Origin of the sequence: Haloarcula sp. CBA1122, assembly GCF_009741785.1 — an archaeon.
Classification (GTDB): domain Archaea; phylum Halobacteriota; class Halobacteria; order Halobacteriales; family Haloarculaceae; genus Haloarcula; species Haloarcula hispanica.
Genome location: NZ_WPCB01000025.1, coordinates 1 through 50,161, shown reverse-complemented (window position 1 = coordinate 50,161; position 50,161 = coordinate 1). Strand labels below are relative to the sequence as shown.

Here is a 50,161-nt window from a genome sequence, read left to right as displayed (position 1 = left end):
CGTTTCCGACAGCATCGCGAGCGGCGAGGACGTCTCCCATGGGACGGTGAAGTGCCGAGCAGCCTTCGGAACCGAGCCAGCCACCACTCTCACGAAGGGCTGGCCCGACCTGCCGACCGAAACCACGATCGGCGAGGAATCCGGACAGGCGCTCTTGGAGACAGCCGACGAACAGACCAACTGGGACGGGGATGGGGGCGACGTCCAGCCACGGATCTATCTCGAGGACGGGTCGCCGGTCACCGACCGCTCGGAGTTCCAGCAGCTCACGGATGAGTTCCGGGAGGACGACGGCACGTACTGGCTTGTGCCCGGCGTTGTGAAGCGCCATCAGGCAAGAGCCGAACCGGAGATAGTCGGAATCGGGTTCTACTGTCGCCAGTGTGGCGCCGTGACGGGACACGAATCGTACGGACTCGATGGCTTCGAGTGCCACCCACACCTTGACCGGCTGATCTGGACCTGCAGGGAGTGTGGGCAGCACCGACACGAACCCGACCAAGAGGATGACACGGAGGACGTCACGGACTACGAGCATCTTCCCGACGGCGTCTCACCCGAAGACATCCACGGCGACGAGCCAGACTTCCAGGAGCAGGAATTTCAGGACCAGATCAGTGCCTATCGCAAGCGGATTGGCTCCTTTCCGTGGGAGCGGTAGCTATTCTGTGACTTCAGAGAGGACTTTTGAGTAAAGCTCATCAGAGATCCAGAAGCCAGCGTCACGAAGGGCGTCAAGTTCGTGTTTTAATTCAATGTCTCCAACATTGGCTCCGCGGAGTAGTATCCCGATGACTCCCGTTACCGTCAGGCTGTGTCTCCGAGCGACCTGTCGACCGTCTTTTTCATCCAAAAGGATGAGGTCAGCATCGTGCTCGATGGCATGACAAATAGCAGCTGTTTCCCCGAGATCCAGCTCGTGGAAGATTTCAGTGAAGAGGTGCGACTGTTCGACCTCGGTGATCGTCAGGAACTCATCGTCACGCAACGAGCGAAGCGCGTCTACACCTGCCTCTCCATCAGTGAGTTCGTCCCACACCTGACGCGGAATGGTGATGCTCGAAAACTGCGATTTGAGAAGGGTGAGTTGGTCGATAAGTGCAAGATTCAGCAGCGGTGACGTGTCCGAGACTACAAGCTCGTTATTCGGCATAGTCGAGGTCTTCGGCAAGTTCAGTGTCGGTGTAATGGCGTGGGATTTCGCGGTCTCCGAGTAATGTCTGGAACTCTCGGTGAGACAGTTCTGCCAATGCACGCGCTTTCCCGAACGAAAGGACATCACGCGCGTAAAGCGAGACAGCCAATTCTTGTTTCATTGCCTGCGGCCGCTCTCCCTCCGGAATCTGGAGCGCCTCATACACCTCTTCATCAATTTCGATAGTAGCCATACTTGTCTGTTGGATAACCCGATTATTGAGTGTTTGGCTGCGCTATCCGAATGTGACGTCGTGTAGTCTCACCTGTGCGGTCGAAAACCTCTGTTTTGGTAGATTGGAGTGCAATTTGGCTACGATACGATTCGTGTTCGACGTCCATGACCGACCGGTGAACAGCTGAGGTTTTGTGTCCCCCTCGCGGCCGGAGGAGATTATGAGTACCACAGCGCCTTCCTTCGAGGAGTATGACTTCGACCGCGGTGACCACGTCCAAGTCGACTGGACAGACGGAGACGGCCCACTCGATGCAGTCGTCGGAACCGTTGCAGAAATTTCGTGTTCCGGCGGCAACGTGATCGTCGCTGTCGAGGCTGACGACGACCAGTATCCCGACCACTCGATCTACGGCGGGACCCACGATTGCGCTCCCGAGTGGGTCGAATTGCTGTGAGTGACTCCCCCCTCTCGTGAGAGCAACACCTCCGCTCGCTCGCTGAGAGTGGGGCCTCCACCTCGATTACGGTGGATTACTCGCAGCATTCAGCGGGTCGTAGGAGTCTGCATGATAGGCAACACGCCAGAGTTTGAGAACAGCACGAGTGACAAGTGCTTCGACAGACTGCTTGATGCAGGACTCTTCGATATCGTCTGGATCGGAAGTGGCGTCAGGGGGCGGATGATAGTATTCGAGACCTGGAACGGAGATGTAATCACCGCCATGTGGATGACTGTCCCAGCGGAAATTCACACCGTCAGTGTCCGTATAGTGAAATTTGTAGTCCGCTCGAGTCGTCCACTGAACATCAATTCGGGCGGAGTCAGCACTACGGCGGCCGTCACCGAGTGGGACTTCCAGAACCGTCGGGTTGAGATAGCCGTCTAGCGTTGGCGCTGCGAGCGGCTCTTCTCTCTCGATGATGTCACGAACCGTGAGGAGCGCTGATCGGTCGATCGATCCTCGTAAGGAGTGGAGTTTGTCTGTTCCGTTTCTCTCCACCATCTGCTAGGCGAGAATACTATCGTCAGTTGATCGTGAGTCCCCGTCGACAAACTGTTTGGCATTCGCAATCGAGAGTGATTCCGAACACATGATTGCACGAGCCATCCGCGAGGCAGCTGACGAGCGTGATCTTAGCGCACCTGACGCGACCGACTTCGAGGCGATCAAAGGCGAGGGGTTCGCGCGAGCGTCGAAGGAAACGAGGTGTACGTCGGCGGGCCGAACTTGTTGACCCAACTCGATAGCGATGTCTCCGATCACCTCCAGCGTTTCGCTGATGAGGCCGGCGAGAACGCACAGACAGTGGTGTATCTCGTTCTCGAAGGAGAGTTGATCGCTGCCTTCGCGATGGCCGACGTGATCCGCGAGGAAAGCTACGCTGTCGTCGACGCACTCCACGATCTGGGCATCGAGGTGGCGATGCTGACCGGCGACTCCCAGGACGTCGCCAGAGCGGTCGCCGATGAACTGGGCATCGATACGGTGTTCGCAGAAGTCCTCCCCGAGGACAAGGACGAGAAAGTCCAAGAACTCCAAGACCAGGGCAAGCTTGTGGGGATGGTCGTCGACGGCGTCAACGACGCGTCGGCGCTGACGCGAGCGGACGTCGGCATTGCGATCGGGAGCGGTACCGACGTTGCGGTCCAGTCGGCCGACGTCATCCTCGTCCAGAACAACCCGATGGACGTGGTGCGACTCGTGAAGCTAAGCAAGGCGAGCTACCGGAAGATGCAGGAGAGCATCGTCTGGGCGGCCGGCTACAACGTCTTCGCTATTCCGCTTGCAGCAGGCGTATTGGCACCGATCGGAACTCTGCTGTCCCCCGCTGTAGGTGCGCTTCTGCTGTCTTTGAGTACAGTAATCGTCGCGATCAACGCACAGCTACTCCGCCGCGTGGACCTGTCCATTCCCGAGCTTCCAAGCGGGACACCAGCTACGGAGGCACAGCCCGCGGACTGAGGCCCTTTTGGCTACTACAGGAGGGATTCCTTCGGGATGACCATCGCTTCCGACAGACCGGTGGGTGCTACGCAGGAACCGATTCTTTGCTCTCCAAATACTGGCTTTCCCACTCCTGTCGTGCCTCTATTTCACGCTTACCACGCTGTGTGACTGTGTATACGCTCGTCCGCTTGTCGAGTTCACCCTTCTCGAGCAGTCCTTTGTTGACGAGATCGTCGTGATTCGGATAGAGACGGCCGTGGTTGCTCTCTTGCTCGTGATGGGCCCATGCGGACTTTTCAGTCGCCCCGTCCAAGGACATCGCATGGACGACTCCCCACTCGACGACGTGGACCGGAGCATCTTGCACCAACTTCAGCTCAATGCCCGCCAGACCGATACGGAGATCGGTGAGAGGGTGGATGTGACCTCCACGACGGTCCGAAATCGCCTCGACAAGCTCGAGGGGAAGGGCGTAATCCGGGGCTACCACCCCGAGATCAACTACGAGGAAGCGGGCTACCCCCTCCACGTCATGTTCGTCTGTACAGTCAATCCGAATAAGCTTGACTCGTTGGCCGATCAGATCCTCGATATTCGCGGTGTGGTAACCACCCGCGAGTTGCTTGGGGGCGAACGGAATGTCCACGTCGAGGTCGTCGCCGGCACGGTTAGGGAAATCGAAGAGATCCGCAACGAACTGGCGGACGTGGGCATGACAATCACCAGCTCCGAAATCATCTCCGAGACACAAGTCCAGTCATGGGACCACTTCTATCCACAGTCGGGGCCCGGCGCGCGGCAGGATGACGGCACCGACGACGGGTCGGTCACCGATCAAGGATAACCGGGAGATCGATTGAAATTTTCAAACATCTCCGCGTCTACCGGCACTGAAATCACATTCTAATTTCAAAATATCCACCGATAGCCAGTTTGAGTTGGAATTTCCAAATGTGACAACTGTGTGGGTAACCGACTTTATTCGTGTCGGCGTCCTCCTTCGCCGGATAATCTCCTCGGGTCGGCTCCCCGTGGTGAACCCGGTGAGGTAGCCAGTCAGCGCTGCTCTGGCCAGACTGCGCGAACAGAGTGAGTATTACAGACACTGTACTGAGGGATTGCATTGTCAACGCCTTGGAAAAATCACATGCTGTACTCGCATCCTGTATTCAACACGGCCGGTGAAACCTATCACCGGCAGAGACTTTCAAAAGTCCGTTGCTGAGTAGAAATCATTCCTTCTGAATCCCCGTCGAGCAATTTCTGAAACTACAGCATTATCACGGGATTTCTCGGGATGCCTTCTACGCGCTCAAATCGGTACGACACGGCTCATCTGCTATTTGAGGGTGTCATTTCGGCTTGCAGATCGCGGTTTTCGTCCAAAGAGAGAGGCAATATGCTGTGTGCGAAGGCCGCCGGTTCTCTTCGGCTGAGGGGATGTCACAGGGAGAGTGGACTCGCGAACCTATCAGTTTTAGTGTATGAGATGGACGGGTGCGTTTCGGTGTGTCTGTTTCCCCCGCGAGATGGTGGCGGGGCGCATCACATGCCCCCGATTGACAATGGCTTCGGAACAACGCAGCGAAACACGAGCAGCGCATCAAGCGGACAGAACTCCTGACGGTGAGCCGACGATCTCGACCGATCGACCGGGATCACACGCCGGTCGTCACCCTCGTGGAGTGTACTCTCGGCGAGCTCACGCACGAGGCCGTGGGCGCCGTCAACTCGCACAAGACCGAGATAATCACCGAGTACAGACAGTCGCCTTCTTCTCGAATGTCCCGAACCGCTCGTCCTCGTAGGTTTCGGGGTTTTAGGCGTGTGCGGCTTCGACCGACTCGTCATCCATTTCGTTTTGGTACGGTAGCTGTGAATATAATCACACTGGTCGTAGGTGTATCGGGTCGTCGTGTGGAATCCAGAGATCTATTACCGTGAGTGGCCTGCTTCAATCAAGAAGCATGGGGAACGATTTTCGCGAGACCACTGGAACGACGGAGAGAGTGACGGAATTGGTCGCCGCTTTCGAGGACGGGCGGGCGGGCGATGCCGAATTCGAGGCGTTGCGGGAGTTGCTCGCGACCGAAGACGCCAGGGACCGAGACGTCGCCATGTCTGGCATTCGTTCGGTCGGCATCGTCGACGAGGAACGAACCGAGGCGGCCGTCGACGTGTTGCTGGGGCACTGTTTCGACCAGCCCAGGCGAGTCCGCGAACCCGCCGCCGAGAGCCTCTCGGACGTCGGTCGCGAGCAGAACCCGGCAGTGCTCCGCCCCGCCGTCGACACCCTTCGGGAGCGGCTCCACGACGCCCACGAGTCGACCCGGAGAGAGGCACTGTTCGCCCTCAGGGAACTGTGCAAGCACCACGCCGAACTGTTCGTGCCGCTCGTCGACGATCTCCGGGTCCGTCTCGACGACGGCGAGGCGTGGGTCCGGGAACACACACTGGCCGTTCTGGGGGAGATCGCCGCAGAGCGACCCGAAGCTATCACCCCGCCGTTCGACGATTTCGAGGCGTGCCTGGACGACGACGTCCCGAAAGTACGGTCCAAAGCGGTCCTGCGGCTCGGCTCTCTCGCGGAAACGCATCCGGATGCGGACCGTCCTTCCATCGATGACTTCCGGGCGTGTCTGGGCGACGACAGCTGGACGGTCCGTTCCAGCGCGGCCAGTGCGCTCGCTTCGCTCGCGGAGACGCGCCCGGATGCGGTTCGACCCGTCATCGACGGCATCCTCGCATTGCTGTCGCCACCCGCTGCGTTCGTCGGACCCGGTCCCAGGGGTGAACAGACATCCATCACACTGGCGCTCGGGCGGCTGGGTGTGACCTTCCCACGCGAGGCACCCCGTATCGCCTCGACACTCCAGAGCATCTTCGACGAAGAAGGTGCTGGAAACACCACGTTCGAACCCATATACGAATCGATCACCCGTGAGCTAGAGACGATTGCACAAGCCCACCCGGAGGCGGTCGTGCCCGCCATCGATGACCTTACCGCCAGCCTCGACGCGTCGAGGATCGAACGCCGTCGTTCTGCGGCCAGGGCACTCACGGCGGTCGGACGGACCCACCCCGACGAGGTTCGCCCCGCCGTCGAGAACTTAGAGGCCCGTCTCGAAGACGAGGATCCGTGGGTGCGTATGGAGGCGACCGAGGCACTGCTGGCTCTGGACGTGGTGGACTCCGAAACGGAATCGGCGGCTGAGGAGATCTGCGCGCTCTTTCTCGCCGCCGCGGACTCCCAGGAGGCGATCGACCGGTTCGTCGCCGCAGAGCCTACCGTGGGGGCGCTGGTGGTCACCGAACTACGATCCCGTGTCGGCGACATGGATTCGGTCGACGAGAAGCCCTCCGTGGCAGCGGCATTCCGGACGATCAGTACCATCGACGACGCCTATCGCTATCTGAGTCCTATCTCGATCTGAGCTTCGGTCTTCGTCACTGCACTGGCTCACTCGGATATCGTATTGCGGGCTGCCGTCTCGTGGATGTCGTCCACTTTCCAAGACTTAATCCTCTATTCAGTCAGATTGGTATCTTTATCTTGTATTTGCAACCCTTTAGTTCATAAAATTGAGGTTGTATTTCCAAACTCGGGTTTTTATTGTTAATATCTCTCGTTTTCACTCTAACTTATGCACTCTAGTTCCATTACCGATGATGTCGATAAGGCACATTATAACCTCCCAAAGGTCGTCACCACGGGCGACAGATTGGTGCCCTCGTTGGTTTCGAGAAGAACAAATTGAAGCTCTTGGATACCAGAATCCAGCACGAAGAATAACACTGATCAATTAAATCTTTAAACAAAGCACCAGTATTCAATCTGAAGGGCGTTATTTTGTATATAATATATGCGTAATTATAACTATTTGATCTCGGTTAGATACACCTTTTATTCCATTTCTTTACTTTTCTATTCCTTTTAGTAATAACATACGTACAGCTGTTATCGGTTGGTATCTCTTCGTCAGATAACCTCTTGTCACGTCGAACCGACGTGCAACCATGGCGTTCCCAATTCGCGTCAACGACGTGATGAGCAGTCCGGTCGAGACGGCGTCGCCTGAAACAACTGCCAGTACTGCCGCCGGCCGGTGTCACGCGGGCTCAATCGGGTCACTAGTCGTCGTCGAGGACGGAGAGGTCCTCGGCATCGTCACCAGCGACGACTTCGTGCGACTCCTCAGCGAGGAGTCGAGCCCGGAAGAGCGCTCGCTTTCGGAGTTTATGTCAACCCACGTTGTTTCGGTCGATGCGAGCGCCACCCTCGGCGCCGCGGTCGAAACAATGTTTGAGCATGATATCGCCCGGTTGGTCGTCTTCGATGGAGACGAGCTAGTTGGGCTGGTCAGCACTGACGATATCGTCCGTCACGTCCCGCAAATCCTCCAGCGGCGGGAAATCGAAGGCCACGAACAACAGACTGCCAACTACTACCGACATCAGGAGACTGCTTACGAAAAAAACGACTGGGACGTTGAGGGTACGGGACTCGACGACCACCACGTCAACGTCGGTGACAGAGTCGAGTTTTCGAAGACGATCAGCGAACAAGACGTGAGGACCTTCGCTGCCGCCAGTGGCGACACAAACCGGCTTCATCTCGACGAGGAGTACGCCAGCCAGACGCGGTTCGGCCGGCGAATCGTCCACGGGACGCTTGTCGGTGGATTGATCAGTGCTGCGTTGGCTCGTTTCCCCGGTGTAACTATATACATCTCACAGGACCTCTCGTTCCTAAAACCGGCCGACATCGATGTTCGCCTTACCGCAGTCTGTGAGGTTGTCGAGGACCTCGGCAGGAACAAATACCAGCTCACGACGGACGTGCTCAACGAGGACGGCGAACCGATAATTGAGGGCCAGGCCGCCGTCCTGATCGACGAGACGCCGGAGACAGGTCAGGTCACCGTCGAGGTCCTCGCCAGCGGGTGACCGAGCAGTTATAGTAACAATTAAACGATTTACACACTGATCGCACTGCTGCCATGCGATCAAGTGTGCATTGATTTCCAATGGCTACTATAGCAGACGCCTCCATCTGTTGTCTATCGGGAAACTATGAGACAGCACACGGAATTATGTCACTCGATAGCATACTCTGATATGGAATGACTATCGACGAACTCACCGACTTCGGGTTGCACAAGATGACCGACGAGGAGGTAGAGGGGTTTCTCTCTAGCCAGAGTATGGGAACGCTGGGACTCCCAACAGACGTCGAACCCTACCTGATTCCGATGACCTACGGGTATAATGGAGGGGGGCGTCTCTACTTCTACTTCATCGGAGACAACGGAAGTCGGAAAATGGAGTTGGCCAACCAGGCAGAGTCGGCGGCATTCCTCGTGTACAGTGCGGAGACAGCGTTTAACTGGGAGAGCGTCGGACTCATCGGGACGATTCAGAAACTCCCGGAAGACAGACGTGGTGAACTCGACGAGACGACGACGCCAACGTGGCGCCCGGAACTGTTCGAGACCGCGAGTGACTCGCTTGAAACACAGATATACGAGTTCCAGATCGAGGAATGGACCGGCGTTCGACACACTGGTCTCCCGCCGGGATTTTATAACTGAATGCGTCCCCTCCTCGGAATGAATCGGGCTGCTCGGAGATAACGTCCTCCCCGGCGTGAACGCTGGGATGCTGTCGCTTAATTAAGCGAGAATTCACAGGAGAAAGCCCGCTTCGTGGCGGAGAGCGCGACTGAGGGTCTGCCAGATTTCCCGCTCTACGCCTCCTTCTCGCGAGTTTGCGAAGAGGTCTGTGACGCTCTCTCCGAGCGCTTAGGGTACCGCATCTTCCAGCTCAGTTTGTGCAGCTCGATAGCGACGGCGATGGTCAGGGCAATCCCACCGAGAACGAGCCACTGTTCCAGACTGACAGGTGCGGTTCCAAGGACTGCCTGAGCGGGCGGAAAGTACATCGCTCCGAGGTGGATCAAGAACGCAGTAATCGTCCCGGTAAGCAAGATGGGGCTCTGCAACGGTGATAGACGGAACAGAGAGGCCGTCTCGGAGCGGGCATTGCCGATATTGACCATTTGGAACAGGACGACCAGCAGGAGCAGGTGATTGCGGACAGCCGCCTCCGAAAGCCCCTGCTCCAGTAACCAAATGAACGTCCCGAACCCGATCACACCGATCACCATCGCGGCGACGAGTGTCCGTTCGATCATGATTTGATTGAAGATTCGCTCGTCAGGAGAGCGTGGTGGCCGATTCAACACGTCTCCTTCCTTGGGTTCGAATGCCAGGGCGACGTCCTGAATCCCGTTCGTGACGAGGTTCAACCAGAGAATCTGGACGGGCACCAGCGGGAGTGGTAGTCCGGCCGCTAAGCTCAACAGGACGAGTGTAACTTCTCCAGCGCCGGTGGAGATGAGCAGGAAAATGATCTTGCGGATGTTGTCGAACGCGATCCGGCCCTGTTCGATGCCCGCGACTATCGTCGCAAAGTTGTCGTCGCTGATCACGAGTTCGGCCGCATCCCGGGCCACGTCGGTCCCCATCTGTCCCATAGCGATACCGATATTCGCCTGCCGAAGCGCCGGTGCGTCGTTGACACCGTCACCCGTGACGGCGACGTAGTGTCCCATACCCCGGGCAGCTTCGACGATTCTGAGTTTTTGATCGGGCGAGACGCGTGCAAACACCCGCGTCGTTTCTATGATTTCCACAAGCTGTTCTTGGGAGGCGTCCATGAGCTCGGTTCCGGTGGTGACCTCCTCCGGAGACTCGGCCAGTCCGAGGGCACGGGCGATAGCAAGGGCCGTCTCTCGATGATCTCCCGTAATCATTGTGACAGTGATGCCAGCCTGCTGTGCTGACGTAATCGCCTCCTCGACACCGGATCGGAGCGGGTCGATCATCCCGATAAACCCGAGAAACGTCAACCCGGTCGGTTCTGACGGGGGCTGGCCGAGATCCTCGGTGGTCTCCAGCGTTCCTTCGGCGACGGCAAGCACGCGATATCCCTCGTGAGCCATCTCGGTCGCCTGCTGTTGCAGTTCTTGCCGCGAAAAGTCGCCCTCGCTTGCATCCGAACACATCTCCAGAACGCGCTCGGGCGCACCCTTGACGAATACCTGTTCCTGGTCACGGGTTTCATGAAATGTCGCCGCATAGCGCTGTTCGGGTTCGAAAGGGATCTCGTCAATCTGTGGGTTCGCGTCGAGCGCCGCCTCGCGGGACCACCCCAGCTTGTGACCGAACGCGAGAAGCGCGATGTCGGTCGGGTCACCGCGCCACGTCCACTCGTCGTCGCGTCGGGACAGGTGCCCTTCGTTACAGAGCACAGATGCGCGGGCGAGACGAGACAACTCGTTTGCGAGATGAGGCTCCGGAGGGTGCCCGTCTCTGAGGACACTCCCTTCCGGGGCATACCCCTCGCCGGTCACCTCAAACGTCCTTCCATCGGGGAGTTGAGCCTGTTTGACCGTCAATTCGTTTGCAGTCAGCGTTCCCGTCTTATCCGACGCAATCATCGTACAACTTCCCAGTCCTTCCACAGCCACTAGACGACGGACGATGACGCCTACCTTTGCCATTCTCCGGCTGGCGACGCCTAGCGCGACAGTGATTCCCACGGGGAGCCCTTCAGGGATCGCCGACACGGCTAACGCAACGGCGAACAGGAACATTTCGACGGCGTCGTACTGCTGGACGAAGATTCCGAGGAGGGCGGTGATTGCCGCGGCGGCGAGTACGACGAGGCCGACAATGCGGGTAAATCGCTCCATACGCGTCACGAGGGGAGGCTGTCCGCCCTCAACGGCCGTGACGTCCTCGGCCAATCGGCCGACAACCGTATCGGCACCGGTTTCGACGACGACACCGCGCCCCCGCCCACGGTTGACCACCGTTCCCGCGTAGGCCATATTGCGCCGATCTCCGAGTGAGGCCCGGTCGTCGCCTGCCCACTCTTCGTCTTTCAGGACGGGGGCTGATTCGCCGGTGAGTGGCGACTCGTCGATCTCTAGACCATGTGTAGAAACGAGTCGAATGTCCGCAGGAACACGGTACCCAGATTCTAGAAGCACGATATCACCAGGGACGACCTCTTCTCCATCGATGTCGCGTGTCTCACCATCTCGAATGACCGTCGCCCGGGTCCTGATGAGTTGCTGCAGTGCCTGACTGCTGCGTTCTGCACGCCATTCTTGGATACCGCCGACGAGCGCGTTGATCAACAGCACCAGGGCGATGAATCCAGCGTCAGTCTCCTCACCGATGGCAAACGAGACAATTGCCGCGGTGGCGAGAATGTAGATGAGTGGGTTTTTGAACTGACGGAGGAAAATTTGCCACACGGTGACCGGCTTTGTCTTCGGCAGGCGATTTGAGCCGTGTTCAGAGCGCCGGCTTTCAGCGTCCTCGGTCGAGAGACCATCTGAATCGGCGTCAAGGGCGTCGTATATCTGACTTAGCCCCCGTGAATACCAGGATTCGGTGTTCGTCGAAGCGGAGACAACCATTAGTTACGGGGTGTACACCGGGGGACGACTTAGTGGTCAGTGTCGAGTACAGAAGCAGGGTGTCGTTTAACCAGAGGGGCGATTCAGGGCGGGATCCGTGTTGAGAACGATAGGCTGCTACATCTGGTACCACAGGCGATTCGTCACGTTCGTCGCCGTGGGCGTCTACGAGGAGCTCCTATTTCGGGGATATCTCATCACCAACATCACAGAGGAACGTACGTGGTTCGAGCGGGTTCGGGGTACGGCTGCGGTCGGACTTGCCACGCTGTTTACGTCGGTCGTCTTCGGGGTGGCACATGCCGGGAACCCGAACGCAACGCTGGCAAGAAGCGTTCCCCCTCGTGGAAAGGAAAGAGGACGACATTATCAAACCGCTCATCAACTTCGAATAGTCCGCTGCCTCGTTTCTGACGTACTCTGAGGAAATACTATCTTTTTCCATAACGAAATAGAGTGAGGGCACCGTCGGGCAAGTATAAGTCTTTCAGGAGTGATAACTCAATAACGATGCCCGATCCGCCGACTATAGTAACAATTGAAACGATGTACACACTGATCGCACTGCCGTCGTGCGATCAGGTGTGCATTGATTTTCAATGGCTACTATAGCATGTTGGTAGTGTTCGGGCTGATAACCGTCCTGTGGTGCTGTTCGTAACCGAGCCGATACCACCGACATCACCGCAATCGGGATCGTGGCTGAACCTGTCACGTTCAGTGGAGATATGAATCTGTTCGTATTCGCAGCGACCAGCGCGTTCGGTCGCGTACCACACGGACACACCTGAGGGTTACTAACCAGTGCAGTTGCTCAAAGCTATCAGCAATCTTCCGGAAAGAGCGGCGGTGATCGTTCCGATAAAGTGCTGCTTGGGAGAGTACGCTCACCGCGAACTACCACTCATTTGGGGCAGTCAGGGTGTGTCGCAACGGTTTCTGTCCCACAAGAGTTGCACTGGTAGCAGTGGCGGTTGTCCTGGGTGACTTCTGGGGGCTCCAGATCAGGGATCACCTTGACGAATCGGTGAGCATCAGCCCCCGACTGTTGCTTACTGGACGATGTATTCGGGTTCTCGTATTTCCAAAGGCGTGTTTCTATTTCTTCTATCCGCTCGTATTTCTGGTTAAATTGGTCTTGTAATTGCCGATATTCTTGTACTTTTGCTTGCTTTCCTTCTCAAATCTTTCGATTTGCAGCTCAAACTGAAGCAACCGAGAGTACAAGCCGATTCGTGAGCGATACAATGGCGCTTTCTCTGTCCTGTGGACACTGCTCGCGAGCAGTCAACACTTGCACGGAGGTCTCAGTGACCGAAATCCAGCCCAAGGCAACGGCTGAGTACTGTCGGTTCTGTGGAGACAGGACAGCCGATATCTCCGGCGAGGCGTACACGTATGTCCGGTTGCCCGACGAAGTGGGGCGAGAAGACGGCGTGTTCTGGTTCACGATTTGCCGGGAGTGTACGCTTCAGGACCGCGACAACGTCGAGCAGGCCGCCTTCGCTCTTCCACGAGGCAGATCGAGACCATCTCGTCACCTGCGATGTCTGCGGGGCTGTTGGCTGCCAGTCTGCCAGTACTCGCCAGCCAGCAGCGGAGACGTATCGGCTCGCGAGCGTTATTTCTTAGTCGGTCACAATCAACGGCTTCGACGGGGCAACGCACTCTTGTAGTGAGTGCAGTCCTATCATCACGCTCGACTGTGTGAAACGCCCTGACCGGACATACGACGATGAAGTGCCGCGTCTCGTCGAGCCCCCTTTTGATGCAGTTGCGAAGACAGCAGGCGCTGCTCCGGCAGACAGTACACAGGTCGAGATCGGCGGGTGGATTGGGTAGCCGGCGGTAGTTCCACGAAACTGGTGGGTCTGCTCCGCTAATGAGCAGTACAGGGGAGCTACGAATCGTTTGATAGAGAAATCCAAATAACACCCCCAAAGGCACTGTCTAGTTGAGCGAGTTTGAGAAGCGAGGAGGTCGTAGCGAGAAGTGTCCATGCAACTCGCAGACCTCCTCAGAGGAACGTTAGATGAGGACAGCCAAGACGTTTTGGGAGAATGAGCGCACCCCGCACCCGTCCGCCGGTTTGGGGTGCGTCTCCATACTGCGGGGCTGTCGATCAGGAAGACGGTCGCTATCTGGGACTTGCTGGGTGTCGATCGCTCTCACGGGGCGGTCTGGAATTGGGTGCATACACTGGCTGAAGCACAGAGCGACCCCCCGACGGCGGAGCCGTCGCGGGTCGCGGTCGATGAGAAACAAATCGAGATCGATGGGGAGAAAAAGTGGTTGTACGCCGCTGTCGACACTGAACCAAAGTTACTTCTCGAAGTTGACGTGTTCAGCCGCTGCGGGACTGACCCCGCGGCGGCGTTCCTGCACCGGCTCACTCAGAAACACGATGTTGCCGAGACAGTGTTTCTCGTTGATGCTGGCGGCTATCTGACTGCCCTCTCGCGTCACGATTTGAGCGGTCGGCTCGACTATCGAATCCGGAACCACTTCGAAAAGTGGTTCCAGACTGTGACCGTGCGAATCGACCGCTTTCACTCCTTCTGGAGGGACAGTCAATCCAGCGCGAAACAGTGGCTACGACGCTTCAGACACCACTACAACCACGAACGACCCAACCAAGAACTCGACGGACGAACGCCAGCTGAGGTCGTCCAGAACTAGACAGTGCCCTTCTGGGTAGTTCGCATCCAGATTGAACAGTTATTCCAGCCAAGATTCCCTTGAATCTCATTTCGTATGCATTGAGACTGCAAGTCTCAACTACTGACAAACTTCCGTGGTTGAGACGGTCCGTTGCGTGACGACTCACCTGCTTGGGCGTCGATATACTCCTCGATGAACTCGCTGGACACGTCGCCCGCAATTGAGGCGAGGTGCGAGCGCGTCTACAGCGACGGCAATCCGAAGTCGAACTCATCACGGAGGTGGCGGGAGGAGTGGCCAAGTTGTCGGCTTCATCCCACGACTGAAGTCGTGGGTTTTCGCCTCACAATCACTGTAATTCCACGTTCTTGGATGTAGTTCTTAACGATCGAAGCCACGGCCTGAACCGAAACCCACTACACACGACGATTGGTACACCCTAATCTATGCTGGCCTTGCCAGCCTTGGATATGATATCAGCAGTTCTAGTACAGCTGAGTGAGATCAGCATCACAAGTGGCTACGGACTGGTCGTGTTTTTCATGATTGGCCTTTTCGGAGGTGCACACTGTCTTGGAATGTGCGGCCCGCTCGTTGCAACCTATGCCGAGCGTATGGAAACCCAGGACCGGTGGGCGAGCGCACTCACACTCTATGAGGTGCGTCAGCACACACTGTTCAACCTCGGCCGGACGGTGAGCTACGCCATCATCGGATGCGTCTTCGGAGCTGCCGGCGCGCTACTGTACGGAACCATCGGGCTCGCTGGATTTCTCCGGCCAGCTCAGGGTGTCGTCGGAATCTGCATTGGCGTAGCAATTATGGTTATGGGACTCACCCGGTTAGCCGGCTACCAACAAGGAGCCGTTGAAGGAGTTGTTGCCGGTACTGGGTTCGGCTCACTATTCGCGCGAACCTACACAGTCATTTCAAGACGGGTCGACCGCTGGGTCAACGGTATCGGCATTATCGGCCTCGGCGCGCTTCATGGGTTGTTGCCGTGTATGCTTCTCTATCCGGCATTCCTGTACGCGTTTGCCCAGGGCTCACCCGTATATGGCCTCCTCTCGCTCGGTGCGCTCGGGGTCGGGACGATCCCCAGTGTGTTTCTCTACGGAACGGTTATCCAATCAGTGAGCACCCGCCAGCGGCAGGTAGTCCATTACGGACTCGGTGTATTGTTCGTTGGGCTCGGATACATACTGGTAGCGATGGGACTTATGCGGTTTGGCGTCATGCTTCCGTTACCAGATATCCCGTACTATCAACCGATCGCCGAATCGGAGGCGGTTGCGTAATATGTCCACCTGTACACTCTGTGACCTCCCCGTCAAAGACCCGATTACCAACGATGACATTGACGGCGAGTTCTGCTGTCGAGGCTGTTTAGAGGTCGCACAGTTAGTTGACGACGGTGAGGATGTCGACCTTTCGATTGCGGCCGTCCGTGACCGTGTCGAGGCCGAGGAGACCAGGCCCGATGGCCCCGAGGGTGCCGAAACAGCCTACCTCTCGATTGACGGGATGCACTGTCAGACTTGCGAGGGATTCATTGAACTCCTTGCCGAAGAGGAGGAAGGCGTTCACGAGGCGCGTGCGAGTTACGCGACTGAAATGGCACAGGTGGTGTACGATCCTGACTGCATCGATCGAAACGCGATCGCTGCGGCACTCAGTCGACTGGGCTACCAAGCTCACGGTCCTGACGAAGAGAACGACTCACTACGTTCACGCGTCGAGTTCGGCAAATACCGTGCGGTGCTCGCGGCAGTTCTGATGATGCCTGTGTTGGTTCTCTACGTCCTGTTCATATACCCGGTGTATCTCGGCATCTATCCCGAGAGTTTCCTCTATGGGAGCACTGTCGAGGCGATGGTGTTCTGGCCACTAATTGTCTGGAGCACACTCATACTCGTCGGACTTGGATACCCGGTCTTCCGTGGGGCCTACGTGAGCCTGAGAGTCGGTCGCCCGAACATGGACGTGTTGATAGCTATCGCGGTACTTGCAGCGTATCTCTACTCGCTGGCAACCTACCTCACGGGCGGGCGTGACCCGTACTTCGACGTCGCAGTGATGGTGCTCGCGATCGTCACTATCGGCAATCATCTGGAGTCACAGGTCAAACACGCTGCACTCGGTAACCGTGCCGACCTCACGGATTCACGCGTCGATGAGGCCCGCCGACTCGACGACGACAGTGAGACCAGTGAAACCATCGAAATTGCGAAGTGTGAGCCTGGCGACCGGCTGTTAGTCAAACCCGGCGAGCGGATCCCGGTCGACGGCCAGATCGTCGACGGGACTGCCGCGATTGATGAGGCACTTATCACGGGTGAATCTCTCCCGCAACGAAAATCGGTCGGGGACAGTGTCCTCGGCGGGTCGATCCTTACTGACAATGCGATTATCGTTGAAGTTGGTCCCGAAAAAACTAGCACGATGGATCGCCTCGTCGAACTCCTCTGGAACGTCAAGAGTTCTGCCACGGGTGTGCAACATATTGTCAACCGCTTTGCGGTACTGTTCGTTCCATTCGTACTCGGACTTGCCGCGCTGACCGCCACCGGCTGGTTCGTCCTTGGTAACGACCCGAACACAGCTATAATGGCCGGGGTCGCCGTGCTAGTAGTCTCGTGCCCATGCTCGCTCGGCATCGCTACTCCGCTCGCTCTCGCAGCGGCCACCCGCGATGCCACCGACAATCGCATGCTCATTCTCAACGAGACAGTGCTTGAACGGATCGACGACTCTTCGGTCGTCGTATTCGACAAGACTGGGACGCTCACCACTGGGGAGATGGAGCTTGTGGACGTCGTTGGCGACGATCCCGACGAAGTGCTCGCGATGGCGGCCGCCGTCGAACGTCGGTCAAGCCACCCAATCGCCGCTGCCATTGACGAGGCTGCCCCGCCGACCACGCGATCGGTGTCGAGTTTCGAGAGCGCCGACCGTACCGTGTCAGCACTTGTCGACGATACTCGCGTCGTTTTGGGCCACCCGGGCTCATTCGATACTGACGAGTGGACAATCCCCACGGAAATCGAGGCAGCTGTCACGGACGCTTACGAGTCGGGTACTCATCCAACGGCGGTTGCTTGGGAGGGGGCCGTCAAAGGAGTCGTTACAGTCCAAGATACGCCCCGTGAGAGTTGGGAACGCGTGGTTTCCGAGACCGCGGCCGCGGATCGGGATATCGTCGTGCTGACTGGCGACGACGAGCGGATGACTGAGACGTTTGCAAACCATCCCGCAGTTGATCACGTCTTCGCAGGCGTGCGCCCCGAGTCGAAGGAAGTGATCGTCCAGGGACTCCGCGAGCGCGGGACGACGACAATGATCGGCGACGGAACGAACGACGCGCCCGCACTCGCTAGCGCCGACCTCGGGATCGCAGTCTCGAGCGGCACCGATCTGGCGATCGAGGCGGCCGATGCGGTAGTGCTTGACGACCGTCTCGACGCCGTTCCAGAGGTCTTCGAGTTGGCGAGTGAAACTCGAGGCCGGATCAAACAGAACCTCGTCTGGGCGGCCGGCTACAACGCGATTGCACTCCCATTGGCGATAACCGGTGTGATCACACCGTTGATCGCCGCCGTTATGATGGCGATCAGTAGCCTCATTGTCGTCTTTAACTCGAAACGTCGACTCCTTCCGGCGGACGGAGATTATTTGGCTGAGCCCGACTCTGGCGAACGCACCGAACAACTCGACGCTCCAGTCCAGTCGGACTGAGCGCTCGAACGCCAGGTATTGCCCCTGACACTCCGGCTGAAACTATTGCCGAATCTAGAAGCGGCGTGAGGTCAGAAGCAAGCCCAGAGGAGACTCACCTTGCTTACTGTAGCGGCGGTCTCGGCTTGGTCAAGGACCATAGGATTCGTCGACAACGGGTCCGCTGAAGACGCCATAGAGGAACTTGAAATACCAGAGCACGAGCAGTAGCACCGGCAGCCCCATCACGGTGACAAGGTTGAGCGCGAGTGGTGAGACGACGGCCTCTCGGACGGTCAGTCCGGTCGCAGGGTAGATAACTGGGTACAGCAGAAGCGCAACGAGGAGGCTCAACAGCGCGGGAAGAGTTAGCGCACTCACGAGCCATCGCCGATACTGCTCGCGGCGAGCGAAGCCTATCCCAGCCAGGCCTGAGAGGGCAGAGAGAGCGACTACCACAGCAATCGGGACAGAGAGAACGGCGTCAGCTGTGCCGCCGGCGTCTGTCACGACGACAGTCGTCAGAAGGATGGCGACACCACCGAGATATGATACCGTTCCGGCGATACCGTACCTGCGCAGGTCGGCGGCAAGGGAGGAGCCAGTCTTGGCCGAGATGAAAGCCGCGCCCGTGACGACTGATACCGTGGTCAGTCCGACACCTGTCAAGAGCGCCGGCACCGACAGCGTCGGAACATCGAAGATCCAGCGCCCGGCGAGGACGCCAAACAGCAGTGGTGCGAGCGTGCTGCCCCCGACGAAAGAAGCGTCACACATCCGTTGCCACCGATCGTCCTCGCATTGCTCGCGCAGTTCCGGTGCTATGCCCCGGAACAACAGCGCGAGAACAAACCCGATAACGAGCAGATAGTTGTCAGCGAGCAACCGAGAGTACACGCTCGGGAACGCGGCTAACAACATTGTTCCGAAGGCGACCAGCCACACCTCGTTGGCGTCCCAGACCGGCCCAAACACCGACAGGAGTGTCTCCCTGTCGTCTTCGTCGCTCCGAGTGGCGTACAGCATACCGATGCCGAAGTCGAATCCGTCGAGAACCACGTACATTGCCAGCGCGAACATGACGACGCCAAACCACACCTCTGGGAGCGCGTCAAGGAGGTAGCGATCCACGGAGAGCAACTCAGTCATCGCCACCCACCCACGGAATGCGTCCGTGTCCGGTTTCCTGCGACGGGGCAAGAACGCCGAGGTCCTGCAGTTCCTCTCTCACGAGCCACCGTAAGACGAGGAGAGCCGCGGCAATTAGCCCAACATACACGATGAGAAACACTGCCAGCGTCGCCATCGCTTCCCCGGCGGTCAGCGACTGCGAGACTGCATCACTGGTCTTCAATTCGCCCTGAATGACCCACGGCTGCCGACCGATCTCTGTGACGTACCAACCGGTGAGCAAGGCGGCGTACCCCAGTGGCGTCGCGGCCATCATCGCCTTCAGGAATCGGTCGCTGTCGGCGAGTTTGTCTCTGTATGTGAGGGACCCTCCCCACATTGCGAGACCGATGAAAAGGAAGCCGAGTCCGACCATAAACCGGAACGACCAGAACACCAGCGCCACCGGGGGGTTGTGTTCGTACTCGTTCAACCCGAGTACCTCAGCGTCAGGGTCACCGCCGGTGGCGAGGTAGGAACCGAGGCCAGGTAGACTGACGGTGTAGAGGTTTTCCGCGTGTGGGTCGGTCAGCGCACTGAGATCTTTCGGAAACGCGAGTAGGTGAAGGTCGGCCTGTCCAGTCTCGTAGTGGGCCTCCATAGCGGCGAACTTCTGGGGCTGGGTGTCCGCGACGTGGCGACCGTAGGCATCACCGTGAACGGCCTGCAGTGGTGCTGTAACCAGCAATAACAGGACCGCGATCTTTAGAGAGGCTTGCCAGGCCGTCGAGTCGTGGGTCTTCCAGACCAAGTACGCCGAGACACCACCGACCAGCAATGCGACAGAGATGACGGAGGCGTTGACCATGTGGACGTACATCCACGGGAGTCGCGGCGTGAGAAAGGCAGCTACCGGGTCGGTCAGCCTGGCGACCCGCATTCCGTTCTGGGTTATCATATCATAGCCTTGAGGTGTCTGCATCCAGGCGTTGACCACTAGAATCCAGAACGCCGACAGCCATGCACCGATCCCGACCAGCACCGACGAGAGGACATACGTTCGGTCGCTCACCCGCTCACGTCCGAAAAGCAAGATGCCGAGGAAGACGGCTTCGAGGAAAAACGCCATCTTCGCCTCAAAGGCCAGCGGACCACCGATCAATTCGCCAGCGATTGTCGCAAACCGCGGGAAGTTTGTCCCAAACTGGAAGCTCATGGGGATGCCTGTTACCGTACCCATCACGAAGCCGACTGCGAAGACCGTCACCCAGAAAGAGCGCAACCGACTGAACCGTTCATCGTCGGTCCAGACGTCTTTCCAGGTGAAATAGATGATGAACGGTGCCAGCCCGACCGAGAGCGCGGCAAAGAGGATGTGAACAGTAATCGTCCAGCCAAATTGTGCACGACTCGCGAGTTCTGGGGAGAGGAAAATCAGCCATTCCGCGTTGACAGCACTGTACGTTTCGAGTGGGAGCACACCATGATCTATCCTCTCGACAGTAATACCGGACTAGCATGGTTTTCACTTTCGAGTACCGTACTACAGTGTTTGATGTTATCGGAGTCGTAGTTCTTTAGCAGTCGGAACCGCGGGTTAGTGGCACACATCGAAATATCGCCGGTAACAGGATTGAAACTATAGTAGCCATTGAAAATCAATACACACCTGATCGCACGACGGCAGTGCGATCAGGTGTGTAACTCGTTTCAATCGTTACTATAGCTGTACTGATCGATCAACTACTGTCGCGCCTCCACTTCCGTAGCGAAATAGCTGTCTGTGATATTTTTATGGACAGCGGAGTCCGTCGTGTTTAGTTGAGCGTGAAAAGTGATGCAGACTGATTTCTTGGTACCTATGCCAGAAATCAGCCGCCTCAGTGGGCATAGCGACTGGATTGAGTTGGGTTTTGAGGAACGCGAGCGGACACCCGAGTCGGCGATGGCGTTGGGCATTCAATCGCACGTTGTGGCATTGTCACTGTCGAATACCATCGAAGTACTCGAAGATCTGGGTGTCCAACGCAGTCGCAGAGCCATCCACGATTGGGTTTGACGATGGTTTCTATGCCCAGAAGTAATATTATGTGTCGTGGTAACTCCTCGTAATCATCAAAAAATTAATTACTATATTATGAAATGGTTCTATCTGACGTATGGAATTCACACGGCAGGAGTCTCTTGATCGACTTCAGGAAACAGTATCGGGCGGCGATCCGATCATCGGCGCAGGTGCAGGGACCGGTATCTCGGCGAAGTTCGCCGAGCGCGGTGGCGTCGATCTACTGATCATCTACAATTCCGGTCGCTATCGGATGAACGGTCGGGGGTCGCTGGCTGGCCTCCTTCCTTACGGTGACGCCAACGAGATCGTCGTCGAGATGGGCCACGAAGTGCTTCCAGTCGTCGAGGACACGCCAGTTCTCGCCGGCGTCAACGGGACCGACCCGTTCCGACAGATGGATGTGTTCATCGAGAGCCTGAAACGACGTGGGTTCTCGGGCGTCCAGAACTTCCCGACGGTGGGTCTCATCGACGAGGACAGCGGGTTCAGACAGAATCTCGAGGAAACGGGGATGGGCTACGACAAGGAAGTCGACATGATCCAAGAAGCGGCCGAGCAAGGAATGCTCACCTGCCCATACGTCTTCAGCGAGGAGCAGGCTCGCGAGATGGCCGAGGCCGGAGCGGACGTGGTCGTCTCACATATGGGACTGACTACATCTGGGGATATTGGTGCCGAGACGGCACTAGATCTCGATGCCGCAGCCGAGCGCGTTCAAGCTCATCACGACGCCGCAAAAGAGGTAAACCAGGACGTACTGGTGATCTGTCACGGCGGCCCGATCGCATGGCCCGACGATGCCCAGTACGTACTGGAACACACCGAGGGTGTCGTCGGATTCTTCGGTGCGTCGAGCATCGAACGCCTCCCAACTGAGGAGGCAATCGAAGCACAGGCCCGCGAATTCAAGGAGATTAGTCTCGAAGATGACTGATAGCGAATACTTCATCACTCCTGATGACGTCGAAAGTCAGCTCTTCGATTGGGGCGTCCTGAAGTGGCTGAGCACGCCTGACGTGACGGGTGGCGAGCGCTTCAGCGCTGGCGTCGTCAAACTCGAACCCGGAAAGGGCCATGAGCGCCACTCGCACCCTGACAGCGACGAGATCCTCTTCGTCATCCAGGGCGAGGGTGAACAAGAGGTCGCCGATCAGACACGCGATATCTCGGCCGGCGAGATGGTGTTCGTTCCTGAAGGCGTCGAACACGGAACCGTCAACACCAGCTGGGAACCGTTGTTACTGCTCGCGGTCTACGCACCACCGGGTCCTGAAGAGGTACTCCGGGATCTTCCTGAGTGTGAGATCGTCCCGCCGGGCGAACTGCCGACACCCGAGAACGTGGAGGAGTGAGTATGGCCGTCACAATCGTTGGGACCCTCGATACGAAAGGCGAAGAGATAGGTTTCGCTCGAGATGTCCTTCGCGCGCAAGGCGTTGACGTACACATCATCGACACGGGCGTGGTGGACGACCCGGAAATCGATCCGGACACTGCTGCGAGTGCGGTCGCCGAAGCGGGCGGCACCACGCTGGGGCACCTCCGGGACGATGCTGACCGCGGTGAGGCGATCGAAGCGATGGGCAAGGGCGCAGCGGCGATCGTCCAGCAGCTACACGATGCTGGCGACCTCGACGGTGTGCTCGGACTCGGCGGCTCGGGCAACACCTCGATCGCGACCACGGCGATGCGGGCGCTGCCGGTTGGTGTCCCGAAAGTGATGGTCTCGACGATGGCCTCCGGCGACATTGAACCGTATGTCGGTGCCACTGACGTGATGATGTTGTATTCGGTGGCTGATATTGAGGGACTCAACCAACTCTCCCGGAGGGTGATTGCTAATGCTGCCCTCGCGATGGTCGGGATGGTCACGAACCAGCCAGACATCGAAGTTGAAGACCGCCCCACTATCGGGATCTCGATGTTCGGTGTCACCACACAGTGCGTCCAGACGGCTCGGGAGTATCTCGAAGAACGAGGCTACGAGACGATCATCTTCCATGCGACTGGGACCGGTGGGAAGGCGATGGAGGACCTCGTGAGACAAGGCGTCATCGACGGTGTGTTGGACGTGACGACGACGGAGTGGGCCGACGAGCTTGTAGGGGGTGTGCTGGCTGCTGGCCCCGATAGGCTGGACGCCGCCGCGGAGACGGGCACGCCACAGGTCGTCTCGACGGGCGCGCTGGACATGGTCAACTTCGGGCCACGAGACTCCGTCCCAGAGGAGTTCGAGGGGCGGGACTTCCACATCCACAACCCACAGGTAACGCTGATGCGGACAACGGCCGAGGAGAACGCTGAGCTGGGCGAGGTCATCGCGAAGAAGCTCTCGGCAGCGAACGGACCAACTGCCCTATACATTCCACTTGGAGGTGTTTCGATGCTCGACGTCGAGGGAGAGGATTTCCATGATCCCGACGCCGACACAGCCCTGTTCGAGGCACTCAAAACAAATCTGGCTGAATCGGTCGAATTGGTCGAGATGGAGACCGACATCAATGACGAAACGTTCGCCCGGGCACTGGCCGAACAGCTTGACGCGTATATGCGGGCGGTAGATCTCGCTCCGGAGGGGTGATTACTGCTTCGTAGGAATCTCCGACACCGGACTGGTACGCCTGCTCCCAGCGTTGGTCACCGTCGGACCGTCAGTCATCGCGCACCGCCGCGAGCAGTCACGTCGGATTCGAGGAGAGACATACCGATACGGGGGACGAACGGCCGCAAAAGGCTTCGCCCTGTCGGAACTGTTTAGCCCGCGTTGCTCCTCGACCGACCAATGCGAGTCCTCGATCGGCAGCCTTACTCCTACGTCCTACTGGCCCGCGACGGCGAGTGGATTCTCACCTTCCTCCTCGGCGGACCGGTAGAGCGCGATGTCTCCGTGCGCTTGACGCCCGCGGAGGTCACTGCAATCGAAGACGGCGAGTCCTCGGCCACGGACTTGGTCGAGACCGTCCGCACCGACCTCTCAGCGTACGATGACAGACGGATCAGGCCGACAGTCTGGCCAGGGAAAACGGACGACGAATGAGCATAGCGGTCCCGCCAGTTTCGTCAGTGCTCTTCCGTTGCGAACGTGGCGTGTCGGTTCAGCGTCCGGACGAAGTCCGCCTCGTCGATAGCAGTCAGCGACTCGTGTCTGGATAGTTCCTCGCGGAGCCAGTCACCGGCGCAGGCGTCGACGAACTCGGCCCACTCGTCGAGGCGGAAGTCCTCGAAGTCGTAGACGGCACCGCCGAGACCGTGCCCTTTTCCCTGAAAGAGTCGGATCTCACGGTCGTCGAAGGACAGTCCGAGTTCCTTGGGCCACTCGGAACTGTGGTTGCTGTCGGGAGTGTGCTCCGGACTCGAGAGGACGTAGTAGGTTGCCATACGGTGGATTCTGCCAGTGGGTCACTCCGAGTAGTCCCCGGTTGGACGGTCGCCGCCGAAGACGGCCGCTTCGAGGGTCTCGCCCCCGGTCGCCCGGAGTGCCCGACCGAGCAAGTGGGTACAGTCTGCCTGTGCTCGGGGATTACCCGTCGGGAGCCTGTCGACGGCCCGCGAGAAGGTTCGTACCACGGCATCGTCGGCCCGGAATACGTTCTCCTCACTCGCACGCTCGACGGACTGAGACACGGCCTCGACACACGCCTCGACCTCGGCGGCTAGTTGGCTCTGGGTCGTTCCCGCGACTACGACGTCGGCGTAGACTCCTTCGAGAAACGTCGCCGGGTCCTCGACGTGGCTCTCCAAGGCGAACGCCCGGAGGGCGGCATCGAGACGCCGACGCCACGCTGGCGTCTCGGCTTCGACTGCGTCGACGTACGCACGGGTGTAGACTCCCGCAACGAAACCGGCGGGATCGTCGGGGAGTTCCCGCGTCGCAGTTGCTTCCATCCGCTCCGAGCAGACGGCCAGCCACGCCTCGGTGTTGTCGTGGTCGGCATTCGTCCGACCGACTTCGGCGAAAGCCGCCGCATACACCCGTTCGAGGATGCTCGCCCGCGCCATCCCGACCCACGCGAAGTCAGTTCGCTGTTCGGCGGCGACGACTTCGGTCACGCCGAAGCGAACTTCCGCAGGGTCGGCCTCGACTGCCAGCGCCAGTGCGGTCCCGAAGACCGAAGCGACGTAGTGTACGGGATGCAGTGGGTACTCCGTCGCCGTTGCAGTGGTTTCGATCTGGGAGAGTACCGACTCCACCAGGCGATCGTGCGTTCGCCCGCCGGCGTCAGTCCGAGTCAGCACTGCCAGGAGAACGGCCGCGTCCGCTTCCGCGAACGCGTCGAACCACTCCGTCTTGCTCGGTCCCTCGATCCCTTCTCGCGCTCCGCGGAACGCCCGGACGAGCGACCCAAGCCACTCTCCGGCCAGGTTCGCCCCACCCTCTGCGGCCCACCCTGTAGCTGCGTCGCCGTAGACCGAACGCAGGAACGCGACCGGCTCCGAGACTAGGTCACCCGTGGCTGCCAGGTCCTCAATGCGCTCTGTCATGCTGTCGAACCACATACTCTCGCTGTGTGGCGAAATCCCGTCGGCAGGCTCGGTGTCGTATCCCCGGACCTGCGTCGAGAGCGCCCCACGGTAGACCGCCCGAAGGTACGGCTCGACCACTGCTGTTGGTGCATCGCCCACTACTCCGCGGGTCACGGTCGCGTCGTAGCGGTCGATCCAGTCCGCGAACCCTGGCGAATCCGGGAGTCTGAGGGTTCCTTTGCCGTAGGGGCCCGACTTGGCCACGTCTCCCTGTTCCACGATGGCTAGGGTCGCGAGCGCGCCGGCGTGGAGTGACGCACGGCACTCCCACTCGTCGTCGGGGACCTCCGAGTCAGCGATCGTATCGACCAGCCGGTGACACTTCTCGAACAGTCGCTCGGCACGGTCGAGGTCGCGGTAGTGAACGACGTGCCAGATTGCCCAGCTGTACGTGTCGACCACGAAGGATTCGGGGTGATCGACGAACGACGACTCGGCCGTGCTCCGACAGAGTTGCTCGCCGGTCGCCACCAGCCACGGCCCGAATCGGTCCGCCGGACAGTTGTGGTCGAACACCCAGAAGCCGATTGCGCTCACGGACGCGACGTGTAACAGCTCGGCCCGGTTCTCGTCGTGCTGGAGCGATGTGGCCACGTCTCTCGCAGCAGCGTCGACCGCGTCAATCCAGACGGGGAGGTCGTCGGTCGGCATCTCCACACTCCCGAGGGCCCCGAGCATCGATCCGAACACGTTGCCGAGGAGGACGGACGCGTGACCGTCCTCGTGCTCGGACGCTGTCTGGTCGACGAGCGCGACCACCGGTGCGAGCACCGCCTCGGCACTCGCCGACTCCTCGGCTCGTTCTACGAGCCGTCCGACAGTCTTCCCGTAGATCCGACAGAGCGGATACAGGCCGGGTTCGGGATCGATGGCGTTCCCGTCCACCATCTCATGGAGCAGATGGTCGACCGTCGCGAGTGCCCCCTGATTCGGCTCTCCTCCGGCTTCTGGTCGGGCAAGCGTCGACAGGGCCGTCGTGACGGCGGTCACGATAGGTTCGACGTCGCCACCGACCGAGTCCCGACCGTGGGGAGTCGCGGTCTCGTTGGTCAGTGCCAGCGCACGAACTGCAATGGCCTCGACCCACGCGTCGGCTGTCGGGTGCTCGCTCGCCACAGTCGCCATAGCAGTGCCCGCGACCGTTCCCCGGTACCTGATCGCCGCGTCCGTGTCACAGCGGTTCCCTGCGACGTCTCCGACGAGGTCGTCGACCAAGAGCAGCCACTCCCGTGCGGCGCTCGGCTGGGCGGTCCGTGCGACGACAGCGACGGCCTCGGCAACGACCTGCCCGACGAAGGCCGCATCGAGAGCACTGTCGGGCATGCCAGCGATCGCTGCCAGCGTACTCTGGCCCGCGACCGAATCGACCGCGAGTGACCGACGGGAAGGAGTTCGATTTTCGGGCCACTCCAGCGCGGACAGCAGATCCTCGGCGACCGCCTCTGGCGTCCGATCGGCCGTCAGGTCAGCGTCTCCAAGGTCGAACTCGATACGGTCGCACCAGGCCTCGACGTCGTCACAGCCAGTCCGGTCGGCGAGGGCGTCCAGATGCTCCCGTCGGTCGTTATCACAGAGCAGCACTGCACCGGAACAGACCCCTGCCTCGACCCAGTCAGCGAGCGCCCGAACGCCAGCGTCGCTCACGATCCGTGCTGGCTCGGCCCCGTACGTCGCGACTACGACTGCGTTGGGCGTGGCGTCGATTCCCACCCTGCTGTGGTTTGGCTGACGGAGGTCAGAGAGTCTGACCGTCGCTCCCCGCATCGTAAGTGCCGTCGCAACGCTCGCTGTGAGCCGTCGCTTCCCGCTGGCTTTCGGTCCCGAGAGGAGCACGAGCCCGCCATCGAGTGCGTCGACGACCTCGTCGACGCCGACCCCAGCAACGTCCCCGTCGGCTGCAGAGTTCTTGTCCGAGTTCGGGAACTCTCGGTCCGCCGCAGCCGCGTCTAACGCTGTTAGTCCGTTCCAGTGCCAGGAACCGACGAGGGGATCGGTTCCGTACTCGTCGGGCTCCATCGCGGCGGCGTCCAGCGACGACCCGATTGCTCGCATGGCTGTCAGAGCTGCATCGATTGGGGCACTCGCGTCGGCGATGGCTGTCTCCGTTTCGGACTGAGCCGTCAGGCGCTGACTGATCCTCGCTCGCATCGGTTCGGACCCGAACACCCGAAGCCGCTCGACCGTCCCCGGCGGGAGATCGACGGCGATTTCGAGGGATTCGGCAGCCCCGGCCAGCGGCCGATGTCGAACGAACGGTTCGAGCCACTCCGTGTCGTCATCAGCCAGCGACCTCGCGACGAGAGCGAGTGCGGTGGCGACCGCAGGTGACATTTCGACCGAGCTACAACTGCCATCCACGGCACAGGAATAAAGGGACGCGATGAGGTCGAGGGCGCCCTCGTCAAACGGTTCGACCGTGATGTCGCGGTCGGTAACCACCGCCCTGACATCGGGACCGGCCAGAACCGTTTCGGACCCATACTGCGAGAGCGAGAGGAAGGCTGCGGGCGTGACTGTCTCCTCGACGGTCCCGATCTGTTGCTGAAGCCGCTCGTCCTCGAAGTCATAGCCTGGATAGGTGACGCGTTCGACGAGGGACGTGCGCTCCCCGTCACCCAGTTCTGGTGGACGTCGCTGGCTGGTGAGTTCGCGGATTTCGGTGATTGCATCGTGGCTCTCTGCGGGGGGCGTCCGAACCACGAGCACGGAATCGACTCGGTCATGGAACGCAACGGGCGCGAGGTGACCGTGTCGGCAGAGCCAGTCGAGGCTCCGTGGCCGCGTCACGATTACTGCACCCCCGGAACGATCGAACAGGACATTCAGCCTGTCCCGGTCGTCACCGAGGTGCAAAACCGCCGAGACAAAATCGTCGACGACCACGAGTTCGTCGTCGTCGATAGCTGTTGTTTCTGCGAGCCGCTCGACGGATGGACCGACCCGCCGCAGGTGATGTGACTTTCCGACACTGGGTGCCCCGAGGACGAGTGTAACCTCACACGGGTCGACCGCGTCGCACAATTCGCTAGGCGTGACTTCTCGAACCGTTCCTTCCATGTAATTCCCCACGACCGACCCCGCCGACGACCGCGTCTGGATGGCAGACCCTGCCGAGTATATCTGTTCAGTACGCTTGCTGGAGAATATAACTGTTTGCTGTTGGGACAGATATCCCCGAAGCCGATCCAGCCACCACTCCCCCGACATCACCCGACGATTAGCCCCCGGTGTCTTCGTCGTTGGCAGACCGTCCCTGTCGGCTCTGCTTCGGGTCGCTTGTCTGCGCCGTTATCAGGGCTGCGCATTCTCAATCACCCCACGCTCAACTCTAATCTTGCCTGTGGGAGGACTCGGTCGCCCGACGAAACGAGAGCGATTCGCTCTTCCAGTGGGAGGAACACTCGCTGTAGTGGTTCTATAGTAACAATTGAAACGAGTTACACACTGATCGCATTGCCGCCATGCGACCAGCTGTGCATTGATTTCCAATGGCTACTATACTGAAAGTTCAACTCTATGTTTGTGAGCGTCGCGTGTTCAGTCACGGAATCCCATCGACGGTTGCCGAGGGGACGTGTTGCATACAGAATAGTTATTTAACGAATTATCAGATAGTGATAATATAACGGTGCGCCTCGTGGCCACCGTATTTCCGTATTCCGTCGAACTGAGTAGCGCAATGAGCCGCATTGCGTGGAGAATTCAATTTGAGCGAGTGCGCTCAACTAAGACGATCCTGCTGCTCAGTCAGATACCTGTTTGAAACTCTGAATAGCGACTACGGTCTTGTTTTGCGACGGGATATCCCGGACACTGTACTCGTGTGGGTGCTGCTGGTCGTGTGGATATTCGGCCGGTTGTGGGACATCATACGTTTTGCTGTCTCGGAAATCGCTCAGGAACTCTCGGGTGAGCATCGGTTCAACGAACGCCAGCTGTGACCCCTCTGTGTCACCGATAAACCCTTGAATGAGTGTGTTGCTGAAGCTAGTAGGATCACCTCGGTCGTCGGGGCCACTTGGGAGTTCAGGCGCATCGTTGGGAGCTACGTGTTCACCCATGTCTGTGATATACCGCTCGTCAGCGACGGGCGGAGGTGATCGCGCATACCCTTCTGGAAGTTGAGCGAAGTCGAAGTTTGTCTCGATTCCGTCCGCTGTTTTGATATCGTACGGCGGAAGCTGAGGCCCCTCGACGTTATCCACTGTTGCAGGGTCACGCATGTGAAAGTGGATATCGAAGTGTGGCTTCTCCCACGCTCCTTTGCCACCGAAATGGCCGTCCGGATTCCAGTTGAGTCCTAAGAAGGTAAACGGCGTGCCAGCCGCATCTGGGAACGGCACAAAGAACTGGAGTGACTGTTTGAAATGGATCGTTGCCGCTTGTCCACTAAATCGATACTTATCAGTCTCTACAGGATCGTTTACCTCACTTATCTCTGTCTCGCTTGGAAGCCCTTCGAGTGCCGTGTGGTCGAACTCGACCCCGTGATACCTCGGCTCTCCTGACGGTGTTTCACTCGTAAATGTTCGCACCTCCCCGTTTCCGAGGGAGACTTTCCGTCCATACTCAGTGATGCCACTCGGCGGAAAGCCCGCTGAGCGATTGTTGCTATCTCCAGAACCCTTCTCGTCGGACTGCACCTGTCTGGCAACTGGTGTGGCCAGACCGACTCCCCCCAATATCGCACTTCCAACAAGGGTCGACTGAAGTAGCGTCCGCCGATTTAGCGTGAACGTCGACTGTGCTGCCGACTGACCCTCCTCTTTTCCTTTCGGGCCGGACTCTTCCACCATACTGGTTAAATATAGTCCTATTTACACTTTAAGCTGTGCGCGAATAGAACCGTCGTGTTTAGTTAAACGTATTCGGGCAAATCACACATGATGTCCAGTAACGACACGGACAGCCGAACAACGGAAGGGGACTCAGAGCTTCTTCACGGCAGAGAAGGCTGCAAAGAGGGTGAATAATCCGCCAAGTCCAATAGCGATGATCGGTGCGTTCGACGTTTTGTTTTTCAAAAACGCATCTCCTGGCTCGTCTGGAGACACGTATGCAGTTGTCTGTGTCCCCTGTTCGTAGGATTCGATCGCTGATTCGGCTGCTGACCGTCTCTCATAGTTCCGCTCAATATTCGCTGGGTATAGTTTTGTCCCGGTGTATGTCGTTCCATTATAGGTGTATTCAAATTCGACGTTCGGTTCGTACTTTACGCCCGGATTTGACGCTGTTCCGCTATCCGTTTCGATACCGAGTTCCGTAATGTTCGCGTCCACTTCAACCGAGTTTCGAACTGCTTCAGTCTGCTGAACGTAATCGAATCCCCCGTAGCTAGCGATAGCGATACCGACAACGAGATACAGTACTGCGCCACCCAGAGTATCTGGACCAGTAACACGAAGCCCTGAATCGTTGGCCATGCTACCAGTCTCCTCCGGAAAATTTGATGGCTAACGACAGCCAAGTGTCTTTGAGAAGCTCAAGTAATTGAGGACTGAACTGTTTATTCAGATGAATGTGACGGGGCAAGCAGGTCATAGCCACAGTTCGGGCGCTATGTCGTGGGAGTGTACGATGGTACTCCTGGAGGGCGGAATACACAAGATATCATCATAAGGGCTGGCCACTAAAACCTATATAGCCACTACCGCAGTGAGATATTCGCTGTGTTCACAGCATTCGAACAGTCGCTATAGTAACAATTGAAACGAATTACACACTGACCGCACTGCCGTCGTGCGATCAGGTGTGCATTGATTTTCAATGGCTACTATAGGTTGCTCAAAAATCACGGTACTGTTGATTGTCGCGTAGTACAGCAGCAACAGGTGACCGGTCTAGTGTTTCAGTCAGTGTTCGTAGTTCGGGGACTCGCTGCGAGAGTTCTGCAGGCGTGTGGCTGTCCGATCCGAGGACGAACTGGATTCCATACTCGGTAAACAGATCTAGCATCGCTGGGTCGGGATGTACCCGGCCGAGCGAGCGATGGACGCGGCCGGCGTTTACCTCAGGCACTGTCTCGGAGTCAACAAGCGCTCGTGCGACCCGGTCGTAATCCGCTCGAGTTGTGTGCCGTCGCAACGTTGGAATGCGTTCTGGGAGGTCGAGGTGCCCGACTACGTCGAAGAGTTCAGATTCGATGAGCGCAACGACCGCATCGTAGTACCGCTCGACGGCCCGCCGGCGTTGCGTTGCGGACGCAGTAACGTATTGTGTCCTACTGGTGTAGTCGTACTGGTCGGCGAAGTGGACGCTCCCGATAGTGTATGCGAAGTCGGCGGTGTCGAGAAACGACGCAATACGCGACTCGGTGCCTTCGACGTAGCTTACTTCGGCAGCATCGTACAGTTGGAGGGCAGTCGTGTCTCTGGCAGCACGAATGTCCTCCCGGCGCTGTTGATACGTTTCGACGAGGTCGTATTTCGCACGTCGCCCGAAGTCGTCTTCAGTGACGATACAGTGATCAGTCAGCCCGAGTGCAGACAAGCCAGCCTGTTCGGCCGCGGTAATCATTGCGTCGAGATCCGACCCATCCGAGTACGTGGTGTGCGTGTGGATATCGGTCCGCATCAGATCTCGGTCTCGCCACTCACGTCATAGAGTCGTTGCCCGTCCAGTTTCGGAACGACGTCACGGCTGTCGAACGCGAGTGTGTACTCGTAGAGGTCCGTACGCTTGATCTGTGGTTTCTCCTCGTACTTCGGCCCCTTCCCGAACTGAACGACTTCCCGATAGATATCGCGTTGCTCCGGTGTCAGTGGCTTCCCGTGCAGTTGCCGAGCAATATACAGCGCGCCAACGAGGTCCTCAGGCGAGGGTTTCCCTCTCGAGCCGGCAGCAACGAAATACGTCTTGCGGTCGCTGTCTGCGAGATAGTCGGCGACCGCTTTCCCGTTAGTCAACCCACCAACGTAGATATCGACGTCGTCACCGCCTGCTAAGCGGATATCCGTGACCGCGTTCCCACCGTTGGTCGAGGTCATCGCAGTCGGCCGACCGGCGACGTCAATATCCTGAACGAAGCTCGGTGAATTGAAGAAGTCGTATCCCTCCTCGCCCTGATAGTCCGGGCCAGAACTCCCGCCGATTTTCGCGTCTGGATGTTCAGCCTTGAATGCTGGTTCGTTCCCCCGTTCCTCGGTAATGTAGATGTACTCCGCGCCATTCGCAAACAGTTCCGGGACTGTCGTCGAGAACTGCGCCACGTCGACGACGACATAGTTCCCTGGATCGGGATCGTCCGGAATCTTTGCTCGGCCGAGAATAATCGTCTCCAGCAGTTTCGATTCGAGCGAGTTCCCCGTAATCAGGCTCATATCACTCACTCAGTCCGTCATGTCAAAAAGACCGCTAAGAGCCCTATGGACCAGTTACACTCGATATGTATCCCTCAATATACGGTAGACAGTGCCAGACTGTCAAAGGGTACACTGGAGTTCCTTTTGATAGGCTATAAGAGAATGAGAACGTGGTAAGGAAACAGTCAACGGCGCGGAGGACATCACAGAAGAAGCGCGAGTCCGGTAACGACGAGCAGAGAACCGGCGAAGAACCCGACATCGACGGGTCGAATCTGCATGTCCGCCAGCCGAAGTTCCGTACTCGCCTCGTCGGCTAGTGAGTGCGAGAATCCCCGGGCCTCCATGGCCTCAACGGTGACGCGACTTCGCTTTGCCACGTTAAAGATCATCGGATAGAACGCACGCACCGATAACTTCAGCAGGTAGACGTAGTGCCGCCAGCGGAATCGCCCGGGTGAGTCGGGAGCCGTACTCCGTAACCGGAACGAGTTCACCAGATCGTGGTACTCCTCAAACAACACTGGGAGCATCCGGTAGCCGTACGTGATGAGGAACGTGAACTGTCGTGGAATCCCGAGACTTCTGAGACCCTGAGAGAGGGTCTTCGGACCCATGCTCGAGAACACCGCCAAACTCGACACGGAGATAATCGTTAACTTCAGCGTGTACGGAACTAACGCTCGAATCGCCGCAACGGGATCACCCGTAAAGACAGTCACGACAGCGTACGATCCTAACGTCGTTGCCACGGTAAACGCCATCAGTCCGACGAGGAACAGGCTGACCCGTGAAAGTACTGCGAGCACCGACACGAACGCTAGCAGTCCGAGAAGGATGGTCGTGTCGTAGAACAGCCACGGGACGAACAGGAAGACGACGTACCAGAGTAACAGGACTCTGGGATCCAAGCGGTGGAGGAACGAACCCTCGTTCTCGTAGGCCGTCCGAAGCAAGTCAGCCTTGATCGCCTCGACGGACGTGGCATCACGAAGCGCATCGAGTGTCGTCATCACTGCTCCTCCACGGTCGGTTTCGATGTCTCGTCCGGCGGACTTGCCGTGTTCAGTCGGTCCGTGAACGCCTCGACCGTGAGCGGTGCGGGACTGAGGCCGAGTTCTGTCCCCAGGCGGACCACTTGCGGTGGGTGAAGGTTCGCTCGTTCGAGAGCGGCAAGGTCAGCAAACACGTCACTCGGCGGGCCGTCAGCGATGATGTCACCGTCGTCGAGCACGACGACACGAGTCGCCCACGATGCCGCGAGCTCGAGGTCGTGTGTCGCAATCACGACCGTCTCGACACGGTCGCCCGCCCGGTCGATGGTTCGACCGACCTCCTCGCGACTCGCGAGGTCGAGACTGCCGGTTGGTTCGTCGAGCAGGATAATCGACGGGTTCGTCGCAAGCCCGATAGCCAGTGACGCCCGTCGCTGTTGGCCGACGCTGAGAAGGCGGCCATCCCGGGACTGTAGCGCTTCCAGGTCGAGGAATTCGATCACCTCGTCGACTCGCTGCTCGACGTTCGGGTAGCCCCTATCATCGAGATAGTGAGCGACATCAGCCCGGACAGTATCGTCGATAAACATCTCTTCGGGGTTCTGCTTGACGTAGACGACCTCCTCGGCCAGTTGCTCTGGGAGGACGTCTTCGGTGTCTGTTCCGCCGACGGTGACCGTCCCTTCGTCAGGTGTCTCCAAGCCAGTCACCAGTTGCATGAGCGTGGATTTCCCAGCGCCGTTGCTGCCGACGAGGACGACCCGCTCGTCTGGGTAGACATCCAATGAGAGGGTATCGAGAACGTCTTTCGTCCCGCTTCGGAGTGTATCGTACGACTGCGAGACGTTATTGAAGGAGATGACAGGCTTCCCTTTCCGGTTCACCTCCGGTGGTCCGTCAGTTCGAGCCACAGTGGTGTCGCCGTAATCGGTGAATAGATCGAGGCCGTCCGCGAGCGTCACCGGGAGCGGGCGAGCATCATCGAGGACGCGCTCGGCGATCCGCGTGACCTGTGGGGGATGGACGTCCTGTCCTCTGAGGTCTTCCAACTGATTGAGGGCCGTCTCGACCGGTAATTTCCAACGGACAATACCGTCCTCGACGAGGACGACGCTATCGCAGTATTCGGCGATGAACTCTGTCTGATGTTCGATAGTGACCACGGTTTTCCCGTGGGTTTCGTTGAGCGTGGCGAGACGGTCGTAGGTCTCCCGAGCGTTGACTGGGTCCAGTTGTGCCGCCGGTTCGTCGACGACGAGGATGTCGGGGTCTAGCGATAACGCTGCTGCCAGCGCAACCAAGTGTTTTTGCCCGCCGGAGAGTTCCCAGACGAAGCGGTCTTCCAGCCCGCTCAAATCGAGCAGATCTAGTGTCCGGTGGACTCGTTCGCGGTAGTCCTCGTGTCCATAGTTCATCGGGGCGAAAGCGACTTCCTCGAATACAGTCGGACTGACGAGCTGGTTATCGAACTCCTGGAACACGTAGCCGACGTGCTGTGAGAGCTCTGCAACAGAGCTCTCGGAGACATCGTGTCCAGCGACGGTAACTTGTCCTCGCATATCACCCTCGTAAAAATGCGGGATGATTCCGTTAAACGACTTACACAGCGTCGTCTTGCCGGAACCGTTCCCACCGATGATGGCGACGAACTCACCGGGCTCTATCGTCAGCTCCGCTCCGGTCAACACAGCTTCGTCAGCACCGGGATACCGGAACTGCAGTTCGTCAACGGCAATTTGAGAGTCGTGTGTCGCTGTCATCATCTTACGCCGTTTGCGTTGCGCGGTACCAGACGATGGTGGCGACGATAGCGGAGACGACGATCGGAACTGCGATGTAACTCTGACCGAACGTCGCGAGGAATTCCGGCTCCCAGACTACGTTGACCGCCCCGCCGACTTCGCTGGCAGCCTCGGCCACGAAGGCGAGCGGGAACGCGATAAGCACCGCCAACAGCGCCTTCGGGGAAAAGCCACGCCACATCGACCCGCCGCGTTCACCCTCAAACGGTTCCATACCGAGCAGCGGTTCGACTTTACCGTGGAGTTTGGGGTAGAGATACAGTGCGGGGATGACGCCGAAAAGAGTCCCCGTGATTAGCATCTGTGTGAGGAAGTCGACCCCTTCGAGCACGATAATGCTCTCGGGGAGGCCGGGTACGGCTTCCAATTCTTCAACCCCGATATACACCTTCCCAATGTCGATGAACGTAGCGAAGAACTCTTCGAGTGCCTCAGCCAGAAACACGACAATTGCCAACTGTGTGGTGTTTTCCGGGTCCTGAAGCAGTTTCGCGGCGAAATAATAGCAAACCGGAATGAGAAGCAATCCCTCCATGGCACCCAGACCATCGAACTCACCGAGCAGTATCTCTCCGAATACGATTTCGCCAACAGGAACGGCTACTGCAGCCCAGTAGGTCCTGAAAAGTAGCACCAGCACGATCGGGATAAAGATGAAGCCACCAACGCCCAGTTCTAGCGGTCCGACCGTGAACTCGGGCATGATTTCTGTGAACGCATTCTGCAACCCGGTAAGGGACATAACGAGTATGAACACCATCATGTCCTGTTTACCAAACGATAACCAACTCTCCGTATCAGCCGAGAGTGTGCTCATGCTACACTGGAACGCATACTGAGGACGTGTTTGAACATTTATAATATATATACTGATTACTATGAACCGTCCACCGTGACTCGTAATACTATATACGGCCCTGTTTAGAGGTCTCCAATAACGTGGGGTGGTGTCTGTGTCGGCTGAACAGGACCGGTCTGTGGGGGTCTCTGGTCGAGTTCGTTTTTCCGATAGCTACCGACTCGGCCGACCTGCACCGCGTCGAAACAAGGCCCGTCGATAGCAAGTACTGTTGGTTACTACGACAGAGTAGTTCTGGAACGGTCAGTTCCTGAAGGAGACAGTTGCAGAAGGGCCATCCGTGGCGGGACCCGGTCAGCAGTTCTGGAGTCGGCCACCAACCTGAACAGTGATGCCCTCTTCGCGAGCGTAGTCTGCGACGGCCTCGAACGGGAGACCGAACGAGTCAATGGTTGCCTCGTGTGGAATCGGCCAGTGATCGCTGTAGACGACGTAGGAGTTGGTGGCAAGTCTGTACTCTCGGTCGGCTTCGAGACTCTGGCCGTTGACAGCCACACCGATTAGCCGTCCAGCCTCGGAATCGTACTCGACGGTCATCCCGCTGACGTCGCCGTGCCAGAGCCGTCCGTCCTCGCGGTGTGGACGGAAGGCCGCCTGCAAGAGGGTTCGTAGTTGTTCACCGGAGACGCCGAGGACTTCTACCGTACCGCCGAAGGGGTGTACGCTGGCCACCTCGCCAGCAGTGACCTCGCCGGACAGGGGTCGCCCCGTTCGAAGGCCACCATTGTGGACGAAGCTGACGTCAGTATCAGCCGCCCAGCGATAGGCGTCAGCCACGAGGTTGCCAACGCGGCTCTCGCCGCGGGTTCGCCGGTCGAGGCCTCGATGGATCGGATCGTCGACAGTGGCAACAGTCTCCAGCAGACCGACATCGGCCAGCCGTTCGCGGGTCATGTCGGCCACGGACTCGTCGATAGGTCCCTCGGCTGTCGAATGACGGGTGGCAATCGGCGAGCGGTCCCCGTCGAAGAGTTCGACTTCCCAGACCACCTGCCCGTTCGCTCCGGGGCGGACAACCAGTGTTCCGTCGACAGCCTCGTGGCGCTCCCTGTGGACGTGGCCGCCGAGGACCGCGTCGACACCCTCGACGGCCGCAACGTCGGTCTCTAAGTCGTCTCGCAAGTGTGCGAGGACGACGAAATGATCGACACTGTTGCCGAGTTCGCTGACCGCTTTCCGCACGCTCTCGACAGGATTGGTCACGTTCAGCTCTGACGCGCCGGAAGCAATCCGGGGAGTCGCGGGATCGACTACGCCGACGAATCCGACTCGCCGGCCATCTCGATGCAAGACTGTCGTCCCGTCTAATCCGGCGAAGGGAGCGCCACCCTCACTCTCGCTTTCGTAAACGTTCGCAACGACCCACTCCTGTGGACTCTTCGAGACCACGTCCAGAATGGGAGCAGTCCCGAAGTCAAAATCGTGGTTCCCTACCGTCTCAACGTCGGTACTCACTGCCTGGAAAAACGCCAGTGCTTGATACCCCTCGTAGTAATGGGCGAGGACACCCGGTGCAGTGTTGTCGCCGGTGCCAGCGACTACAGTATCCTCCCCGCGGATTGACTGGATCGTTCCGGCAAGCCGACCCATCCGCACGGGGTCGTCGCAAGCGTTCTCAATGTCAGAGTAGTGGAGCAACCGGATCGACATCTTTCGGAGCCGATTCCAGCGGGGCATAGAAGTGGATACCGTTTGTGGCTTCTTGGCAGGGGGCCGATAGCAGAAGCTCTCGATTCTGGAAGGGCGTACGTTCGTTCAACGGTGTACACCGGATTCAGAGCCACCAGTTTGCGGAATGCCGGTAGCAGGACGAGCAGAAATCCATCATCCAGATGAGTGTCCCCATTGAAACTGTCGTCCCGCTAAGTACCAACAGGACTGAAAGATTCGCCGCGATAATTAGAATGGATCTGGGAGGTATTCGCGCGGAATGGAGTTCCGCACAGTAACGAGTGGGTCGACGACTTGGCTGATTTCGAGGCCGCCAACGAGGCTCGAAAAGAGGTAGGCGTCGGTCAGCGTGTACTCGTGTTCGGCAGCGAGCAATCCGATGAGGTCCTCGTTTGCCGTCTTGACCGCATCTTCCATCGTTTCGGCACTTGCAATCGTCTTCCACGCGTCACCGGTGTCGACGAGTGGGCGCTCAAGATCGACAGCGGCATCCGAGATTACTGAGACGGTGACGTCGATCTCGGTTCCGATTTCGGCACCAGTGCCACACATTTCACCGTCTGCCATCGCGGCCTTCGAGTCACCCATCGCTAACATCGCACCGTCCTGGAACACCGGAAAGTAGGCCGTCGTCCCGGTGGTCATATCCGTGGTATCGAGATTTCCGCCGTGGTCGTGTGGCGTCAGAGTCGACATCGATTCCTCGGACGTTGCCACGCCAATGGTCCCGATGACGGGATCGACTGGTACCTCTATATCCTTGAACGAGAGTGCCTCCCCGTCGTCGGTTATCTCCGTCACGCGCGTCGCTGGGTGTTCGATGTCCTCGTGATCCTGGAGGAGTCCAAACCCCGGTGCCGTAATTACGCGACCCAGATCCTCGGTGACTCGGACGTCTTCGATCTCAACCTTGAGGACGTCGCCGGGTGTAGCTCCCTCGACAGCAACCGGCCCTGTAGCCGCATTCACTTCTTCAGGGATCGCATCCAGCAGATCAGCGTCTGATTGAACGGCTTTGTTCAGGCTATCGATGGTTTCGAATGTGAGCGATTCCCCGTCTGCAGCCGTATACAGCGGTTCCATATTCGGGGCGAACTCGTAGACGTGGCCGTCTTCGTATGATATGACAGTCCGTGTCATCGTATGGTTTCGTTGAAAACTGTCACTTATAAATCTATTTGAGTGCAATCCGCTTTGTCTCGTTTTTTCCGCACTTCAGACGGTCTGGCTCCAGTCCCACGAGAATCTAACGGGCCGTCTCATTTTGATTCGTCGACCAGCGTTTTGAGTTCCACCAGTCGCGGCAGTTCTGTGACGCCGCTGAGTACGACTAAAACCGACAGCGTGTCCCGGTCCGGCGTCGGCATATCACCGCTCCGTACCTCCGGTGACTGCAGTTCCTCCGTGAGCCATCGCCGCCCGTCGGTAACGGCATCCCGGATCAACCACGCGGGCGGCCCTGCAAACACGGCCAGGGCTCTGTCGACCGAATCCAGCTCGCACTGGGCCGTCAGTTTGCCGCGTACAGCGCGGCGAAGTGTCGTCTCGACGGCGTTGTATGCCTCGATTTCGTCGACGTCGTCCGAGTTGTCGCCGAGAAAACGGTTCTTGAGCTGGTCTATGACTGTCTCGTCACTGCCGCCATCGTCCGCTTGCAGGTCCTGACTGGCGTAGCCAAGCGTAGTGAAACCCGAATCCGAGAGAGTGTTGATTATTTCGCTGGCGTCGACGACGCTCTGGCCGACTGCGTCGGATGCCGTCGCCTCACCCGCTGCGAATAGTGCACCCAGCCGTGTCACGACAGTCTCGTTCAGCGTCTCGGCGGCCTCATCGACCGTCTGCCCGCTCCCGAGCCACGCTTCGTTGTCGAACAGTATCTGCCCGTCGACGGTCGGTTCCAGCGCCCGGAGTGCTTGGATGGTGTTGGCGGCTGCTTCGTCGTCCCTGCCGGCGGGTAACACCGACAGGCAGTAGACCGGGATCGTGTAAATCTCTCTGAGTGCGTCGGCAATGTGGGCCGTAGCGCCACTGCCCGTCCCGCCCGCAAGTCCGGCCACGAGGACGAGAGCGTCGATATCGCTCGTTACCAGTTGGTCTATCGGCCGGCGCACTTCGAGCCGTTCGTCTTCGATGGCGGCAGTACCGTTCGTCCGGTCCCCGTTCGTTCCGGCCCCGTTTGTTTCGGAGAGCCCGAAGGCATGCCGCCGGTCGTCCGGAAGTGCGTCGAGTTCGTCGAGCGCTTCGGTGTCCGTATCGACGGCGCAGGCCGCGCCGAGATACGTCGTCTCGCGGCGTTCGTTGTCCTGCCACAGCCGCTCGACGATCCGTCCCCCGGCACCACCGATTCCGACTGCCGCGACTCGCATACGTCGTGTTTAGTGTCGGCTGACATTAATAGTCCGACTCGGTGCGAGGCAACCATTGGGACTTCGTAGTATGATGATTTACAGCGGAAGCGACAGGGGAACTTCAGGAGCGCCTCTCGGGGCTGGTGTTCGGGAGCGATACTGTCATCGGCTGGTGACCAGAGGCCTTTCGTACGGCAAGCGCTGAGAGGGGCCGTGTCACAGGACCTCGCCAACGAACCATCCGATTCCCTGTCCGTCACCATCTCCGGCGGGTCGATGGGCGGCCTGTTTACCGGCATCGCTCTCGACAGTGCAGGCCACGACGTGACGGTCGCCGAGCAATCGGCCGGCGACCTCCGAAGTCGCGGCGGCGGCATCGTCGCCCAGCAGTCGATCCGACAGTTCCTCTCACGACACGACATCGTCGACCCGGCGACCATCACCACCCGAGCCAGTGAGCGGCGGTTTCTGACTGCTGACGGCGATGTACGGACGTCGACACCGGATTCGATGGTGTTCACCTCCTGGGACGCCGTCTACCGTCAATTTCGGGCGGCGTTCCCGGACGACCGGTACCACGCCGGTCGGACTGTCACCGGTCTCAGGGCCACAGACGGCACGGTTCGATTCGCCGATGGGGACCGGACCGCGGCCGATCTGGTCGTCGCTGCCGACGGCGGGCAGTCGACGGCCCGTGCGCAACTGTTTCCCGAGACCGAACCGGAGTTTGCCGACTACGTCGCGTGGCGTGGTGTCGTCCCGGAGGCGGACGTTTCGGATGCAGTCATCGACGCGTTCGACGGCCGCTTCACGTTTTATCAGGGAGAGCGAACGCTCATCCTCGCGTACTTCATCCCAGGCGGCGATGGCAGCACAGCACCCGGTGACCGCCGTCTCAACTGGGTCTGGTACGACACACTCCGCGGGCGCGAGCGTGATACTATCTTTACCGACACGACAGGAGCAAGCCAGCAGTTCAGCGTGTCGCCGGGGCACCTCCAAAACCCGGTCGAAACGCGCCAGCGCGAGCGGGCGACCGAGATACTGCCGCCCGTGTTTGCCGACCTCGTTGCAACAACAGCAGCGCCTTTCGTGCAGGCGATTTACGACCTCCGGATCCCCCGGATGACAGTCGATAGGGTCTGTCTGCTCGGTGATGCGGCGTTCGTCGCCCGCCCACACACTGCCGCTGGCACTGCGAAGGCGGCCAGCGACGCCGTCGAACTAAAAGCCGCTCTCGACCGCCACAGTTCGCTCGGAGACGCGCTGGCGTCATGGGACGACGCCCGGACCGACTACGGAGAGCGTCTCGTTGCGCAAGGCAAGCGAATGGGCGACGAACGGTTGTCCCTCGGGAGTTGATGGACTACCGTTCTGCGTGTCTCGGGTCTGGGTGCAGTACTGGCTCTTCGATTGCGGGCTGTCTTCTCGCCGTGTAAGAACGAACGGTATGTTACTTGTCTATGGCTCCGGTAATCAGCGTATGACACTCGTTGTGCCGTTCGACGGCTCCGAACTGGCCGAGGCAGCACTCGTTCGGGCGACGGAGTTCGGCACCGTCTTCGAAGAGGACGTGTTGGCCATCAGCGTTATTCGGAACGAGAATGCCAAGTACGCCCGAGAACGCGACTGGATCGGGCCGAACGAAGAATTCGATCTGGAGACAGTCGTCACCTCACTGCACGAGCAGGTGATGGACCTGTGTCCGAGTTCGGATTTCCGACATACAGTCGTGGATCGGTACGCGCCGGCCGGATCGGTGGCGAAAGCCATCCGTAAGATGGCCAAGAGAGAAGGCGCGTCAATGGTATTCATCGGAAGCGAAAACGCCGGCCACCTAGTCACGAGCATCAGCAGTGTCGGCGGGTCGATTGCATCGGACGACGCCTACGACGTCGTCATCGTTCGCCATCGGAACCCGTCCAAGATCGCCCAACTCAGGAACACGTCCCCGCACAGACAATCGAAATCCGATTTTTATCTCCCGGAGTAGGTACCGATAGTCTTCGGCAAGTCAATACTGTTGGCTGTAACTATTTTAAGATATTCGCCACCCCGGGTGGCGAAATTCTTTACAGACTTACAGCCGACAGTAAAGTATTGAAAACAGAAGCCCGTCCTTAGACCCTTTTTCGCCGAATATCTTCGTGCCCCGTCTCACCAATTGGGAACCTGTAGTATCGTTCATTTAGCAAAGGCCGTGGGTCCCACGTATGCAGATACGCGCTGTCCAACGGAGTGATGTCCGGTGAAACTGTCACGGCGGGACTTCCTGACCGCGGCTGGCGCAGGGACGGTCGGCGCGCTCGCCGAAGGTGCTTGGGGCGCGACACAGTCCACGGAACCGATAACGAGCGTGGACAACCCGCTCAAATCCTATCCGAACCGGGACTGGGAGCAGGTGTACCACGACATCTACGCCTATGACGAGGTGGACTGGACGGTGTGTCACCCCAACTGCACCCAGTCGTGTGCGCTGAACTTCTACATGAAAAACGGCGTCCCGATACGGGCCGAGCAGGTGTATCACAACGAGGAACCCTCGGTCGGCCCGTCGGGCTACGAGGACGCCGGCGTCAGCCAGCACTGGAACCCCCGTGGCTGTATGAAGGGGCTCTCCCTGCACCGCCGGACGTTCGAGCCGTCGCGCATCAAGTACCCGATGGTCCGCAAGGGGTGGGACCCCGAGGACCCTAACCCCGAGGGCCGCGGCGAGGACGAGTTCGAGCGCGTCTCCTGGGACGAGGCCATCGACCTCATCGCCGAGAAGATGGCGAACTTAGAGGACAACAAGCGGTTCCACATCTTCAACGCCATCAAGGCAGATGGACTGTTCACCCGGCACGGCTCGGGCCGCCGACTGGCGTCCATCTTCGGCGGCTGTGAGTGGACCGAGTACGACTGGTACGCCGACCTGCCGCCGGGCCACGTCATCACCACTGGTTACCAGACATCCGATTCTGACGCCGTCGCCTGGCGCAAGGCCGACTACACCATCATTCAGGGGAAGAACCTCATCCACAACAAACTCGCGGACAACCACTTCCTGCAGGAGACCCGCGAGCGCGGCGGCAAGATGGTCGGCGTCTATCCGGACTACTCGCCGACGGTCCAGAAGTGCGACCGGTGGCTCCCGATCCGCCCCGGGAGCGACCCGGCGTTCGCCCTCGGCATGGCCCACGTCATCATGGCCGAGGAACTGTACGACGCCGAGTTCATGCGGAAGTTCACGAGTCTTCCCCTACTCATCCGGGAGGACACGGGCAAATACCTTCGCGCACACGAGGTGTTCGAGGACGTCGAACCGCCCGCGGAGGACATCGACGAGCAACACGAGCACAACGACTGGGGCGACTTCGTGGTGCTGGGTGAGGACGGCCAGCCCGTAGCGATGACCCGCGAGGAGGTCGGCGAGGAGATGCCGACCACGCCACAGCTAGACGTCGACAGCGAGGTGGCACTGACCGATGGCTCGACTGTCGCCGTCAGGAGCGACTTCGCCCGCCAGCGGGACAACATCATCGAGAACTACGACCCGGAGACGGTCGAGGACATCACCACGATTCCGGCGGACAAGCTCGCCCAGACGGCGCGGGAGTTCGCCGACGCCGAGAAGGGCCAGTGGTTCACCGGCGAGGGGATCAACCACTGGTTCCACTCCAACGACGCGCTCCAGCGGGCGGTGTTCCTCGTCCAGGCGATGCTGGGCAACATCGGCGACGCCGGCCAGGGGTACTACAACTACTCCGGCCAGTACAAGATCGAACTGCTGGACGGGTACCCCCACTACGTCAACCCGGACGGCAACGCCGCCCACGGGATGTATCCGGCTACGCCTTCGCCTTCTTCGGCGGCGAGAAACTCGACCCCCACGAGATTCGCGGCGACTTCGACCGCGAGATGGACCTCGTCCCTCAGGGCGACGCCGAGGAGCCGGTGATGCCGAAGAACGCCGGCTCGTACACGATGTCTAAGCCGTCGATCCTGTGGACGATGAACTGCAACCTCCTGAACCAGACCAAACATCAGGAACACGTCATCGAGAACTTCGTCAAACACCCAGACACCGAGAACGACCTGTTCATCGTCTCGGACATGCACATGACCTACTCCGCCAGACACGCCGACATCGTGCTCCCGGTGCCGTCCTGGCTGGAGTGTGAGTACCCCGACATCACCATCGGGCCGGAGAACCCGTTCGTCCAGATGGACCACGGCGTGATGGACCCCATCTACGACACCAAACAGGACGGGGAAGCCGTCGCGATGGTCGCCGAGAAACTGGACGAGAAGATTCCGCCCGAGGAGCGAAACGTCGACTCCTACCGGGCGTACTTCGAGGAGTTCCTGGAGGAAGACGGCGACGTCAAGAACTACATCCAAGAGACCTTCGACCGCGGGATGACGACCCAGAGCATCGACGTCGAGGACTTGGAGGACGGCCCGGAACGGCTAGACCTCAAGACCTATCCGCGGATTCCGTTCTACTCGCAGGTCCACGAAGACCGACCGTTCTACACGAAGACCGGCCGGATGGAGTTCCACAAGGAGGAGGACCGGTTCATCGAACTCGGTCGGGACGACATCGACCACGTCGAGAGCGTCGAGGGGACTCCCTACGGCGTGAACAAGAAGTGGGACGAAGCCAAGGACGAGGAGAACCCGCTGTATCACGACGAGGGCAACCAGTTCTACTACAACACCCCCCACCCCAAGTACCGGACCCACTCCTCGTGGGGGATGACGGACTGGAACCTCATCTGGGCCTCGCGGGACTTCGGCAGCGTCAGCGGCGACCCGGAGGGGACCGACCGGTTGGTCGATGACTTCTCGTTCCCCACCGGGGACGGCGAGTCCGAAGACGTCGCGCCGCTCGGTGAAGCGTTCGTCGAGATGCATCCAAGCGACGCAGCAGACATCGATGTAGAGAACGGTGACTACGTCCGCATCACCGGCAAGCGCGGCGACCTCGTCGTCAGGGCGATGGTCAGCGAGCGTCAGCGCCCGCGGTCGGCCGGCGACATGGGACAGCTGACGCTGTGGCACGGCTGGTGGCCCCAGCACTTCCCCGACGACGAGGCCGACGAGGACGGCGTCAAGGGGTACAACACGATCACCAACATCTGGCTCGATCCGCTGCAGGAGACCGACGACCTCGTCCACAAGGCGGTGTTCGGCGACCCCAACGTCTCCGACATCGTCGACGAGGACATCGCCTGGTACGGCGCGGAACTGGAGCACGGCTACGAGGAGACGGTGTGGGCTCCGACGGGGACCAACCGGGACGACCTCGTGGACGTGGAGAAGTACGAGGAAGCGGACTGGTGGCCCGGCGACGCCCGCCGGGACAACCTCGTCGAGGACTACATCGGCGGGTCCTTGCAACCCAGCGGTAGCGGCTCTGGCAGTACCAGCAGGAAGACCCCAGGAGGCGATGACTGATGGCACAAACGTACAACCCACAACTCGGCCGCGAGCACAGCTATCCCTACGAACACCGCGAGGAAGAGCGGGACTACCACTGGGGGATGGTCATCAACACGAACCGGTGTATCAACTGCAACACCTGCTCCTTTGCCTGTAAGTCGACCTGGACCAGCGGCGAGGGCGAGGAGTACATGTGGTGGATGAACGTCGAAACCGAGCCCTACGGCGGCTACCCGATGGGCTGGGACATGCGGCTGCTCGACGATTTAGAGGCCGACCAGACCATCTTCGACGCCGCCGACAACGGCGAAAAGGTCCACGGCTACATCGCCGAGAAGCAGGCCTGGGAGTACCCCGCGCTGGGCGACGATCAGGTCCACGGCGAGTACCCCGAGGGCGAGGTCGTCGAGTCCGACCTGGAGAACGACGAGTACCACGACATCTGGCAGTTCTACCTCCCGCGGCTCTGTAACCACTGCAAGAACCCGGCCTGTCTGGCGGCCTGCCCACGGAAGGCCATCTACAAGCGCGAGGAAGACGGTATCGTCCTGCTGGATCAGGAGCGGTGTCGCGGCTACCGCCGCTGTGTGAAGGCCTGTCCGTATCACAAGCCGATGTACAACCCCGAAACCGGCATCACCGAGAAGCCGGTCGGCTGCTACCCCCGCATCGAGGAGGGGAACGTCCCGCGGTGTGTCTCCTCCTGCATTGGGAAGACGCGGCTCCACGGCAACATCAACCGCGGGCCGGACGCCGGGCCGGCAGGGGGCAAATCCTCCGCCGCGTCGGGGCGCTCGCCGATCAACTACCTCGTCCACTCCGACGAGAAGGTGGCCCTGCCGCTGTACCCGCAGTTCGGGACCCAGCCGCAGGTGTTCTACATGCCGCCGTACCACGTCCCGCCGGAGTTCCTGACCCAGATGTTCACGCCGAACACCGAGGTCAAAGAAAACGAGTGGCCGGGCGACACCTACGAGGAGTCGGTCCGCATCGTCCAGGAGCGGGCTCGCAACCCCAGCCACGAAGTGCTTGGCATTCTCCAGTTGTTCGGCGCGACGACGCGGCTCATCGAGACCTACAACGTCAAGGAGAACCGCGTGAAGGGCTGGGACCGCAACGGCGAGAAGGTCGTCGACGTGCCCATCGAGGAGCCCATGGAGGTCCGCGAGGGCGAACAGTGGACGAACCAGCCCTGAGGTGCGTACAATGAAGAACACGCCACAACACCACACGCGACGCGCCGCACTGTACGGGTTCGCCGCGGCGGTCTTCCAGTACCCCGATGAGGCCGTCGTCGCCGATTTACAGGACGAGGCGGTACAGGACGCCGTGCGACAGGCCGGGGTCGAACTCGGGCTCGACAGCGAGGTCGATGCGCTGCTTGACGCGCTGGACGGCGTCGACCGGGACTCGCTCGAACCGGCGTACAATCGGCTGTTCGGCCTCCCGGGCGACGGGGGGACCTATCCGGTCGTCCCCTACGAGGCCCACTACACCACCGGCGAGGAGGTCAACGAGAGCCAGCGCCGCATCGCCACGGTCGTCGGCCTGCTGGAGGAGTTCGGCCTTGAAATCAGCGACGAGTTCGACGAGCGTCACGACCACGTCACCGTCGAACTGGAGCTGCTGCAGGTGCTGGCCGCACAGCGGGCGGTCGCCCTCGACGGCGGCGACGACGAGACGGCCATTCGCCTCGCACAGGCGGGTGCGACGGTGCTAGACGAGCACCTCACGGATTTCGTTCCGGCGTTCGCCCATCGGGTCCGAAAGACCGTCAACGGCGACGGCAGTTCCGACCGAGACCTGCCCGAAGCGAGCGCCGTCTACGCTGCCGCCGCGGACCTGGCGGCGGCACTCGTTGAGTTTGATGAAGCGAGCCATCCCGATCCGGTGTCGCCCGGAACGGGGGTGAGAGCCGATGGTTGAACTCGACTACGAGGCGGCCCGGCGGGCGACGACGGCGACGGCGCTCGTCATGGCGCTCCTGGTCGCCGGCCAGATGGCTGTGGCGGCGGCCGTCACCGGCGGCCAGCAACCCCTTGTCGCGACCGACGAGGTCCCACAGACCGCCGAGAGCGACCGCTGGACCGAGGCTCCGTCCCGGACCGTCTCGCTGTCGAAACAGCAGATGGCCGTCCCCTACGGCGGCGGGAGCGTCGACGAGATGGAGGTGCAGGCGCTGACCAACGAGACCCACGTCGCCTTCCGGCTGACCTGGACGGACCCGACGAAAGACACGAACATCCGGTCGCCGAAGAACTACAGCGACGCGGCGGCCGTTATGCTCCACAGCGGCGAGAAACCGCCGATCACGATGGGCGCGGGCGGCGACCCGGTCAACATCTGGTACTGGCGGTCCCAGTGGCAGTACGGGAACGACAAGAACGCGGAGTGGAGCAACGATATGTACGCCTACCCGCACCCGGACGAGGAGACCAAACCGGGGCGTGCGGCCGGGAACCCGCTATCACAGAGCCAGTACGAAAACTACGGCCAAAACTACTACGCGGCCGGCTACGGGTCGCTGAGCAACGCGCCACAGCAGAACGTGAACGCACAGGGGACTCGCAACGGCGACGAGTGGTCCGTCGTCTTCGTCCGGGAACACACCGGCGAGGGCCAGCATGACGCGGCGTTCCGCCAGAACGAGACGATGTACCTCGCCTTTGCCGTCTGGAACGGGAGTAGCGACGAGGTCAACGGCAAGAAGTCGCTGACGATGCAGTACAGCACGCTGGACACCGAATCGGGTGAGCTCGCGGCGGCTGAGAGCGGCGGCAGTGGGGACAGTTCGAGTTCAGGTAGCGCCGCCAGCGGCGGCGGTTCCAGCGGCGGCGACTCCAGTAGCGGCGACGGCGGTTCGGGCGGCAGTAGCAACCCGCTGTACACGTCGCTCGGGACACTCATCGCGGCAACGGTCGCCGGCTGGACTGTCCTCTACTGGAGGCTGGCGCGATGAGCTACGAGAACTGGAGCGCACGCGGTCGGACGCCGGGCGAGACCGAGACAGAGGTCCGAAGCGCACTCGACGCTCCACAGGTCCGGACTCGGCAGGACGCCGCCATCGCACTTGTGGATGCGGCCGAGTCCGGCCTCGACCGGGAAACGATTGACGCGCTGGGAGAGCGCGCACTGGAAGACGACGACCCCGAAGTGCGGCAGTTCGCTGTCGAGGCGCTGGGTGTCGCCGGGGCCGCGCCGGCCGTCGTCCGGCAGGCGCTCGACGACGCCGAACCGTGGGTCCGGGCCGAAGCCGTCGTCGCCCTCTCGCGGGCCGGCGGCGACGCCGACCAGCTAAGAGGGGCGCTGGACGACGACAGCGGGTGGGTCCGACGGAACGCCGTCATCGCGATGGGCAAGCGCGGCGACGCCGACCAGCCGCTGCTGGTCGAGTGTATCAAGACCGACCCCCATCCGGCGGTCCGGGAGTACGCCGCGCAGTTCCTCGGCGGCGTCGCCGAGGACGTGCCGGAGGCCGAACGCATTCTGGCCGCGATGCTGGCCCGGGAGCCGAACGCCTTTGCCCGGGCGAAAGCCGCCGAGAGCCTCGGCGAACTCGCGACCGACCGCGCGGAGCAGGCGCTCGAAGCCCACGGCGTGACCGACCAGAGCGAGGACGTCGCCCGCGCGGCCAAACAGGCGCTCGCGAGCGCTCGCGGGACCGACCCCGAGGAGCTAGATGTCGAAATCGGGCCGCCGTCGGCCCCCGGTAGCGGGCCGGACACGCCCGCGGAGCAGTCCGTCGATGGCTACGACCCCGCCGGCTCCTTTGGCTCGGCCCGATCCGGGAGCGGGTCACTGGCCCCCGGCCGGCGCGCCCGGGTTCCGAGCCCCGGCGCGACCTGAACACCGACCCGGAGGACAGGACC

The 50,161-nt window shown here is 59.8% G+C and carries 37 protein-coding genes and 8 pseudogenes; 24 read left to right on the top strand and 21 right to left on the bottom strand.

Translation table 11 applies throughout. From position 1 onward, the window contains the following. A pseudogene (locus GJ630_RS11535) lies at positions 1 to 661 on the top strand (hypothetical protein); the annotation flags it as partial. On the opposite strand, the gene GJ630_RS11530 reads toward GJ630_RS11535, so the two are convergent. Together GJ630_RS11530 and GJ630_RS11525 are read right to left on the bottom strand one after the other, a co-directional pair. Further along, a complete protein-coding gene (locus GJ630_RS11530) occupies positions 662 to 1,153 on the bottom strand; it encodes a DUF3368 domain-containing protein (protein WP_191449923.1) in 492 nt (163 codons plus the stop codon). It lies immediately after the preceding pseudogene. Next, positions 1,143 to 1,388, bottom strand: a complete 246-nt coding sequence (locus tag GJ630_RS11525; protein WP_050036503.1) for a UPF0175 family protein — start codon at positions 1,386 to 1,388, stop codon at positions 1,143 to 1,145. The genes GJ630_RS11530 and GJ630_RS11525 overlap by 11 nt, the downstream gene beginning before the upstream one ends. 202 nt (positions 1,389 to 1,590) lie before the next feature. On the opposite strand from GJ630_RS11525, the gene GJ630_RS11520 reads away from it, so the two are divergent. Then, complete coding sequence (locus GJ630_RS11520; protein WP_146418404.1) at positions 1,591 to 1,827, top strand: hypothetical protein; 237 nt, start codon at positions 1,591 to 1,593, stop codon at positions 1,825 to 1,827. A gap of 66 nt (positions 1,828 to 1,893) precedes the next feature. Here GJ630_RS11520 and GJ630_RS20605 read toward each other — a convergent pair whose 3' ends face one another. Beyond that, a complete protein-coding gene (locus GJ630_RS20605; RefSeq protein WP_014030985.1) occupies positions 1,894 to 2,376 on the bottom strand; it encodes a hypothetical protein in 483 nt (160 codons plus the stop codon). A 55-nt stretch (positions 2,377 to 2,431) separates the two neighbouring features. Here GJ630_RS20605 and GJ630_RS11510 point away from each other — a divergent pair. Continuing rightward, positions 2,432 to 3,336 (top strand): annotated as a pseudogene (locus GJ630_RS11510) (HAD-IC family P-type ATPase); the annotation flags it as partial. 67 nt (positions 3,337 to 3,403) lie between these two features. Here GJ630_RS11510 and GJ630_RS11505 read toward each other — a convergent pair. Then, entirely contained in the window at positions 3,404 to 3,640 is a 237-nt protein-coding gene (locus GJ630_RS11505; RefSeq protein WP_023842948.1) for a helix-turn-helix transcriptional regulator, read from the bottom strand. A gap of 3 nt (positions 3,641 to 3,643) precedes the next feature. Between GJ630_RS11505 and GJ630_RS11500 the strand changes: the two genes are divergently transcribed. The 4 genes from GJ630_RS11500 (at position 3,644) to GJ630_RS11485 (ending at position 8,912) form a co-directional block, all read left to right on the top strand. Then, complete coding sequence (locus tag GJ630_RS11500) at positions 3,644 to 4,165, top strand: Lrp/AsnC family transcriptional regulator (RefSeq protein WP_023842947.1); 522 nt, start codon at positions 3,644 to 3,646, stop codon at positions 4,163 to 4,165. 1,165 nt (positions 4,166 to 5,330) lie between these two features. Beyond that, on the top strand, positions 5,331 to 6,755 hold the full coding sequence (locus tag GJ630_RS11495) for a hypothetical protein (RefSeq protein WP_197427647.1): 1,425 nt from the start codon (positions 5,331 to 5,333) through the stop codon (positions 6,753 to 6,755). Between the two features lie 583 nt (positions 6,756 to 7,338). Further along, a complete protein-coding gene (locus tag GJ630_RS11490; protein WP_129756366.1) occupies positions 7,339 to 8,268 on the top strand; it encodes a CBS domain-containing protein in 930 nt (309 codons plus the stop codon). Between the two features lie 176 nt (positions 8,269 to 8,444). Further along, positions 8,445 to 8,912, top strand: a complete 468-nt coding sequence (locus GJ630_RS11485; protein ID WP_014030979.1) for a pyridoxamine 5'-phosphate oxidase family protein — start codon at positions 8,445 to 8,447, stop codon at positions 8,910 to 8,912. Positions 8,913 to 9,067: 155 nt separating this feature from the next. On the opposite strand, the gene GJ630_RS11480 is transcribed toward GJ630_RS11485, so the two are convergent. Beyond that, on the bottom strand, positions 9,068 to 11,812 hold the full coding sequence (locus GJ630_RS11480; protein ID WP_129756365.1) for an HAD-IC family P-type ATPase: 2,745 nt from the start codon (positions 11,810 to 11,812) through the stop codon (positions 9,068 to 9,070). Between the two features lie 97 nt (positions 11,813 to 11,909). Between GJ630_RS11480 and GJ630_RS20600 the strand changes: the two genes are divergently transcribed. Further along, positions 11,910 to 12,236, top strand: coding sequence for a type II CAAX prenyl endopeptidase Rce1 family protein (locus tag GJ630_RS20600; protein WP_191449921.1), 327 nt, complete (start codon positions 11,910 to 11,912; stop codon positions 12,234 to 12,236). A gap of 307 nt (positions 12,237 to 12,543) precedes the next feature. Here GJ630_RS20600 and GJ630_RS20075 read toward each other — a convergent pair. Continuing rightward, positions 12,544 to 13,012 (bottom strand): annotated as a pseudogene (locus tag GJ630_RS20075) (hypothetical protein); the annotation flags it as partial. 110 nt (positions 13,013 to 13,122) lie between these two features. Between GJ630_RS20075 and GJ630_RS20595 the strand changes: the two are divergent. Both GJ630_RS20595 and GJ630_RS11460 read left to right on the top strand, forming a co-directional pair. Further along, a pseudogene (locus GJ630_RS20595) lies at positions 13,123 to 13,654 on the top strand (hypothetical protein). 156 nt (positions 13,655 to 13,810) lie between these two features. Beyond that, a pseudogene (locus GJ630_RS11460) lies at positions 13,811 to 14,491 on the top strand (IS6 family transposase). A gap of 95 nt (positions 14,492 to 14,586) precedes the next feature. On the opposite strand, the pseudogene GJ630_RS11455 reads toward GJ630_RS11460, so the two are convergent. After that, positions 14,587 to 14,772: pseudogene (locus GJ630_RS11455) on the bottom strand (hypothetical protein); the annotation flags it as partial. A gap of 171 nt (positions 14,773 to 14,943) precedes the next feature. On the opposite strand from GJ630_RS11455, the gene GJ630_RS11450 reads away from it, so the two are divergent. Together GJ630_RS11450 and GJ630_RS11445 are read left to right on the top strand one after the other, a co-directional pair. Then, positions 14,944 to 15,771: a sulfite exporter TauE/SafE family protein gene (locus GJ630_RS11450; RefSeq protein WP_044952693.1), complete on the top strand. Its 828-nt coding sequence runs from the start codon at positions 14,944 to 14,946 to the stop codon at positions 15,769 to 15,771. Position 15,772: 1 nt separating this feature from the next. Further along, on the top strand, positions 15,773 to 18,208 hold the full coding sequence (locus GJ630_RS11445) for a heavy metal translocating P-type ATPase (RefSeq protein ID WP_014030973.1): 2,436 nt from the start codon (positions 15,773 to 15,775) through the stop codon (positions 18,206 to 18,208). A gap of 129 nt (positions 18,209 to 18,337) precedes the next feature. Here the strand turns inward: GJ630_RS11445 and GJ630_RS11440 are convergent, their stop codons facing one another. Further along, positions 18,338 to 19,336, bottom strand: a complete 999-nt coding sequence (locus GJ630_RS11440) for a cytochrome d ubiquinol oxidase subunit II (RefSeq protein ID WP_023842943.1) — start codon at positions 19,334 to 19,336, stop codon at positions 18,338 to 18,340. After that, positions 19,329 to 20,777 (bottom strand): cytochrome ubiquinol oxidase subunit I, encoded by a 1,449-nt coding sequence (locus tag GJ630_RS11435; RefSeq protein ID WP_146418147.1) that lies wholly within the window; start codon positions 20,775 to 20,777, stop codon positions 19,329 to 19,331. Before GJ630_RS11435 ends, GJ630_RS11440 begins: the two co-directional genes overlap by 8 nt. Before the next feature lie 381 nt (positions 20,778 to 21,158). Here GJ630_RS11435 and GJ630_RS11430 point away from each other — a divergent pair. From GJ630_RS11430 to GJ630_RS11410, 5 genes and pseudogenes are all read left to right on the top strand, one after another. Further along, positions 21,159 to 21,353 (top strand): annotated as a pseudogene (locus GJ630_RS11430) (IS6 family transposase); the annotation flags it as partial. Positions 21,354 to 21,456: 103 nt separating this feature from the next. After that, entirely contained in the window at positions 21,457 to 22,299 is an 843-nt protein-coding gene (locus tag GJ630_RS11425; protein WP_191449919.1) for a phosphoenolpyruvate hydrolase family protein, read from the top strand. Then, a complete protein-coding gene (locus GJ630_RS11420) occupies positions 22,292 to 22,717 on the top strand; it encodes a cupin domain-containing protein (protein WP_014030968.1) in 426 nt (141 codons plus the stop codon). Before GJ630_RS11425 ends, GJ630_RS11420 begins: the two co-directional genes overlap by 8 nt. A gap of 2 nt (positions 22,718 to 22,719) precedes the next feature. Beyond that, positions 22,720 to 23,946, top strand: a complete 1,227-nt coding sequence (locus GJ630_RS11415) for a Tm-1-like ATP-binding domain-containing protein (RefSeq protein WP_151103982.1) — start codon at positions 22,720 to 22,722, stop codon at positions 23,944 to 23,946. A 201-nt stretch (positions 23,947 to 24,147) separates the two neighbouring features. Further along, positions 24,148 to 24,402, top strand: coding sequence for a hypothetical protein (locus GJ630_RS11410; protein WP_014030966.1), 255 nt, complete (start codon positions 24,148 to 24,150; stop codon positions 24,400 to 24,402). Between the two features lie 23 nt (positions 24,403 to 24,425). On the opposite strand, the gene GJ630_RS11405 is transcribed toward GJ630_RS11410, so the two are convergent. From GJ630_RS11405 to GJ630_RS11350, 12 genes are all read right to left on the bottom strand, one after another. Then, the gene (locus tag GJ630_RS11405; RefSeq protein ID WP_050007318.1) at positions 24,426 to 24,743 is read right to left on the bottom strand and encodes a hypothetical protein; all 318 of its coding nucleotides are present in this window, start codon (positions 24,741 to 24,743) and stop codon (positions 24,426 to 24,428) included. A gap of 21 nt (positions 24,744 to 24,764) precedes the next feature. Continuing rightward, positions 24,765 to 28,946 (bottom strand): hypothetical protein, encoded by a 4,182-nt coding sequence (locus GJ630_RS11400; RefSeq protein WP_191449918.1) that lies wholly within the window; start codon positions 28,944 to 28,946, stop codon positions 24,765 to 24,767. A gap of 686 nt (positions 28,947 to 29,632) precedes the next feature. Then, on the bottom strand, positions 29,633 to 30,685 hold the full coding sequence (locus tag GJ630_RS11395; RefSeq protein ID WP_079980783.1) for a hypothetical protein: 1,053 nt from the start codon (positions 30,683 to 30,685) through the stop codon (positions 29,633 to 29,635). Between the two features lie 132 nt (positions 30,686 to 30,817). Further along, positions 30,818 to 31,312: a DUF3592 domain-containing protein gene (locus GJ630_RS11390; RefSeq protein ID WP_014030962.1), complete on the bottom strand. Its 495-nt coding sequence runs from the start codon at positions 31,310 to 31,312 to the stop codon at positions 30,818 to 30,820. A 361-nt stretch (positions 31,313 to 31,673) separates the two neighbouring features. Next, entirely contained in the window at positions 31,674 to 32,462 is a 789-nt protein-coding gene (locus tag GJ630_RS11385; protein ID WP_050036514.1) for a histidinol-phosphatase HisJ family protein, read from the bottom strand. Next, a complete protein-coding gene (locus tag GJ630_RS11380) occupies positions 32,462 to 33,208 on the bottom strand; it encodes a 2-phosphosulfolactate phosphatase (RefSeq protein WP_050036515.1) in 747 nt (248 codons plus the stop codon). Before GJ630_RS11380 ends, GJ630_RS11385 begins: the two co-directional genes overlap by 1 nt. A gap of 185 nt (positions 33,209 to 33,393) precedes the next feature. Then, positions 33,394 to 34,203, bottom strand: a complete 810-nt coding sequence (locus tag GJ630_RS11375) for an energy-coupling factor transporter transmembrane protein EcfT (RefSeq protein WP_008308251.1) — start codon at positions 34,201 to 34,203, stop codon at positions 33,394 to 33,396. Further along, positions 34,203 to 35,948 carry an ABC transporter ATP-binding protein gene (locus tag GJ630_RS11370; protein WP_129754734.1) on the bottom strand — a complete coding sequence of 582 codons (1,746 nt, stop codon included), beginning with the start codon at positions 35,946 to 35,948 and terminating at the stop codon, positions 34,203 to 34,205. The genes GJ630_RS11375 and GJ630_RS11370 overlap by 1 nt, the downstream gene beginning before the upstream one ends. 1 nt (position 35,949) lies before the next feature. After that, complete coding sequence (locus GJ630_RS11365) at positions 35,950 to 36,804, bottom strand: hypothetical protein (protein WP_050036517.1); 855 nt, start codon at positions 36,802 to 36,804, stop codon at positions 35,950 to 35,952. Between the two features lie 336 nt (positions 36,805 to 37,140). After that, a complete protein-coding gene (locus tag GJ630_RS11360) occupies positions 37,141 to 38,496 on the bottom strand; it encodes a bifunctional UDP-sugar hydrolase/5'-nucleotidase (protein ID WP_191449917.1) in 1,356 nt (451 codons plus the stop codon). Positions 38,497 to 38,745: 249 nt separating this feature from the next. Further along, positions 38,746 to 39,657 (bottom strand): acetamidase/formamidase family protein, encoded by a 912-nt coding sequence (locus GJ630_RS11355; RefSeq protein WP_014030955.1) that lies wholly within the window; start codon positions 39,655 to 39,657, stop codon positions 38,746 to 38,748. Between the two features lie 119 nt (positions 39,658 to 39,776). Continuing rightward, entirely contained in the window at positions 39,777 to 40,883 is a 1,107-nt protein-coding gene (locus GJ630_RS11350) for a tubulin/FtsZ family protein (RefSeq protein ID WP_191449916.1), read from the bottom strand. A gap of 231 nt (positions 40,884 to 41,114) precedes the next feature. On the opposite strand from GJ630_RS11350, the gene GJ630_RS11345 reads away from it, so the two are divergent. From GJ630_RS11345 to GJ630_RS11315, 7 genes and pseudogenes are all read left to right on the top strand, one after another. After that, entirely contained in the window at positions 41,115 to 42,227 is a 1,113-nt protein-coding gene (locus GJ630_RS11345; RefSeq protein WP_256369593.1) for an FAD binding domain-containing protein, read from the top strand. A 121-nt stretch (positions 42,228 to 42,348) separates the two neighbouring features. Beyond that, positions 42,349 to 42,858, top strand: a complete 510-nt coding sequence (locus GJ630_RS11340; RefSeq protein ID WP_064287194.1) for a universal stress protein — start codon at positions 42,349 to 42,351, stop codon at positions 42,856 to 42,858. Between the two features lie 255 nt (positions 42,859 to 43,113). Beyond that, a pseudogene (locus tag GJ630_RS20590) lies at positions 43,114 to 46,307 on the top strand (molybdopterin-dependent oxidoreductase). Beyond that, positions 46,307 to 47,488: a 4Fe-4S dicluster domain-containing protein gene (locus tag GJ630_RS11330; RefSeq protein ID WP_064287192.1), complete on the top strand. Its 1,182-nt coding sequence runs from the start codon at positions 46,307 to 46,309 to the stop codon at positions 47,486 to 47,488. Before GJ630_RS20590 ends, GJ630_RS11330 begins: the two are co-directional and overlap by 1 nt. Before the next feature lie 10 nt (positions 47,489 to 47,498). Further along, positions 47,499 to 48,218 carry a molecular chaperone gene (locus tag GJ630_RS11325; protein ID WP_050007320.1) on the top strand — a complete coding sequence of 240 codons (720 nt, stop codon included), beginning with the start codon at positions 47,499 to 47,501 and terminating at the stop codon, positions 48,216 to 48,218. Next, complete coding sequence (locus GJ630_RS11320) at positions 48,211 to 49,251, top strand: ethylbenzene dehydrogenase-related protein (RefSeq protein ID WP_191449914.1); 1,041 nt, start codon at positions 48,211 to 48,213, stop codon at positions 49,249 to 49,251. Before GJ630_RS11325 ends, GJ630_RS11320 begins: the two co-directional genes overlap by 8 nt. Beyond that, positions 49,248 to 50,138: a HEAT repeat domain-containing protein gene (locus GJ630_RS11315; protein ID WP_252718789.1), complete on the top strand. Its 891-nt coding sequence runs from the start codon at positions 49,248 to 49,250 to the stop codon at positions 50,136 to 50,138. The genes GJ630_RS11320 and GJ630_RS11315 overlap by 4 nt, the downstream gene beginning before the upstream one ends. Positions 50,139 to 50,161 lie beyond the last annotated feature (23 nt).

Coding starts and splice junctions, on each gene's coding strand:
- GJ630_RS11415 (WP_151103982.1), top strand. CDS start 22,720: ATGGCCGTCACAATCGTTGGGACCCTCGATACGAAAGGCGAAGAGATA.
- GJ630_RS11410 (WP_014030966.1), top strand. CDS start 24,148: ATGCGAGTCCTCGATCGGCAGCCTTACTCCTACGTCCTACTGGCCCGC.
- GJ630_RS11385 (WP_050036514.1), bottom strand. CDS start 32,462: ATGCGGACCGATATCCACACGCACACCACGTACTCGGATGGGTCGGAT.
- GJ630_RS11480 (WP_129756365.1), bottom strand. CDS start 11,812: ATGGTTGTCTCCGCTTCGACGAACACCGAATCCTGGTATTCACGGGGG.
- GJ630_RS11530 (WP_191449923.1), bottom strand. CDS start 1,153: ATGCCGAATAACGAGCTTGTAGTCTCGGACACGTCACCGCTGCTGAAT.
- GJ630_RS11485 (WP_014030979.1), top strand. CDS start 8,445: ATGACTATCGACGAACTCACCGACTTCGGGTTGCACAAGATGACCGAC.
- GJ630_RS11490 (WP_129756366.1), top strand. CDS start 7,339: ATGGCGTTCCCAATTCGCGTCAACGACGTGATGAGCAGTCCGGTCGAG.
- GJ630_RS11445 (WP_014030973.1), top strand. CDS start 15,773: ATGTCCACCTGTACACTCTGTGACCTCCCCGTCAAAGACCCGATTACC.
- GJ630_RS11355 (WP_014030955.1), bottom strand. CDS start 39,657: ATGACACGGACTGTCATATCATACGAAGACGGCCACGTCTACGAGTTC.
- GJ630_RS11425 (WP_191449919.1), top strand. CDS start 21,457: ATGGAATTCACACGGCAGGAGTCTCTTGATCGACTTCAGGAAACAGTA.
- GJ630_RS11380 (WP_050036515.1), bottom strand. CDS start 33,208: ATGAGCCTGATTACGGGGAACTCGCTCGAATCGAAACTGCTGGAGACG.
- GJ630_RS11450 (WP_044952693.1), top strand. CDS start 14,944: ATGATATCAGCAGTTCTAGTACAGCTGAGTGAGATCAGCATCACAAGT.
- GJ630_RS11340 (WP_064287194.1), top strand. CDS start 42,349: ATGACACTCGTTGTGCCGTTCGACGGCTCCGAACTGGCCGAGGCAGCA.
- GJ630_RS11400 (WP_191449918.1), bottom strand. CDS start 28,946: ATGGAAGGAACGGTTCGAGAAGTCACGCCTAGCGAATTGTGCGACGCG.
- GJ630_RS11500 (WP_023842947.1), top strand. CDS start 3,644: ATGGACGACTCCCCACTCGACGACGTGGACCGGAGCATCTTGCACCAA.
- GJ630_RS11320 (WP_191449914.1), top strand. CDS start 48,211: ATGGTTGAACTCGACTACGAGGCGGCCCGGCGGGCGACGACGGCGACG.
- GJ630_RS11505 (WP_023842948.1), bottom strand. CDS start 3,640: ATGTCCTTGGACGGGGCGACTGAAAAGTCCGCATGGGCCCATCACGAG.
- GJ630_RS11330 (WP_064287192.1), top strand. CDS start 46,307: ATGGCACAAACGTACAACCCACAACTCGGCCGCGAGCACAGCTATCCC.
- GJ630_RS11390 (WP_014030962.1), bottom strand. CDS start 31,312: ATGGCCAACGATTCAGGGCTTCGTGTTACTGGTCCAGATACTCTGGGT.
- GJ630_RS11420 (WP_014030968.1), top strand. CDS start 22,292: ATGACTGATAGCGAATACTTCATCACTCCTGATGACGTCGAAAGTCAG.
- GJ630_RS11520 (WP_146418404.1), top strand. CDS start 1,591: ATGAGTACCACAGCGCCTTCCTTCGAGGAGTATGACTTCGACCGCGGT.
- GJ630_RS11375 (WP_008308251.1), bottom strand. CDS start 34,203: ATGACGACACTCGATGCGCTTCGTGATGCCACGTCCGTCGAGGCGATC.
- GJ630_RS11360 (WP_191449917.1), bottom strand. CDS start 38,496: ATGTCGATCCGGTTGCTCCACTACTCTGACATTGAGAACGCTTGCGAC.
- GJ630_RS11365 (WP_050036517.1), bottom strand. CDS start 36,804: ATGAGCACACTCTCGGCTGATACGGAGAGTTGGTTATCGTTTGGTAAA.
- GJ630_RS11350 (WP_191449916.1), bottom strand. CDS start 40,883: ATGCGAGTCGCGGCAGTCGGAATCGGTGGTGCCGGGGGACGGATCGTC.
- GJ630_RS11370 (WP_129754734.1), bottom strand. CDS start 35,948: ATGATGACAGCGACACACGACTCTCAAATTGCCGTTGACGAACTGCAG.
- GJ630_RS11395 (WP_079980783.1), bottom strand. CDS start 30,685: ATGGTGGAAGAGTCCGGCCCGAAAGGAAAAGAGGAGGGTCAGTCGGCA.
- GJ630_RS11325 (WP_050007320.1), top strand. CDS start 47,499: ATGAAGAACACGCCACAACACCACACGCGACGCGCCGCACTGTACGGG.
- GJ630_RS20605 (WP_014030985.1), bottom strand. CDS start 2,376: ATGGTGGAGAGAAACGGAACAGACAAACTCCACTCCTTACGAGGATCG.
- GJ630_RS11315 (WP_252718789.1), top strand. CDS start 49,248: ATGAGCTACGAGAACTGGAGCGCACGCGGTCGGACGCCGGGCGAGACC.
- GJ630_RS11440 (WP_023842943.1), bottom strand. CDS start 19,336: ATGACTGAGTTGCTCTCCGTGGATCGCTACCTCCTTGACGCGCTCCCA.
- GJ630_RS11405 (WP_050007318.1), bottom strand. CDS start 24,743: ATGGCAACCTACTACGTCCTCTCGAGTCCGGAGCACACTCCCGACAGC.
- GJ630_RS11525 (WP_050036503.1), bottom strand. CDS start 1,388: ATGGCTACTATCGAAATTGATGAAGAGGTGTATGAGGCGCTCCAGATT.